This window comes from Neisseria sp. P0008.S010, from assembly GCF_051962715.1.
Lineage (GTDB): Bacteria > Pseudomonadota > Gammaproteobacteria > Burkholderiales > Neisseriaceae > Neisseria > Neisseria elongata.
The window spans coordinates 1-56688 of sequence record NZ_JBQCVA010000009.1 but is presented as its reverse complement, the minus strand read 5'-3'; the positions used below and the strand labels follow the sequence as shown (position 1 = coordinate 56688).

Annotated in this window: 55 protein-coding genes and 4 pseudogenes; 35 read left to right on the top strand and 24 right to left on the bottom strand. The window is 53.3% G+C overall.

Translation table 11 applies throughout. The features are described from left to right. Positions 1–133: 133 nt before the first annotated feature. A pseudogene (locus tag ACTHSL_RS04145) lies at positions 134–291 on the top strand (IS5/IS1182 family transposase); the annotation flags it as partial. A gap of 103 nt (positions 292–394) precedes the next feature. Here the strand turns inward: ACTHSL_RS04145 and ACTHSL_RS04140 are convergent. After that, complete coding sequence (locus tag ACTHSL_RS04140) at positions 395–1864, bottom strand: DUF3360 family protein (protein WP_440380445.1); 1470 nt, start codon at positions 1862–1864, stop codon at positions 395–397. Positions 1865–2112: 248 nt separating this feature from the next. Then, the gene (gene wrbA / locus ACTHSL_RS04135) at positions 2113–2721 is read right to left on the bottom strand and encodes an NAD(P)H:quinone oxidoreductase (RefSeq protein WP_440380444.1); all 609 of its coding nucleotides are present in this window, start codon (positions 2719–2721) and stop codon (positions 2113–2115) included. 116 nt (positions 2722–2837) lie between these two features. Between wrbA and ACTHSL_RS04130 the strand changes: the two genes are divergently transcribed. From ACTHSL_RS04130 to ACTHSL_RS04070, 13 genes are all read left to right on the top strand, one after another. Continuing rightward, positions 2838–4064, top strand: a complete 1227-nt coding sequence (locus ACTHSL_RS04130) for a YihY family inner membrane protein (protein ID WP_440380443.1) — start codon at positions 2838–2840, stop codon at positions 4062–4064. Positions 4065–4217: 153 nt separating this feature from the next. Beyond that, a complete protein-coding gene (locus ACTHSL_RS04125; RefSeq protein ID WP_049251341.1) occupies positions 4218–4712 on the top strand; it encodes a MarR family transcriptional regulator in 495 nt (164 codons plus the stop codon). Positions 4713–4833: 121 nt separating this feature from the next. Next, positions 4834–5706 (top strand): UTP--glucose-1-phosphate uridylyltransferase GalU, encoded by an 873-nt coding sequence (gene galU, locus ACTHSL_RS04120; RefSeq protein ID WP_440380442.1) that lies wholly within the window; start codon positions 4834–4836, stop codon positions 5704–5706. A gap of 154 nt (positions 5707–5860) precedes the next feature. Beyond that, complete coding sequence (gene msbA / locus ACTHSL_RS04115; protein ID WP_440380441.1) at positions 5861–7708, top strand: lipid A export permease/ATP-binding protein MsbA; 1848 nt, start codon at positions 5861–5863, stop codon at positions 7706–7708. A 104-nt stretch (positions 7709–7812) separates the two neighbouring features. Continuing rightward, positions 7813–9876, top strand: coding sequence for a glycine--tRNA ligase subunit beta (gene glyS, locus ACTHSL_RS04110; RefSeq protein ID WP_440380440.1), 2064 nt, complete (start codon positions 7813–7815; stop codon positions 9874–9876). Between the two features lie 70 nt (positions 9877–9946). After that, on the top strand, positions 9947–10960 hold the full coding sequence (locus ACTHSL_RS04105; protein WP_440380439.1) for a glycosyltransferase family 2 protein: 1014 nt from the start codon (positions 9947–9949) through the stop codon (positions 10958–10960). An 8-nt stretch (positions 10961–10968) separates the two neighbouring features. Next, positions 10969–11811: a glycosyltransferase family 25 protein gene (locus ACTHSL_RS04100; RefSeq protein ID WP_440380451.1), complete on the top strand. Its 843-nt coding sequence runs from the start codon at positions 10969–10971 to the stop codon at positions 11809–11811. Between the two features lie 15 nt (positions 11812–11826). Continuing rightward, positions 11827–12750 carry a glycosyltransferase family 8 protein gene (locus tag ACTHSL_RS04095; protein ID WP_440380438.1) on the top strand — a complete coding sequence of 308 codons (924 nt, stop codon included), beginning with the start codon at positions 11827–11829 and terminating at the stop codon, positions 12748–12750. Between the two features lie 2 nt (positions 12751–12752). Beyond that, positions 12753–13580, top strand: coding sequence for a glycosyltransferase family 25 protein (locus ACTHSL_RS04090; protein WP_440380450.1), 828 nt, complete (start codon positions 12753–12755; stop codon positions 13578–13580). Positions 13581–13689: 109 nt separating this feature from the next. Beyond that, on the top strand, positions 13690–14754 hold the full coding sequence (gene rfbB / locus ACTHSL_RS04085; RefSeq protein ID WP_440380437.1) for a dTDP-glucose 4,6-dehydratase: 1065 nt from the start codon (positions 13690–13692) through the stop codon (positions 14752–14754). Between the two features lie 69 nt (positions 14755–14823). Further along, the gene (gene rfbA / locus ACTHSL_RS04080; RefSeq protein ID WP_440380436.1) at positions 14824–15690 is read left to right on the top strand and encodes a glucose-1-phosphate thymidylyltransferase RfbA; all 867 of its coding nucleotides are present in this window, start codon (positions 14824–14826) and stop codon (positions 15688–15690) included. 54 nt (positions 15691–15744) lie between these two features. Continuing rightward, positions 15745–16287 (top strand): dTDP-4-dehydrorhamnose 3,5-epimerase, encoded by a 543-nt coding sequence (rfbC, locus tag ACTHSL_RS04075; RefSeq protein WP_440380435.1) that lies wholly within the window; start codon positions 15745–15747, stop codon positions 16285–16287. A gap of 195 nt (positions 16288–16482) precedes the next feature. Next, a complete protein-coding gene (locus ACTHSL_RS04070; protein ID WP_440380434.1) occupies positions 16483–17532 on the top strand; it encodes a glycosyltransferase family 4 protein in 1050 nt (349 codons plus the stop codon). A 56-nt stretch (positions 17533–17588) separates the two neighbouring features. On the opposite strand, the gene ACTHSL_RS04065 is transcribed toward ACTHSL_RS04070, so the two are convergent. The 5 genes from ACTHSL_RS04065 to ACTHSL_RS04045 all read right to left on the bottom strand — a co-directional run bounded on the left by ACTHSL_RS04065 (position 17589) and on the right by ACTHSL_RS04045 (position 24294). Continuing rightward, positions 17589–18944 carry a putative phage abortive infection protein gene (locus tag ACTHSL_RS04065; protein ID WP_440380433.1) on the bottom strand — a complete coding sequence of 452 codons (1356 nt, stop codon included), beginning with the start codon at positions 18942–18944 and terminating at the stop codon, positions 17589–17591. Between the two features lie 161 nt (positions 18945–19105). Continuing rightward, positions 19106–21580, bottom strand: coding sequence for an NAD-dependent DNA ligase LigA (ligA, locus tag ACTHSL_RS04060; protein WP_440380432.1), 2475 nt, complete (start codon positions 21578–21580; stop codon positions 19106–19108). Positions 21581–21671: 91 nt separating this feature from the next. Further along, complete coding sequence (locus tag ACTHSL_RS04055) at positions 21672–23141, bottom strand: cell division protein ZipA C-terminal FtsZ-binding domain-containing protein (RefSeq protein WP_440380431.1); 1470 nt, start codon at positions 23139–23141, stop codon at positions 21672–21674. Between the two features lie 82 nt (positions 23142–23223). Next, complete coding sequence (gene ampD / locus ACTHSL_RS04050; protein WP_440380430.1) at positions 23224–23772, bottom strand: 1,6-anhydro-N-acetylmuramyl-L-alanine amidase AmpD; 549 nt, start codon at positions 23770–23772, stop codon at positions 23224–23226. A 90-nt stretch (positions 23773–23862) separates the two neighbouring features. Then, entirely contained in the window at positions 23863–24294 is a 432-nt protein-coding gene (locus ACTHSL_RS04045) for a DUF4870 family protein (protein WP_440380429.1), read from the bottom strand. Positions 24295–24434: 140 nt separating this feature from the next. Here ACTHSL_RS04045 and mltG point away from each other — a divergent pair, with 140 nt between their 5' ends. From mltG to dsbD, 6 genes are all read left to right on the top strand, one after another. After that, complete coding sequence (gene mltG / locus ACTHSL_RS04040) at positions 24435–25430, top strand: endolytic transglycosylase MltG (protein WP_440380428.1); 996 nt, start codon at positions 24435–24437, stop codon at positions 25428–25430. Between the two features lie 86 nt (positions 25431–25516). Further along, entirely contained in the window at positions 25517–26410 is an 894-nt protein-coding gene (argB, locus tag ACTHSL_RS04035) for an acetylglutamate kinase (RefSeq protein WP_049251305.1), read from the top strand. 264 nt (positions 26411–26674) lie between these two features. Further along, positions 26675–27208: an alpha/beta hydrolase gene (locus ACTHSL_RS04030; protein ID WP_440380427.1), complete on the top strand. Its 534-nt coding sequence runs from the start codon at positions 26675–26677 to the stop codon at positions 27206–27208. Between the two features lie 201 nt (positions 27209–27409). Beyond that, the gene (locus ACTHSL_RS04025; RefSeq protein WP_440380426.1) at positions 27410–27784 is read left to right on the top strand and encodes a hypothetical protein; all 375 of its coding nucleotides are present in this window, start codon (positions 27410–27412) and stop codon (positions 27782–27784) included. 172 nt (positions 27785–27956) lie between these two features. After that, a complete protein-coding gene (gene bioB / locus ACTHSL_RS04020) occupies positions 27957–29009 on the top strand; it encodes a biotin synthase BioB (RefSeq protein ID WP_440380425.1) in 1053 nt (350 codons plus the stop codon). Positions 29010–29290: 281 nt separating this feature from the next. Then, positions 29291–31084: a protein-disulfide reductase DsbD gene (gene dsbD / locus ACTHSL_RS04015; protein WP_440380424.1), complete on the top strand. Its 1794-nt coding sequence runs from the start codon at positions 29291–29293 to the stop codon at positions 31082–31084. Between the two features lie 209 nt (positions 31085–31293). Here dsbD and ACTHSL_RS04010 read toward each other — a convergent pair. Together ACTHSL_RS04010 and ACTHSL_RS04005 are read right to left on the bottom strand one after the other, a co-directional pair. Continuing rightward, positions 31294–31401, bottom strand: a pseudogene (locus ACTHSL_RS04010) (IS5/IS1182 family transposase); the annotation flags it as partial. A gap of 107 nt (positions 31402–31508) precedes the next feature. Then, positions 31509–32234: an OmpA family protein gene (locus tag ACTHSL_RS04005; RefSeq protein ID WP_440380423.1), complete on the bottom strand. Its 726-nt coding sequence runs from the start codon at positions 32232–32234 to the stop codon at positions 31509–31511. A gap of 134 nt (positions 32235–32368) precedes the next feature. Here ACTHSL_RS04005 and glyQ point away from each other — a divergent pair, with 134 nt between their 5' ends. Beyond that, entirely contained in the window at positions 32369–33271 is a 903-nt protein-coding gene (glyQ, locus tag ACTHSL_RS04000; protein WP_440380422.1) for a glycine--tRNA ligase subunit alpha, read from the top strand. An 11-nt stretch (positions 33272–33282) separates the two neighbouring features. Continuing rightward, on the top strand, positions 33283–34086 hold the full coding sequence (locus ACTHSL_RS03995) for an RsiV family protein (protein ID WP_440380421.1): 804 nt from the start codon (positions 33283–33285) through the stop codon (positions 34084–34086). Between the two features lie 4 nt (positions 34087–34090). Here the strand turns inward: ACTHSL_RS03995 and ACTHSL_RS03990 are convergent. The 6 genes and pseudogenes from ACTHSL_RS03990 to ACTHSL_RS03965 all read right to left on the bottom strand — a co-directional run. Then, positions 34091–34204 (bottom strand): annotated as a pseudogene (locus tag ACTHSL_RS03990) (IS5/IS1182 family transposase); the annotation flags it as partial. 76 nt (positions 34205–34280) lie between these two features. Beyond that, entirely contained in the window at positions 34281–35015 is a 735-nt protein-coding gene (locus tag ACTHSL_RS03985) for a peptidylprolyl isomerase (protein WP_440380420.1), read from the bottom strand. Between the two features lie 9 nt (positions 35016–35024). Next, entirely contained in the window at positions 35025–35900 is an 876-nt protein-coding gene (locus ACTHSL_RS03980) for a peptidylprolyl isomerase (protein ID WP_440380419.1), read from the bottom strand. A gap of 12 nt (positions 35901–35912) precedes the next feature. Continuing rightward, a complete protein-coding gene (locus ACTHSL_RS03975; RefSeq protein WP_440380418.1) occupies positions 35913–36194 on the bottom strand; it encodes a BolA family protein in 282 nt (93 codons plus the stop codon). Next, positions 36191–36487 carry a YciI family protein gene (locus tag ACTHSL_RS03970; RefSeq protein ID WP_440380417.1) on the bottom strand — a complete coding sequence of 99 codons (297 nt, stop codon included), beginning with the start codon at positions 36485–36487 and terminating at the stop codon, positions 36191–36193. The genes ACTHSL_RS03975 and ACTHSL_RS03970 overlap by 4 nt, the downstream gene beginning before the upstream one ends. Further along, the gene (locus tag ACTHSL_RS03965; protein ID WP_114922652.1) at positions 36480–37031 is read right to left on the bottom strand and encodes a septation protein A; all 552 of its coding nucleotides are present in this window, start codon (positions 37029–37031) and stop codon (positions 36480–36482) included. Before ACTHSL_RS03965 ends, ACTHSL_RS03970 begins: the two co-directional genes overlap by 8 nt. A gap of 295 nt (positions 37032–37326) precedes the next feature. Between ACTHSL_RS03965 and ACTHSL_RS03960 the strand changes: the two genes are divergently transcribed. The 10 genes and pseudogenes from ACTHSL_RS03960 to ACTHSL_RS03915 all read left to right on the top strand — a co-directional run bounded on the left by ACTHSL_RS03960 (position 37327) and on the right by ACTHSL_RS03915 (position 47654). Then, the gene (locus ACTHSL_RS03960; RefSeq protein WP_440380449.1) at positions 37327–40095 is read left to right on the top strand and encodes a FimV/HubP family polar landmark protein; all 2769 of its coding nucleotides are present in this window, start codon (positions 37327–37329) and stop codon (positions 40093–40095) included. Between the two features lie 140 nt (positions 40096–40235). Further along, on the top strand, positions 40236–41087 hold the full coding sequence (gene truA, locus ACTHSL_RS03955) for a tRNA pseudouridine(38-40) synthase TruA (protein ID WP_440380416.1): 852 nt from the start codon (positions 40236–40238) through the stop codon (positions 41085–41087). 114 nt (positions 41088–41201) lie between these two features. Further along, a complete protein-coding gene (locus tag ACTHSL_RS03950) occupies positions 41202–41444 on the top strand; it encodes a hypothetical protein (protein WP_440380415.1) in 243 nt (80 codons plus the stop codon). Positions 41445–41576: 132 nt separating this feature from the next. Continuing rightward, complete coding sequence (locus ACTHSL_RS03945; protein ID WP_440380414.1) at positions 41577–42197, top strand: phosphoribosylanthranilate isomerase; 621 nt, start codon at positions 41577–41579, stop codon at positions 42195–42197. A 22-nt stretch (positions 42198–42219) separates the two neighbouring features. Further along, positions 42220–43152 carry a hypothetical protein gene (locus ACTHSL_RS03940; protein ID WP_440380413.1) on the top strand — a complete coding sequence of 311 codons (933 nt, stop codon included), beginning with the start codon at positions 42220–42222 and terminating at the stop codon, positions 43150–43152. 30 nt (positions 43153–43182) lie between these two features. Then, positions 43183–44073 (top strand): hypothetical protein, encoded by an 891-nt coding sequence (locus ACTHSL_RS03935; RefSeq protein WP_440380412.1) that lies wholly within the window; start codon positions 43183–43185, stop codon positions 44071–44073. A 150-nt stretch (positions 44074–44223) separates the two neighbouring features. Next, positions 44224–44814 carry a uracil-DNA glycosylase family protein gene (locus tag ACTHSL_RS03930; protein ID WP_440380411.1) on the top strand — a complete coding sequence of 197 codons (591 nt, stop codon included), beginning with the start codon at positions 44224–44226 and terminating at the stop codon, positions 44812–44814. Positions 44815–44913: 99 nt separating this feature from the next. Then, positions 44914–46098 carry an acetylornithine/succinyldiaminopimelate transaminase gene (locus ACTHSL_RS03925; protein WP_440380410.1) on the top strand — a complete coding sequence of 395 codons (1185 nt, stop codon included), beginning with the start codon at positions 44914–44916 and terminating at the stop codon, positions 46096–46098. Positions 46099–46179: 81 nt separating this feature from the next. Beyond that, the gene (locus ACTHSL_RS03920) at positions 46180–46458 is read left to right on the top strand and encodes a hypothetical protein (RefSeq protein ID WP_440380409.1); all 279 of its coding nucleotides are present in this window, start codon (positions 46180–46182) and stop codon (positions 46456–46458) included. Positions 46459–46665: 207 nt separating this feature from the next. Next, positions 46666–47654: pseudogene (locus tag ACTHSL_RS03915) on the top strand (IS110 family transposase). A gap of 168 nt (positions 47655–47822) precedes the next feature. Here ACTHSL_RS03915 and ACTHSL_RS03910 read toward each other — a convergent pair. Continuing rightward, a complete protein-coding gene (locus tag ACTHSL_RS03910) occupies positions 47823–48827 on the bottom strand; it encodes a pentapeptide repeat-containing protein (protein ID WP_440380408.1) in 1005 nt (334 codons plus the stop codon). Positions 48828–49183: 356 nt separating this feature from the next. Further along, entirely contained in the window at positions 49184–49897 is a 714-nt protein-coding gene (locus ACTHSL_RS03905) for a hypothetical protein (RefSeq protein ID WP_440380407.1), read from the bottom strand. Here ACTHSL_RS03905 and ACTHSL_RS03900 point away from each other — a divergent pair, their 5' ends adjacent. The 3 genes from ACTHSL_RS03900 (at position 49898) to ACTHSL_RS03890 (ending at position 52169) form a co-directional block, all read left to right on the top strand. Further along, positions 49898–50482 carry a L,D-transpeptidase family protein gene (locus ACTHSL_RS03900; RefSeq protein WP_440380448.1) on the top strand — a complete coding sequence of 195 codons (585 nt, stop codon included), beginning with the start codon at positions 49898–49900 and terminating at the stop codon, positions 50480–50482. Between the two features lie 166 nt (positions 50483–50648). Then, positions 50649–51449, top strand: a complete 801-nt coding sequence (locus ACTHSL_RS03895; protein ID WP_440380406.1) for a Cof-type HAD-IIB family hydrolase — start codon at positions 50649–50651, stop codon at positions 51447–51449. Positions 51450–51551: 102 nt separating this feature from the next. Further along, positions 51552–52169 carry an SMI1/KNR4 family protein gene (locus tag ACTHSL_RS03890; protein WP_204813429.1) on the top strand — a complete coding sequence of 206 codons (618 nt, stop codon included), beginning with the start codon at positions 51552–51554 and terminating at the stop codon, positions 52167–52169. Positions 52170–52215: 46 nt separating this feature from the next. Here ACTHSL_RS03890 and ACTHSL_RS03885 read toward each other — a convergent pair whose 3' ends face one another. The 7 genes from ACTHSL_RS03885 to ACTHSL_RS03855 form a co-directional block, all read right to left on the bottom strand. Beyond that, entirely contained in the window at positions 52216–52587 is a 372-nt protein-coding gene (locus ACTHSL_RS03885; protein WP_204813427.1) for a VanZ family protein, read from the bottom strand. Beyond that, positions 52584–52790, bottom strand: a complete 207-nt coding sequence (locus ACTHSL_RS03880; protein WP_049251384.1) for a hypothetical protein — start codon at positions 52788–52790, stop codon at positions 52584–52586. Before ACTHSL_RS03880 ends, ACTHSL_RS03885 begins: the two co-directional genes overlap by 4 nt. Before the next feature lie 29 nt (positions 52791–52819). Next, complete coding sequence (locus ACTHSL_RS03875) at positions 52820–54316, bottom strand: amidase (RefSeq protein ID WP_440380405.1); 1497 nt, start codon at positions 54314–54316, stop codon at positions 52820–52822. Between the two features lie 55 nt (positions 54317–54371). Continuing rightward, a complete protein-coding gene (locus ACTHSL_RS03870; protein WP_440380404.1) occupies positions 54372–54953 on the bottom strand; it encodes a hypothetical protein in 582 nt (193 codons plus the stop codon). Further along, a complete protein-coding gene (locus tag ACTHSL_RS03865) occupies positions 54932–55330 on the bottom strand; it encodes a hypothetical protein (RefSeq protein ID WP_440380403.1) in 399 nt (132 codons plus the stop codon). The genes ACTHSL_RS03870 and ACTHSL_RS03865 overlap by 22 nt, the downstream gene beginning before the upstream one ends. Continuing rightward, positions 55320–56096: an exodeoxyribonuclease III gene (locus ACTHSL_RS03860; RefSeq protein ID WP_440380447.1), complete on the bottom strand. Its 777-nt coding sequence runs from the start codon at positions 56094–56096 to the stop codon at positions 55320–55322. The genes ACTHSL_RS03865 and ACTHSL_RS03860 overlap by 11 nt, the downstream gene beginning before the upstream one ends. 122 nt (positions 56097–56218) lie before the next feature. After that, on the bottom strand, positions 56219–56688 hold a 470-nt coding region (locus ACTHSL_RS03855), incomplete at its 5' end, for a helix-turn-helix domain-containing protein (protein ID WP_440380402.1).

The following is a 56688-nucleotide window of genomic DNA, read 5'->3' as shown; positions in this document are numbered from 1 at the left end:
TGTACCGAAAAAAACAGAAAATATTGATGCTGCGCAAATTTTGCTATGAAGCCATTTGCTTTTCAGGGTTGTTCGTTCTGCTGCCGAAACTGCGGATTTTGAGACTGTTCCTGGAGTGATTTAAAACGCACACTATAGTGGATTAAATTTAAATCAGGACAAGGCGGCGAGCCGCAGACAGTACAAATAGTACGTCAAGGCAAGCCAACGCTGTACTGGTTTAAATTTAATTCACTATATCTGTCAAATTCAAAAATTTGCCTTAAAAGTCGGCTTTTTTATTTTTACCGACAGCTACATGATTATCCCCAAACATTATCAAACCTACTTAAAAGGCCGTCTGAAAAGCCGATTACATGGTTTTCAGACGGCCTTTTTTATTTTTAGCCTGCTGCTACATTTTTTGGAAATGAGGCAGGAAGGCGGGAATGCCCGGGAACATACCGACCGCGCCCATGGCCAGGCAGAGGATGACGAAGCCGACGGTTGGGACGACGACGCGGCCGACAAAACCCAACTCCGCGCTGCGCGCTTTACAGCCGATGAGGCCGAGGTTGTCGAGCAGCATGGTCAGCGACCAGCCGAAAACGGGATTGACCAGTGCGGATGAGAAAACGACGATGGCGGCAGATTGGGTGGTTTTGCCTTTGCGCGTCATTTCCATACCTGCTTCAAGCAGCGGGACGTATACGCCGACAATCAGTGCCACGCTCAATACGGGTTTCCATATCGCCAAGTCCATCGGATAACCCCAGATGCTGGCGATGATGCAGAAGACGGCGGTGAGGATCGCGCCTGCGGGAATCGGGCGTTTGGCCACGGAGGCGGGGATGATGTAGGTGCCCCATGATGAGGTGAAGTTCGCGCCGCCCAAGAGTGAACCTGCGGCCTGGCGTGCGGCACAGCTGACCATGGTGTCGTCGATGTTCATGTGCGCGCGTTCGGCTTTTTCGGGGTAGCTCAGTTTTTGGAAAACCTGATGGCCGAGGAAGTCGGGCGACCACATGGCTACGGCCAGTACGGCGAAGGGGAAGACGACCAGGAAGCTGTCGAGGGTCGGCCAGCCGAGCATCCAGCCGGTGTTTTCGCCCCACCAGTAGTTCGGAGAGAGCGGCGGCAGGCCGGGGGCGGTTTTGAAGGCGAAGGGTGCGCCGAGGATGTAGGCGGTTACGCCTGCCAGCAGGCAGCCCAAAGGTACGGCCAGCCAACGTTTTTGCCAGTGTTCCAGCAGGGCGTAGAGGATGATGGTGCCGAGGATGATGATGAAGGCGATATGCGACATGTTGAAACTGCCCGCCCATTCGAAGAGTTGTTTCACCTGTCCGGTGGTGCCGATGAAGCCGAGGTAGAGCAGCAGGCCGCCGCAGACGCCGTTGCCCGTCAGTTTGGCCATCAGGCTGCCGCCTTTGGATATACCGAGTATGAAGCCGAATACGGCAATCAGGATGCCGAAGGCCAGCGGGTGGCCGCCGGCGGCGACCACGATGGGGATGAGCGGGATGAGCGGGCCGTGCGTGCCGGGCAGGTTGGCTGTGGGCAGGAAGAAGCCCGATAGCAGTAGGATGAAGAACGAGGCAATCAGCAGTTCGTAGCGCACGTTTTCAAGGACGAAGCCGTCGGGCAGGCCCAAGGGGATGGCAAAGGCCGCCGCTACCGCGCCCACCATCACGACTTTGCCTATGGTACCGGCCATCGCGGGGATGAGGTCTTCCCATTCGAAGCGGTAGTCGCGCAGGGGGAGGTTGATTTTCCAGCGTTTGGGATTCAGGATTTCCAGTTCGTGTTCGAGGTAGGCGTCGCGGTTGTCGAACGACGAGGCAGGGCGGTGCAGTTCCGCATAGCTTTTTTCGTTTGTGTTGCTCATGGAGTTTCTCCGTCGTAGTCATATATATTTTGTTTGAACGGCTTTCAGACGGCCGTTGGCAGGAAGTATAGTAAGTTTGTGTAAACGGGTGTAATCCGAAATTTTGATGGAGGCCATCAGAAAAACGGAAGGAAGCGCACCGGTTGTTTTTCAGCCGTGCTTTCAGACGGCCTCTGCGACAGGATGCGAAAGGCCGTCTGAAAACCTTGCGGACGGTTTTTCAGACGGCCTGTTTGTTGAGGGCGGGGTTACGGGTGGTTGAGTTGCAGTGCCAGCCGGGCCAGCCGTTGGCCTTGCGCGAAGGCCAGCGTTTCTTCTTCGGCGGTCAGGGCGGGGTTGCCGCCGTGTCCGGCGACATGGCTTGCGCCGTAGGGCGTGCCGCCGCTGCGGGTTTCGTTGAGGGCGGCTTCGGAGAACGGGATGCCTGAGATAATCATGCCGTGGTGCAGCAGCGGCAGCATCATGCTCAGTAGGGTGGATTCCTGCCCGCTGTGAAGGCCGGCGCCGCTGGCGAAGACGGTGGCGGGTTTGCCGATTAAGTGGCCGGAAAGCCAGTGCGGGATGGTGCCGTCGAGGAAGTATTTGACGGCCGCCGCCATGTTGCCGAAGCGGACGGGGCTGCCCAAGGCCAGTCCGGCGCAGTTTTTCAGTTCTTCGGGCGTGCAGTAGGGTGCACCGTCGTCGGGGATGTCGTTTTCCACCGCTTCGCAGACGGCGGAGACTTTCGGTACGGTGCGGACGACGGCTTCGCAACCGGCAACGCTGTCGATGCCGCGTGCGATGTGGCGGGCGAGGTTTTGCGTGCCGCCGTTTTGCGAATAGTACAAAACCAGCAGGGGGAGGGGAGTTGGGTTCATGGTGGCTTTCCGTTAGAATGATTGAAGAAATGTTTGGATAATGTCGGAAAATTCGTTTTTAGACGGCCTCTGCGTGCTTCGGAGGCCGTCTGAAAACAGGCGGACGAAGGCAGAATATGCTGAAACAACCATCATGGCAAGCCGTGCGCGAGTCGCGCCTGTTCGGGTTTGCCCGCTTTCTTTACCAACGGTTTAACGAGGTGGACGTGCCGCAGGTGTCGGCCAGTCTGACATTCACTACGCTATTGGCCCTGGTTCCGGTGCTTACTATTGCCATCGTTATTTTGTCGGCCTTTCCGGTGTTCGACGATATGTCGTCGTCGGTCATTGAGCTGATAGACGGTTATCTGGTGCCGAAGGGTGCGGATGCGGTGCACGGTTATTTGGCGACTTTTCAAAACAACGCCGGCAATCTGACCGCCATCGGTATCGTGTTCCTCGGCGTTACCGCCGTGATGCTGATCCGTACGATAGACCAAACCTTCAACCGCATTTGGCGTGCGCAGGACCGCCGTCCGCTGTGGACGCAGTTTTTGGTGTACTGGATGCTGCTGACTTTTGCTCCGTTGGCCATTGGTGCGGGCTTGTCGGTGTGGGAACTGCTGCTGCGGCATCAGGTATGGGAGAATCAAGATACGCTGCTTTCAGAGGTCATCAAAACGGTCGGTGGGCTGGTGATGAACGCCGCCGCGCTGTGGCTGCTGTACCGCGTGGTGCCCAACCGCTATGTGCCCGCCCGTCACGCGCTGATCGGTGCCGCACTGACCGCCGTGCTGCTCGATTTGGCTCAGCGCGGGTTTGGCTGGTATGTCGGCACGTTCAACAGCTATACATTGATTTACGGCGCGTTTGCCGCCATCCCCGTATTCCTCATCTGGCTGAACCTGCTGTGGATGCTGCTGCTCACCGGCGCGGTGCTGACCGCTTCGCTTTCCTATTGGCAGGACGACGCATTCCGCCGCTCGTTCGGCGCGCACGGCCGTTTCGACGACGTATTGAAAATCCTGCTGATGCTCTATCGGGCGCAAAACGACGGCCTGACCCTGCGCGTTAAGGATTTCCGCAGCCGCATCAATATGGGCTACGACGAATTGGGCGACCTTTTGGAAAAATTGGCGCGGCACGGCTATGTTTACCAAGGGCAGCACGGCTGGGTGCTGAAAACCAATGCCGAGCATATCGGGTTGGACGAACTGTTCAAACTCTTCGTCTACCGTCCCGCCCGTACCGCGCAGGATGCCGTGGGCGAGGCCGTTTCGCGCATCCTGACACCGGGTTTGGAAAGCATGAATATGTCTTTGGCAGAGTTTGAACGCCAAACGCGGAAAGAGGGGGCGGAATAGGCTGGCCGTCTGAAAAATACAACCGTTTGACCGATTGATATAACCGATTATCCGACAATCAGCCATGCTGCAAGTTACTCAGTTTACTATACGGATTCCTACTAATTGCAGGCTGCGTCTGCAATGAAATCAACCGGAAAGAATGGAAGCAGCATGAACTTTTCACGTACCGAAGTAACCGAACAATTAACCTCGTTGGCGGAAAAACTGCCGGAATATCCCTTGCAGGAAGCGCTGACGGCACGCCTTGTACGGCTGACCGCCGAATCGATGAGCGAAAACCTCAACCAATGCCTGAAAGGCACGGGCATCAACGAAAATATGTGGTTGTCGCTGTTGGCGGTATACCTCAGCCCCGATCAGGAAATCATGCCTTCCCGCCTCAGCGACATTCTGAACCTGACCCGCACCAGTGCCACCCGCCTGTCGGACGAAATGGTGGCCAACAAATGGGTAACCCGCCGCATCAACGAATACGACCGCCGTCAAATCGTGCTGAGCCTGACCAAGGAAGGCGAAAAGCTCATCAAGCAGATACAGCCGATGTTGAACGAAAAACGCAGCGGCCTGTGGGCGGGTTTCAGCGAAAAAGACCACCGCGAGCTGCAACGGCTTCTGGGCAAGCTGTTGGATAAACTGAATAAATAGCCGATCAATCATAGAGGCCGTCTGAAAGCAGGTTTTCAGACGGCCTTTGTCGGTTGAAAGCCTGCCCTGTCGGAAGGTAGAATCGGCGGCTTCAAGAAATCCGTCTGAAAAAGGAAATGTGATGAAACCGATTAAAAAAGCCGTTTTCCCCGTTGCAGGCATGGGTACGCGCTTCCTGCCCGCCACCAAAGCCAGTCCTAAAGAAATGCTGCCTATCGTTGATAAACCGTTAATTCAATATGCGGTGGAAGAAGCGGTAAAAGCGGGCTGCACCGAAATGGTGTTCATTACCGGTCGTAACAAACGCAGCATCGAAGACCATTTCGACAAAGCCTACGAGTTGGAAACCGAACTGGAAATGCGCCATAAAGACAAGTTGCTGGAACACGTCCGCGACATCCTGCCTTCCAATATTACCTGCCTTTATATCCGCCAGGCCGAAGCATTGGGCTTGGGACACGCCGTATTGTGCGCCCGTGCGGCTGTGGGCGACGAACCGTTCGCCGTCATCCTTGCCGACGATTTGATTGATGCGCCCAAAGGTGCGCTGAAACAGATGGTCGAAGTTTACAATCAAAGCGGCAACAGCGTACTGGGGGTGGAAACCGTCGATCCGTCGCAAACCGGCTCTTACGGCATTGTCGAAGTGGAAAAACTGAAAAACTTCCAGCGGATTACCAATATCGTTGAAAAACCGAAGCCCGAAGAAGCACCCTCCAACCTGGCCGTTGTCGGCCGCTACATCCTGACTCCGCGCATCTTCGACCTTCTGACCAATTTGCCGCGCGGCGCAGGCAACGAAATCCAACTGACCGACGGCATTGCCCGCCTGCTTGACCACGAGTTCGTCCTCGCCCATGCTTTTGAAGGCAAACGCTACGACTGCGGCAGCAAACTGGGCTATCTTGAAGCCACCGTCGCCTACGGTTTGAAACACCCCGAAACCGGCGAGCAATTCCGCGAACTGCTGCGGCAGTATGCCGCCGGGGTTTGACCGGCAGGCGCGAAGCGTGCCGCACCAAGGCGGAAGAGGGCGGCTTGTGGCATAATCCGCCTTGCCGCCGAATCCGGGCGCGCCGATTTTCAGACGGCCTTCGGAGGCCGTCTGAAAAAATAAAACCGAGGCAACACATCCCAATCGGAAACCCATGACAGAACAAACAAACTTCAGCCTGTTCAATAAAAAAGACACCCGCAATTTTATGCGGCTGCTGAAATACCTCGCACCCTACAAAATCCGCATTGTCTGGGCTTTGCTGGCCATTATGGTGGTGGCGGCTACGGAAAGCTACCTTGCCGCCTTTATCGCCCCTTTGGTCAATCAGGGTTTTGCCGCGCCGCAGGCCGCACCGGCGTCCGGCGAGGCGGCGCATTGGTACGGCGCACTGATTGCCTTCAAAGACAAAATGAACTACCTGATTTGGGGGACGGAGCAGAAAATCTGGGCTGTGCCCTTGTTCCTGCTGGTGTTGGTAGCCTTGCGCGGCATCGGCCGCTTTTCCAGCAGCTATCTGCTTTCCTGGGTCGGCATAGAGGCGATTAAACACTTGCGGCAGGACATGTTCGACAAAATGCTGCACTTGTCGTCCGAAAAACAGCAGGCCGAATCTTCGGGCAACATTTCCAGCCGTTTTTTGGTTCAGGCCAATATCGCCATTTCCAATGCTTCCGATGTTTTCATCACCGTTACCCGGGACAGCCTGATTGTGGCCGGTTTGGTGTGCGTCCTGCTGTATCTCAACTGGCAGTTAAGCTTGGTAGTGGTTGTTATGTTCCCGTTGCTGCTGGGATTGTCGCGCTACTACCGAAACCGGCTGAAAGAACCGCAAATCGGCGCACAAACCAGCATGGCGGAGCTGACTACCGTCATTAACGAACTGCATCAGGGCCACCGCATCGTCAAATTGTTCGGCGGTTATCAAAACGCTCTTGACCGCTTCACGGCGGTAAACCAAAAAATTACCCGCATCAACAAAAAAATCGCGCAGGCTTCCTCCGCCCGTTCGCCCATCAGCGAGTTTATTGCTTCAGCCGCATTAGCCGTCGTCATCTTCATCGCCTTGTGGCAGAGCCGCAGCGGTGCGACCACCATCGGCGAGTTCATGGCCTTTATCATTGCCATGCTGCAAATGGTCAGCCCGATTAAAAACTTGTCTAACATCGGGATTCCCATGCAGGCCATGTTTATCGCTGCTGACAACGTATATGCCTTCCTCGATACGGAAAACGAGGCCGACAACGGTACGCAAACCATCGAGACCGCAAAAGGCAGCATCCGTTTCGAGCACATTGATGTGCGTTATCCCGGGCAGGAAAACAAAGCCTTGGACGATTTCACGCTCCATATCCGGCCGGGGGAAAAAGTCGCCATGGTCGGCCGTTCCGGCAGCGGAAAAACCACGGCCATCAACCTATTGCCGCGCTTCATTACGCCCGAATCCGGCCGCATCTCGCTTGACGGCATCGACATCGGCGATTTGACCTTAGAAAGCCTGCGCAAACAGTTTGCCTTGGTATCCCAAGATGTATTTCTATTTGACGATACCCTGTATAATAACGTGCTTTACGGTTGTCCCGATGCCGATGCCGATTCGGTGGAGCGCGCGCTGAAAGCCGCCAACTTGTGGGATTTTGTCCGGCAAAACCCGCAAGGGTGGGACATGGAAATCGGCGCGAACGGCCACAAACTTTCAGGCGGCCAACGGCAGCGTGTTTCCATTGCACGCGCCATCCTGAAAGATGCACCCATCCTGCTGCTCGACGAAGCCACCAGCGCGCTGGATAATGAATCCGAACGGCTGGTTCAGCAAGCATTGGAACGCCTGATGCACGGCCGGACCAGCATCATCGTCGCCCACCGCCTGACCACCATCGAGCAGGCTGACCGCATTATCGTGATGAGCGACGGCCGCATCATTGAAGAAGGAACGCATAAAGAATTATTGGAAAAACAAGGTTACTATGCCGAGTTGAGCAAGCATCCGGAAACGGCGTAACGAATGCCGCATAATCATTCCCGCTCCGCTTTCAGACGGCCTGCCCCTAAATCTTGAATGAGACAAACCGATTGGTACAAAACAAAAAATCGAAAGAAACCCGCATGACAACCCAAACCCTTTTAATCGAACTTCTCACCGAAGAACTTCCCCCAAAAGCCCTGAATAATTTAGGCAACCACTTCGCCGCTTCTGTTGCCGAAGGCTTGGAAAAAGCGCAACTGATTGACGGCGCAGCCGAATACACCGCCTACGCCTCGCCGCGCCGTTTGGCCGTTCAAGTTAAAAACGTCAAAGCCGTTCAAGCCGACCAGAAAATCGTGAAAAAAGGCCCTGCCGTAGCGAATACCATGAAAGACGGTGCGCCGACCAAGGCTTTGGAAGGTTTTGCGCGCGGTGCGGGGGCAAAAATCGAAGACTTGACCATCGTCCACGATGGCAAACAGGACGTGTACGCCTACGAATACATCCAAACCGGCAAACCGTTGGGCGAACTTTTGGAAGACATCATCAATCAAGCCGTTAAGAAACTGCCGATTCCGAAAGTGATGCGTTGGGGCAGCAGCACGTTTACCTTCGTGCGCCCCGTTCACGGGCTAGTTGTACTGCACGGCGGCGACATCGTGGACGTCAGCGTCTTGGGCCTGCAAAGCGGCAATCAAACCTTGGGACACCGCTTCCTGTCCAGCGGTGAAATCACCATTGAAAACGCCGACAGCTACGCCGCACAAATGCGCGAGCAAGGCAAAGTCGTCGCTTCGTTTGCCGAGCGCAAAGCCACGATTCAGACGGCCTTGAACGAGCAGGCAGGCTACCTGAAAGCCACCGTAGCCGCCGATGAGGCCCTGTTGGACGAAGTGACCGCACTGGTCGAATACCCCGTTGTTTTGGAAGCCGGTTTTGAAGAACATTTCCTCGCCGTGCCGCAAGAATGCCTGATTCTGACCATGCAGCAAAACCAAAAATACTTCCCGCTGCTCGACCAAAACGGCAAGCTGATGAACCGCTTCCTGCTGGTCTCCAACCTGAAAACCGAAGACCCGTCGCACATCATCCAAGGCAACGAACGCGTTTTGCGCGCGCGCCTGTCTGATGCCGAGTTCTTCTACAAGCAAGACCAGAAAGCGACTTTGGAAAGCCGCCTGCCCAAGCTGGCAAACGTGGTGTACCACAACAAAATCGGCTCGCAAGCCGAACGCATCGAACGCCTGCAAAGCATCGCCGCCCACATCGCCAAGACTTTGGGTGCGGATGCTGCCGCAGCCGAACGCGCCGCGCGTCTAGCAAAAGCCGACTTGGTGACCGAAATGGTCGGCGAGTTCCCCGAACTGCAAGGCACGATGGGCAAATACTATGCCCGCTTGGACGGCGAAACCGAAGAAATCGCCGAAGCCGTCGAGCAGCACTACCAGCCGCGTTTTGCCGGCGACAACCTGCCGAACGGCAAAGTCGCCACTGCCGTTGCGCTGGCCGACAAACTGGAAACCTTGGTCGGCATTTGGGGCATCGGTCTGATTCCGACCGGCGACAAAGACCCCTACGCCCTGCGCCGCGCCACCTTGGGTATTTTGCGGATGCTGATGCAGTATGGTTTGGACGTGAACGAGCTGATTCAGACGACTTTCGACAGCTTCCCCAAAGGTTTGCTCAACGAGAAAACGCCGTCTGAAACCGCCGACTTCATGCAGGCGCGCCTTGCTGTGTTACTGCAAAACGACTATTCGCAAGACATTGTTGCCGCCGTACTTGCCAAACAGCCGCGCCGTTTGGACGATTTGACCGCCAAACTGCAAGCCGTCGCCGCATTCAAACAACTGCCCGAAGCCGCCGCGCTCGCCGCCGCCAACAAACGCGTGCAAAACCTGCTGAAAAAAGCCGATGCCGCACTGGGCGAAGTCAATGAAAGCCTGCTGCAACAAGACGAAGAAAAAGCCCTGTACGCCGCCGCGCAAGGCTTGCAGCCAAAAATTGCCGCCGCCGTTGCAGAAGGCAATTTCCAGACCGCCTTGTCCGAACTGGCTTCCGTCAAACCGCAAGTCGATGCCTTCTTCGACGGCGTGATGGTGATGGCGGAAGACCCCGCCGTAAAACAAAACCGCCTGAACCTGCTGAACCGCTTGGCAGAGCAGATGAACGCGGTAGCGGATATTGCGCTCTTGGGCGAATAACTTATTTAAAAAACGATGCCGTCTGAACAGGTTTCAGACGGCATGGACTTTTATATTAAGGGAAAAGCTGATGAAGCCTTTGGTTTCTGTTTTGATTTGTGCGTACAACGTAGAACCTTATCTTCAGGAAACACTGAACGCATTGCTTGGGCAGACTTATCAAAATCTGGAAATTGTTTTGGTCAATGACGGTTCTACAGATGGAACCCTTGGCATAGCTGAATCTTTCGCTCGGAAGGACAGTCGGTTTAAGGTTCTTTCACATTCAAAAAATATAGGGATTGTCGGTTCGTTAAACATTGGCTTGAACGAAGTTAAGGGAAAATATATTGCGCGGACTGATTCAGATGATATTGCTTCTCCGGATTGGATTGAAAAAATTGTAGATAGGCTGGAGGCGGATTCTGATTTGATGGCAATGGGTTCTTATTTGCAGATATTATCGAAAGCAGGAAACAACAGCACGCTTTCCGATTATTGGCAGCATGGCGATATTTGGAAGAATCCCCTCACTCATGAAGAAATTATGTCTTTTTTTCCGTTTGGAAACTGCATCCACAACAATACGATGATTATGCGCCGTACGGTCATCGACAGCGGTTTGAGGTTTGATCCCGACTATATTCATGCCGAGGATTACAAGTTTTGGTATGAAGTCAGTAAGTTGGGCAAACTGGCGAATTATCCCGAACCATTGGTCAAATATCGCTTCCATCAAAATCAAGTTTCTTCCAAACACAACCTGCAACAGCGTAAAACAGCACAGAAGATCAAAAAAGAAATTAGGGACTGGTATTTGAAAGTGGCAGGCATCAGAACTGGACTTGAGCATCTTGATTACAGTCATATGAAATCAGCGGCACATGAGTTGTATGAAAAAGTTTTGCCCGAACAAGATATTGAGCATCTCCGTCTGTTTCTTTACGAATATTTTTTATCATTGGAAAAGTATTCGTTGGCCAATTGCTTGGATTTTGTTGCAGACCGTGTGATGAGGAAGCTGTTCACGGTACAGCAATATAGAAAAATTCTGAAGAAAATGTTACGCCCTTGGAAATACCATGGCGATTTTGAGCTCAAATAGAGAAGATGATGGAAAACCGGGTAATCAGCCTTTCTTCTGCCCAAGCGCGCAGAAAACACATTGCCGACACCTTCGGCGCACGGGGTATTCCGTTCCGTTTTTTTGATGCACTGATGCCGTCTGAAGAGCTGAATCGGGCGATGGAGGAGTTGGTGCCGGGATTGGCTAAACAGCACTTATTGAGCGAAGTGGAAAAAGCTTGTTTCATGAGCCATGTCGTATTGTGGAAACAGGCGTTGGATGAAGGCTTGCCATATGTTGCCGTATTCGAGGACGATGTCCTGCTCGGTGAGAATGCGGAAAAGTTCCTCGCCGAAGATGCTTGGCTGGAAGAGCGTTTCGCCGTCGGCACACCTTTTATTGTCCGTTTGGAGACGATGTTTATGCCGATCAAGACTGAAACAGGTGGGATAAAGGTATGTCAGGAACGCGTATTCGATCTGTTGTGCAGCGAACATTGGGGTACGGCGGGCTATATCGTTTCGTGCGAGGCGATGCAGTTTTTCTTGGAAAGGTTTGCTTGCCTGCCGACTGAAAAGATTAGGCCTATTGATTGGATGATGTTCAGCAGTTCCTTCGATAAAGAAGGAATGCCTGTTTATCAGCTCAATCCTGCTTTATGCGCACAAGAGTTGCATTATGCCAAGTTTTATGAACAAAACAGCGTATTGGGCAGTTTATTGGAAACAGATCGTATAAGATTTCAGTCGCAACGCGAAGAGTGGGATAAGGTAACGCAAACCAAGGTACAGCGGACTTTGAAAGAACATTTGATTCGTGTTTTAAGTAAAATCGGGTGCATAGGGTCGAGACGAAAGTATAGACAGATTGGCATCATTCCTCTGCGGTAGTTTTACAGGACAGTTATGAACATCGTATTTGCAGCAGACAACAATTATGCCGCCTATCTGTGTGTGGCGGCGAAAAGTGTAGAAACAGTCCATCCCGATACGGCAATCCGGTTTTATGTCCTCGATACGGGCATCAGCGAGGCGAACAGGGCGGCAGTTGCCGCCAATCTGCGGGAAAACAGTAGTATCCGTTTCATTACCGTCAATTCCGACGATTTTTCTACTTTTCCTTTGAATATAAAACATATTTCGATTACGACTTATGCGCGTTTGAAGCTGGGGGAGTGTATCTCCGATTGCGATAAAGTTCTGTATTTGGATATAGATGTACTGGTCAAAGACAGCTTGAAGCCATTATGGGAAACCGATTTGGGCGACAACTGGGTCGGAGCGTGCATAGATTTGTTTCTTGATGACCCCCATAAAGGCTACAAGCAGAAAATCGGTATGGAGGCGCAGGAATATTATTTCAATGCGGGCGTGCTGCTGATCAATCTGAAAAAATGGCGGCAGAACGATATTTTTAAAATGTCCTGCGCGTGGGTGGAACGATACAAGGACATTATGGAATATCAGGATCAGGATATTCTGAACGGATTGTTTAAAGGGCAGGTCTGCTATGTGAACAGCCGTTTCAACTTTATGCCGGCTATTTATTATTTTATGGCGGAAGGCGCAGCCTCTGAAAATCATGATCCGTTTTATCGGGATAGGATAAATGCGGTCATGCCTGTCTCAATTTGCCATTATTGCGGACCGGAAAAACAATGGCTCGGGCATTGCCGCTTTTTAGGTGCAGAGCAGTTCGGTAAATTGGCAGCCAGTTTGAAAACCGTTCCTGAAGAATGGGAATTCAAGTTTTCCGCGCCGACTATAAAGCAGAAATTCAAAAGGTGGCGCAGAAGACTGTCTGCCAAATTTTTACATGGGATTTATTGACGATGGAAAACCGGGTAATCAGCCTTTCTTCTGCCCAAACGCGCAGAAAACACATTGCCGACATCTTCGGCGCACGAGGTATTCCGTTCCGTTTTTTTGATGCACTGATGCCGTCTGAAGAGCTGAATCGGGCGATGGAGGAGTTGGTGCCGGGATTGGCTAAACAGCACTTATTAAGCGAAGTGGAAAAAGCTTGTTTCATGAGCCATGTCGTATTGTGGAAACAGGCGTTGGATGAAGGTTTGCCATATGTTGCCGTATTCGAGGACGATGTCCTGCTCGGTGAGAATGCGGAAAAGTTCCTCGCTGAAGATGCTTGGCTGGAAGAGCGTTTCGCCGTCGGCACACCTTTTATTGTCCGTTTGGAGACGATATTCTCCCGGGTTATCATTAGCCCGAGCCGGATTCCTGATTACCAAAACCGTACTTTTGCCATGATGGAAAGCGAACATATGGGCATGGCGGGCTATATCATTTCGTGCGAAGCAATGCGGTTTTTCTTGACACAGTTTGCTATTTTGAAAACTGGAAGACTTGAAGCTGTCGATCATATGTTGTTCAAATATAACCTGTTTGGTGAAAGGAATGTACCGGCCTACCAAATCGTTCCTGCGTTGTGCGCTCAAGAATTGCATTACACGACCTTCCGTAGTCAAGACAGTAGGCTTGGAAGCAGCTTGGAATCTGACAGGAAAGTGGCAAGGAGGCAGGAGCGGGCTTTAATCGAACGGTTCAAGCGGATTTTTACCAAGCTTGATAGGATGAAAAGGCGGAAGGAGGAACGGAAACGGAATAAATGCTATGGCAGACAGATTGTTCCGTTTGAATGATTTTTTGCAACAAATGCCGTCTGAATAGGTTTCAGACGGCATTTGTTATTGGAATACAGCCCCTCATTTTTATTTTAATTAACCATGTAATCATTCTAAAGGGCTTTTGATGAAAATCCTCGTTACCGGCGGTGCGGGCTTTATCGGCTCGGCAGTGGTCCGTCACATCATCCAAAATACCCAAAATTCTGCTGTCAATCTCGACAAATTAACTTACGCGGGCAATCTCGAATCGCTGACCGACGTAGCCGACAACCCGCGTTACGCCTTTGAGCAAGTGGACATTTGCGATCGTGCCGAACTTGACCGCGTGTTTGCCCAACACCGGCCAGATGCCGTCATGCACTTGGCGGCGGAAAGTCATGTTGACCGCTCTATCGATTCAGCAGGCGAATTCATCCAAACCAACATCGTCGGCACGTTCAACCTGCTTGAAGCCGCACGTGCCTACTGGCAACGGATGCCGTCTGAAAAACGCGAAGCTTTCCGTTTCCACCATATTTCCACCGATGAAGTTTATGGCGATTTGCACGGCACGGACGATTTGTTTACCGAAACCACGCCCTACGCGCCGTCCAGCCCCTACTCTGCCTCTAAAGCGTCCAGCGACCACCTCGTCCGCGCATGGTTGCGTACTTACGGTTTGCCGACCATTGTAACCAACTGCTCCAACAACTACGGCCCTTACCATTTCCCGGAAAAACTCATTCCATTGATGATTCTGAACGCGCTCGACGGCAAACCGCTACCCGTGTACGGCGACGGGATGCAAATCCGCGACTGGCTGTTTGTCGAAGACCACGCCCGCGCGCTGTATCAGGTTGTTACCGAAGGCGTTGTCGGCGAAACCTACAATATCGGCGGGCACAATGAAAAAGCCAATATTGAAGTGGTCAAAACCATCTGTGCACTGCTGGAAGAACTCGTTCCCGAAAAACCGGCCGGTGTGGCGCGCTACGAAGATTTGATTACCTTCGTGCAAGACCGCCCCGGTCATGACGTGCGCTATGCCATCGATGCCGCCAAAATCGGCAGGGAACTGGGCTGGAAACCGCAGGAAACATTCGAATCCGGTATCCGCAAAACGGTGCAATGGTATTTGGACAACAAAACTTGGTGGCAAAATGTACTGAACGGCAGCTACCGCCTGGAACGATTGGGCACTGGTAAATAAGTTTTCAGACGACCTTTTCAATCAGAAAGGTCGTCTGAAAATCAAAATACATCATTTCAGGAGAAACCCATGAAAGGCATCATCCTTGCCGGCGGCAGCGGCACACGCCTCTACCCCATCACGCGCGGCGTATCCAAACAGCTCCTGCCCGTGTACGACAAACCCATGATTTACTACCCCTTGTCCGTATTGATGCTGGCAGGAATACGCGAAATCTTGGTGATTACCACGCCCGAAGACAATCCCTCTTTCAGACGACTGCTCGGTGACGGCAGCGATTTCGGCATCTCCATCAGCTATGCCGAACAACCCAGCCCCGACGGCTTGGCGCAAGCATTCATCATCGGCGAAGAGTTTATCGGCAACGACAATGTCTGCTTGGTCTTAGGCGACAATATTTTCTACGGCCAGTCGTTTACCCAAACTCTGAAACAAGCCGCCTCTAAAAAACACGGCGCCACCGTGTTCGGCTACCAAGTCAAAGACCCCGAACGTTTCGGCGTCGTCGAATTTGATGAAAACTTCAATGCCTTATCCATCGAAGAAAAACCGAAACAACCCAAATCCGACTGGGCGGTAACGGGCTTATATTTCTACGACAACCGCGTGATAGAGTTCGCCAAACAAGTTAGGCCGTCTGAACGTGGTGAATTGGAAATCACCAGTCTGAATCAAATGTATCTTGACGACGGTTCATTGTCTGTTCAGTTGTTGGGACGCGGCTTTGCATGGTTGGACACCGGCACGCACGAAAGCCTGCACGAAGCCGCCTCATTCGTCCAAACCGTGCAGAACATCCAAGACCTGCAAGTCGCCTGTCTCGAAGAAATTGCCTGGCGCAACGGCTGGTTTTCAGACGGCCGCTTGGAAGAACTGGCCCGCCCGATGGCAAAAAACCAATACGGCCAATATTTGCTGCGCTTGTTGAAAAAATAATGTTTGAGGCCGTCTGAAACTTTTCAGACGGCCTATTAGATGAAAGATAAAACAATGAACATCATTGATACCGCTATTCCCGAAGTCAAACTTTTAGAACCGCAAGTCTTCGGCGACGCGCGCGGCTTCTTTATGGAAACCTTCCGCGACGAATGGTTTAAGGCCAACGTCTGCGACCGCACCTTCGTACAGGAAAACCATTCCAAATCAGGCAAAGGCGTATTGCGCGGCCTGCATTACCAAACCGAAAACACGCAAGGCAAACTCGTCCGCGTTGTTGTCGGCGAAGTATTTGACGTTGCCGTCGATATGCGCAAAGGTTCTCCGACTTTCGGCAAATGGGCGGGCGAAATCCTGTCGGCTGAAAACAAACGCCAGCTTTGGGTACCTGAAGGCTTCGCACACGGCTTTTATGTTTTGAGCGATGAAGCCGAATTTGTTTACAAATGCACGGATTATTACAACCCGAAAGCCGAACATTCGCTGATTTGGAACGATTCGTCAGTCGGCATAAACTGGCCGCTGCAAGGAGAACCGAATTTGTCGCCCAAAGACTTGGCAGGCAGGTCGCTAAATCAGGTGGTGTTGTTCGATTGAGTGATTGAGGCCGTCTGAAACGTTTTCAGACGGCCTCTTCAAATGTTTTCGGGTAAAATCCGAATAATTTTGATAAGGGGCTCTGAAGATTTAACACGCCGGAGTGTGCATAAGGCGCATGTCCATGCGTTGCCCTGAATAAACCCCCAAACCTGCCGCCCCGAAGGGCGGGGTTCAACCATTAAGGAAATCTTGATGAAAAACACCGCAATCAGCATCAACGTTTTCCGCAGCGGCGGCGGCATGGAAAGCTATACTTTCGACTTGGTCAAGCAAATGACGGCACAAGGGCGTGCAGTGAAAGTATATGCGGCGAAATTTGACGACACACTGCCGATTTACCGGCACATCGAACCCGTTTTAATCGACCAAAAAAAAATCCCGAAAAAATTGCGGCCGTTTTTTTTCGCCCGCCAGCTCGACAGCATCCGCCGCAAAGACGAATACCTGATTGCCTGCAATCCCGCCGACCATGCCGACGTATACATTTGCGGCGGCAACCATCTGGGCTACCTGCGCGCGATGGGGCAGAAGCCCAACCTCATCGACCGCCTGACCATCCGCCGCAACCGCAGCAACTACGCCACGGCCAAATCCATCATGGCGCATTCGGAAATGATGCGGCGCGAATTGGTGGAACTGTATCAAGTGCCGTCTGAAAAAATCCGCACCGTCTATCCGCCGGCCGACACAGACCGCTTTTCCCCTCATCCGGACGGCATCGCCGCCACACGCCGGCAATACGGCTGGCGCGACGATGAAACCGTTTTCCTGTTTCCGTCTACCGGCCACAAACGCAAAGGCCTGGATTTGCTGGCAGAATTTTTCGAACGTACCGAGCTGCCCGTCAGGCTGGCCGTGGCCGGTTCGCCCCTGCCGCGCCCGATGAAGAATGTGCAGGAACTCGGCTTTTGCAACAATATGCCCGATTTATACCGCGCCGCCGATTACACCATCATGGCCTCGCTGTACGAACCCTTCGGCCTGGTGGGCGTCGAATCGGTGTTGTGCGGCACGCGCGTCGTACTGGCCGACAACATGGCCTGTTGCGAAGTGATGAAACCCGAAGCGGGCTTTTTCTTCAATCGCGCAAACCCGCAGACTTTGGCCGATGCCGTCGCCCGCGCAGTTGCCCTGAAAGCAGGCGGTGCGCACCGCATTGCCTCCCCCTTGCAGGCTTTGAACTATGACCCGACGTTGGCGCACCATCTTGCGCAGTTGGATAAAATGCTACAGGCCGTCTGAAACGGTGTTTTCAGACGGCCTTTTCGAAGTGAAAATCATGAGACGAAATAAATCGTTTAGTTATCTTCAATTTGCGGAAATTCTAACCATGCTTTTTTGTTTTCTTCTATTCGTTTTAACTCAGCATTAATTTCGTTAATTTTTTCTTCATAATATTTTTTTTCATTTTTCAGTTTCTCAAGATACTCTTGTTTCCATGCGTTGAAATTATCGTCTGGTTGGCGGAAGTAATTTTGCCCTTCAGGTAAAATAAGCAGTTCTTTTCTTTCAGAAATATCTAACCTTTCATATTCTTCGCACAGCATGGGTTCTAATCTAATAATTTTTCTTTTGATATTTTTTAATTCAGATTGTTTGTCGTGTAAGAATTTTGTATTTTCTGTTAGCCAATCATCGAAATAATATTGAAATATAGATTTTGACTTATCAAATATTTTATTGTTCCCGAAAGCAGGAGCTATATCTGCATGGCTGGTTAAAAGAAGAAAGTGTATAGCGTCGTCGCCATTAAAACGATAGAACCTGTTTATTTTGTTGATGTCTGTAAAGAATAATTGTAATTGCTCCAGTAGAGCGTATCGGTTTAATAAACCTTGAAAATTGTAAAGAGTTTTTAATTCATCATATTGTGAAAATTTATCAATCGTCAGGCAATTTAAAGCCAGTAATTTTAGAATGTGATTTGGAATGAAAGAACGGAGTATGTCGCTATACATCCTTTCTTGAGGAGTAATATATTCTTGGTTTAGTTTTTTCTTGGATATTTTGTTATCTGAGACAAAATCTTTGATAGTAATTTTCGAATCTTCGCTATTGTTTGATTTGCTATTTTTTGACAAGCTGATTGATATAAACTTTAAAATTTGGAATAAAAGATTGAAATAGCTTTTGAGCTCGTAATGTTGGTTAATGGATTTTATTGCATGGCTATTGCTTAGTTCTTCTGGTGGTTTGCGTGTGGTAATTTGATCAATTTTCTTATTGTAAATATCATGTAATTTTTCAAGTATTGATTCTGCTTCAATCTTTTCAACAGCCTTATTGTGCTGTTCCAGCAAAGAAAAAAATGTCGATTCAAACTGTTGCAGATTAAAAATCTCTGATTGGCGGCTTTGTTGTTCTACCTGTTGGCGTTGCTGTTCTGCTGTCTGTTTCAACTCTTCGCGCGTTGCTTGCATTTCCTGCGCTTGCTGATGAATGGTATAGAGCAGGCCGATAAGGGCTAGGAAGCTGATGATGGGGTTCAGCGTGCCGCCCAGATAGTCGCCGAATGTCCCCCATGTGGCGGAATCGTTGGTTACGGATAAGTTCTTGAAATAAGAGATATACAATCCCAAGACGATAAGAAATGCAGCGACGGCGGCTATGCCTAATATCCATAATAAGCGATTGGGTTTATTCCCTTTGTCCATGTTTTTCCTTTTATTTATACCCATAAAGGTCGTCTGAAAAATTTTCAGACGACATTATTTTATAAATTCGAGTCAGCAATTCTATGCCGTTGTTTCCGCATATGGGGAGAATTGTGATGCGTGGATTTCCTAGTTTAATCTGCGGTATGTTTGGCGGGTATTCAGCCCAGCATCGCCAAAAGTTCTTCCTCACTCAATACCGCGACACCCAAGGCATTGGCTTTTTCCAGCTTGCTGCCGGCGGCTTCTCCGGCGACGACGTAGTCGGTTTTTTTGGACACGCTGCCGGAAACTTTGCCGCCTGCGGCTTCGATCAAGGCTTGAGCTTGGTCGCGTTTGAGGGTGGGCAGGGTGCCGGTTAACACAAAGGTTTTGCCTGCTACGGCTTCGTTGAGGTCGTCTGAAACCGTTGCTTCTTGGTTTTCAGACGACGTTTGGGCGAAGAAGGTTTTCAGGTTTTCGAGCAGGGCGGCGTTTTGTGGTTCGCTGCGCCATGCTTGCCAGTCGGCAGGGAGGGCTTTGTCGGTTTGCAGGCCTTCTATGCTTTTGCCGGCGAGTTCCCATAAGGCTTGGGCTTTGTTTTCGCTGATTTTGAAACCGGGCAGGCGGGCAATCCAACGTTGCGGCTCGGCGTGGCGGGTAGGCGGGATGGTAACGGCTTGGGTTTGCGGGGCAACGCCTGCGGCGAGCAGCTCGTTTATCATCGCCTGCTGCGCGTCTTGGGCGAAGAAGTGGGCGATGGAGCGGGCGACGACGGTGCCGATGTCGGGCAGGCAGGCGAGGATGGGTTCGGGTGCGCGGCGGACGTGTTCCAGCGAGCCGAATGCCTGCGCCAGCGTTTTGGCGGTGCGTTCGCCGACGTGGCGGATGCCGAGCGCGAATAGAAAGCGGGCGAGTTCGGGCGTTTTGCTGGCTTCTATGCCTGCAAGGATGTTTTCCGCCCACTTGGTCGGTTGTTTTTTGCCGTTTTGGGTGTTGGATTCAGACAGGTCGCCTGAAACCGTTTCTGTGTCGCCGTTTTCGTTTTCAGACGACGCTTTATCCGCCGTTTCCTTCATTTTTTGCAAGGTCGGGATGTCGAGGCGGTAGAGGTCGGCGAAGTGGCGGACGAGGTCTTGGGCGACAAGTTGCTCGATTTGTTTTTGACCGAGTCCGTCGATGTCCATCGCTTTGCGTGAGGCGAAGTGGATTAAGCCTTGCGCGCGTTGCGCCTGACAAAGCATACCGCCGCTGCATCGGGCGACAGCTTCGCCTTCTTCGCGTTCGATTTCGCTGTGGCAGATGGGGCAGTGGGTTGGCAGGCGGTAGGGCTTGTGGAGCGGAACGGATTGGGTTTGGTTTGCGGACGGTGTTTCGGCAAACAGGTCGTCTTGCTGATGCTTGAGGTCGTCTGAAACGTTGGAAACGGCGGTTTCCTGCATCGGGCGGCGTTCGAAAATCACGCGCACAACTTCGGGAATCACGTCTCCGGCGCGGCGCACGACGACGGTATCGCCGACGCGCACGTCTTTGCGCGATACTTCGTCCTGATTGTGCAGGGTGGCGTTGGTTACGGTGACGCCGCCGACGAATACGGGTTGCAGGCGGGCGACGGGGGTAACGGCGCCGGTGCGCCCGATTTGCACGTCTATGGCTTCGACGACGGTCAGGGCTTCTTCGGCAGGGAACTTGTGGGCAATCGCCCAGCGTGGCGCGCGGGAGATGAAGCCGAGCTCGCGCTGTTGCGCCACGCTGTTGACTTTGACCACCATGCCGTCGATTTCGTAGGGTAGGGAGGGGCGTTTTTGCTGCATTTGTTCGTAAAACGCCAATACTTCGCCGATATTTTTGAAACAGCCGAAATTGCCGTTAGGCAGGCTGAAGCCGAGTTCTTGGAAATAGGCGAGTTCTTGGATGTGTTCTTCCGCGACGAAACCGCCTTGCTGGCGGGCAATCGAGTAGGGGAAAAAGTGCAGTTTGCGTTGCGCGGTGATGCGCGAATCAAGTTGGCGCAGGCTGCCGGCGGCGGCATTGCGCGGATTGGCAAAGGGTTTTTGCCCGTTTTCGGTTTGTCTTTTATTGAGGGCGGTAAAGTCGGCTTTGAGCATCAGCACTTCGCCGCGGACTTCGATGAATTCGGGCGGATTATCGCCGTGCAGCCGCAGGGGGATGTTGGCGACGGTTTTGACGTTTTGGGTAACGTCTTCGCCTATCGTGCCGTCGCCGCGTGTCGCAGCCTGCACCAATACGCCGTCGCGGTAGAGCAGGCTGATGGCGAGGCCGTCGAATTTGGGTTCGATAACGTATTCGGGATTGCCGCCGTCCAAACCGTCGCGCACGCGTTGGTCGAAAGCGTACATTTCGGCATGGTCGAACACGCCGTTTTCATCTTGCGGGGAAAAGGCGTTGGTCAGCGACAGCATCGGCACTTCGTGGCGCACTTCGGCAAATCCCGCCAAAGGCTCGCCGCCGACGCGCTGGGTCGGGCTGTCGGGCAGTTTGAGCTCGGGATGGTTTCGTTCCAACGCTTCGAGTTCGCGGAACAATTTGTCGTATTCGGCATCGGGTACGCTGGGCGCGTCGAGGGTGTAGTATTCGTAGGCGTAGCGGTTGAGGAGGTCGGTGAGGTGGCGGATGCGTTTTGCCGGGGTGGTCATATTGAAAAGGCCGTCTGAAAATCAAAACGGGCGCATTTTAACATGTACCCGTTTTGATTTTCAGACGGCCTTGAGGCAGATGCCGCCCGGATTAGGAGAACAACCGTTGCGCCAGTTCGCCGCCGGGTTCGATGCCGACTTTGCGCATTTCTTCTTGTCGCGCATTGACGTAGCGGCCGACATTTTTCAGCCATTCCATAGACAGTTCTTCCAGTTTGTCGTTAACCAAGTCCAAACCCAGTTCGCTGGAGAAGCGGACGGTCAAATCCATAAAGCGGTCGAAGTTTTTGCTGCCTGCGGGAACATGCGGGATGTCGAACAGGATGCTGAAACCTTTATAAGGCTGGGAAGAGAGCAGGGCGGCGGTGAAGGCGCTGCCGTCCATGGTAACGATGCTGAACAACGGGCGGCCGTTGCCGTTGTCGAGGTGGAAGGCTCCGTCGTGGCTCAATTCGAAGCCCGCGCGCTCGACGGCGGCCCGCAGTTCGGTACCGCTGACGGAGGTGCGTGAAATCAGGTGCATGGCGATGCTTTGGTCGACGCGTTCGCACAATTCGTCCAAAGGACGGGCGGTTTCGAGGAAGGTGGGGATGTCCATCAGTTTCATGCCGGCATCGAGTTTGGCGGCAAATTCGTTGACTTGGCTGCCGAAGGCTTCCAATTCCTGCACGGTGGCCAGTCCTTTGCGGGAGATGGCTTGAAGCGCGACGATGAAACCTTGGTAATAGATGTTGGGCACGGGTTCTACGGTCTGCCATACGCCGTCCATGGTGCAGCCGGCGATTTGGAAGCGGTGGCGGCCGGAAAAGCGGGGCAGGGAGCGGAATTCCTGCGGCTCGCTCAGGGAGATGTAGGCCATGTAGTCGAAGCGCGGTTCGAACCAGGGCAGCTCCTGTTTCACCATGTCGTCCAAGTCCATCAGCAATTTGCCTTTGGCGGTGTTTTTTTCCTGCGTGTATTTGGGTGCGGCAACGGAAGCGAAGGTGTAGTTGCCGCCCGCACTGCCGGCTTTCTGCAGGACGGATTCTTTGGCTTCTGCTTCAGTGTCCGTATTTTTCTTGTTGTTTTCGTGTTCGGCGAGGAATTGCTCCATCACGAGGACGGCTTTTTCACGCGCGGGTTTTTTCTCCTGTTCGCGGATTTCGGCAAACGACAGCGGTTTGGCTGCTTCGTTTTGCGCTGTCTCGGCCTGGTCGGGCTCGGAGAAGAGGTCGGCCGGTGCGGTTTGCGCGGGCTTCTCTTTGGCCGGTGCGGGTCGGCTGTTTTCGGAGGTCACTTGCGCTTTGGCTGTAGACGCAGGCGGGGCATCTTCGCGGGAGACGTCTGCCTGGCGGACGACGACCAGCGGTTTACCTCGTTTGCCCTGCGGGGCAGCGACGCCGTGGGTTTTGCCGTCGCGCACGGATTCGGTTTGGCTTTCAAGCAGCGCGTCTTTGTCGGCATGGCCGAATTGTTCGCGCACTTGGCGGCGGTATTGGTTTTCCTGATACATGTTGTAGGCGATTACGCCCAAGATAATCAGCAGGCCGATGGCTGCCGCAATCCAGATTTTTGCGTCCATAAGTTTCCGTTTGTCGCTTATTCGGTTGGCAATGGCGTGGATTATAGCGAAATTCGCCGCCGTCATCAGCCGTATTGCTTTTTCAGACGGCCTGTGCGCTGTCGCAGCCGCCTATTTGCGCCCAGTCGAAGAATTGTCCGGGATCGGTTTTGCGGCCGGGGGCGATGTTTTGGTGGCCGGTAACGGCCGTTATCGGGTATTGGCGGCGCAGGGCGGCGAGCAGGCGGTTTAGCGCGTCGTATTGTTCGTCGGCGAAGGGTTCGAAGTCGCAGCCTTCCAGTTCGATGCCGACTGAAAAAGAGTTGCATTTTTCCCGGCCGCGAAACGAGGACGCGCCTGCATGATAGGCCATGTCGTTGCAGGAGACGAACTGCACCGTTTCGCCCGTGCGGGTGATGAAGAAGTGGCTGGAAACGCGCAGGTCTTTGATGACGTTGTAAAACGGATGTTCCGTTTCGTCGATGTTGTTGGTAAAGAGTTTCTCTACCGCGCCGGTGCCGTATTCGAACGGCGGCAGGGAAATGTTGTGGATGACCGCGAGTTCGACGGTTTCGCCTGCCGGACGCGGTTCGCAGTTGGGCGAAAAGGCCTGCCGCGCACCCGACCAGCGGCCGTTGTGCCAAGTGTCCATGATGCTTGTCCGTATTGTCTGTCAAACGGTTTGGGAAGTTTTCAGACGGCCTCACAAAGATTGGAGGCCGTCTGAAAAACAGAAAAAGCCTTACATCAGCCAGCCGTTGGGCGTTACAGTGCGGTTGTCCAGCAGGCGGATGATGCCGACCACTACACGGAAGACATACCATATTCCCACCAGCGGCATCAGCCAAAAACCGATTAAAATCAGCATCAGTATGGAGCAGATGACAAATCCTGCTAGCGAAACCCAGAAGGTTTTAATCAAAAAGCTGATGTGGTCGGCATAAATCGTACCGGCCATGTCTTCGCGTTTGGCATAGGCGATGACGGCACCGATCAGGACGGCCAGCCCGCCGGTAAAAATGCCGGCGGCAAACAGGCCGTAAATCACATACATATAATTGCGCCGCTGCTCTTCGGTCATATCGGGCACGTCTGCCGCCTGCCGTTGGCTTTCCACCCTGACCGGTTTGACGTCGATAATATCTTCAGGCCGACTGCCTTGTCCGTTCTTCATCTGCCGACTCCTTTTTCAACAGGTGTTGGTAACAACGATACTTTACCCGCAGGCGGCCGCCGAGGCAAACAGACCGTCTGAAATTGCCCGACGGATTCTTTGCCTTTATACTGCCGCCCTTTGCATTCCCGCTTTTCCCTATGAAAAAAGCCTTTGTTTTCCTTTCGGCACTGATGCTGCTGTCGGCGGCCGTTTTCGCCGCCCTGCTGTTCTTACCGAAAACCAACCCGCAAACCTACCGCATCAAAATCGAAAACGGCCAGGGCATTGCCGCCGTCGGCAACCGTTTGGCCAAAGACGATATCATTTACAGCCGCCACGTCCTGGTCGGCGCGGCCTACATGCTCGGCGTACACAACCGCCTGCAAAGCGGCAGCTACAAACTGCCGCAGAAAGTTTCGGCCTGGCAGATTCTGCAAAAACTGAAAAAATCAGAGTCCGACACCGTAACCGTACAAATCATCGAAGGCATGCGCTTTGCCCAAATGCGCCGCATCATCGACCAAACCACCGATTTGAAACACGACACTGCAGGCTGGAGCGACGAAAAACTGTTGAAGGAAATCGACCCCGAAGCAGGGTACACCCGCGCGGAAGGCCTATTTGCCCCCGACAGCTACGAACTTGACGCCGGCAGCAGCGATTTGCAACTCTATAAACTCGCCTACCGCACCATGCAGAAAAACCTCAATCAGGCCTGGGAAGAACGCCAAAGCGGCCTGCCGTACAAAAAACCCTACGAACTGCTGACCATGGCCAGCATCATCGAAAAAGAAACCGCCCACGAAAACGACCGCCGCCACGTTGCCGCCGTCTTCGTCAACAGGCTCAACATCGGCATGCGCCTGCAAACCGACCCCACCGTCATCTACGGCATGGGCGACGCCTACAACGGCCGCATCCGCAAAGCCGACCTCCGGCGCGACACCCCCTACAACACCTACACCCGCAACGGCCTCACCCCCACGCCCATCGCCCTGCCGGGCAAAGCCGCACTGGAGGCCGCAGCCCACCCCTCTTCGGAAAAATACCTGTATTTCGTTTCCCGCATGGACGACACCGGCCTGAGCCAGTTTAGCCACACCCTCGACGAACACAACGCCGCCGTCCGCCAATACATATTAAAGCGCAAATAACTTAACAGGCCGTCTGAAAACGCCCTTTCAGACGGCCTCTGCCCGGCAAAAGCCGCATTTACGACCCAACAGAAAAAGGCAAGCACATGAATGTACCGCACAACACCGTAACAGCCGAAACCAAGGCCGCCGTATTGGCCGAAGTCCTGCCCTACATCCGCCGCTTCGCCGGCAGCGTCTTCGTTGTCAAATACGGCGGCAACGCCATGACCGAGCAACATCTGAAAGAAGGCTTCGCCAAAGACATCACCCTGCTCAAACTCGTCGGCATCCACCCCGTCATCGTCCACGGCGGCGGGCCGCAGATTAACGAAATGCTGGAAAAAATCGGCAAAAAAGGCGAATTCGTCCAAGGAATGCGCGTTACCGACGACGAAACCATGAGCATTGTCGAAATGGTGCTCGGCGGCCTCGTCAACAAAGAAATCGTCTCCCTGCTCAACCAAAGCGGCGCGAAAGCCGTCGGCATCACCGGCCGCGACAACCACTTCATCAAAGCGGAAAAACTCCTCATCGACACCCCCGAACAAACACAAGCGGACATCGGCCGCGTCGGCACGGTCGAAAGCATAGACACCGCCCTGATTACCGGCATCATCGAACGCGGCTGCATCCCCGTCGTCGCCCCGATAGGCGTGGGCAAAGACGGCGGCGCCTTCAACATCAACGCCGACCTCGTCGCCGGCAAACTGGCCGAAGAACTGAAGGCCGAAAAATTGATTATGATGACCAACACCGCAGGCGTGCTGGACAAAAACGGCAGCCTGCTGACCCGTCTCACCCCGCGCCGCATCGACGAACTGACCGCCGACGGCACCCTCTACGGCGGCATGCTGCCGAAAATCGCCTCCGCCATCGAAGCGGCCTCCAACGGCGTCGGCGCAGTCCACATCATAGATGGACGCGTTCCCAACGCCCTCCTGCTGGAAGTGTTTACCGACGAGGGTGTAGGCTCCATGATTCTGGGGCACGAAGAATAAAAACATTGTTTTTTCAGACGGCCTTTACCGCATCAAAAAAGGCCGTCTGAAAACGAAGCCGCCGCAGGAGGCTGAGTTTCTGCGAAGCTAAAACGAAGCCGCCGAAGGAAGGTGGGTTTCTGTGAAGCTAAAACGAATTCGCCGAAGCAAACTGAGTTTTTACAAAACAAAAAACGTTTCAGACGGCCTCCCGATTCCCGCCGAACGGACACGGGATACACCATCAAACCCAGCCCGTCTTTTTTTACCGACAACCCGACCGCCATGCAAAGCCAAGAACTGGAAGACCTCACCCTGCTGCTCGTCCGCGATGCCGACGAAGCCGAAATGTGGATAGACCGCTGGGCGGTGAGCTATCCCACCGTCCGCACGACCGCCGCGTCCCGCAGCCAAAGCATAGATGAATGGCAGCGGCGGATTCAGGCGGCCTGGGAGCAGATACACAGTCAAAACGTCGCCGTCGTTGCCCACGGCGCAGGCGTTTCGGCCTGGCTGGCTTGGCTGTATCGGGCAGACATCCTCTCGCAGCGGCGGGTGCGCAACATCATCCTCGCCGCCCCGCTGCAAACCGCGTTCCCCGACGATGCCGAGCATACGTTCCAACGCGTCCGCTGCCCCTGCCGCGCCGCATTGGTCGTCGGCCGCGACGATTCCGACTGTCCCGAAGAATGGGCGGGACGGCAGGCGCAGGTGTGGCGCGCGACATTATTGGCCGCGCCGCAGGCAGGCCGTCTGAACGGGCCGCTGCAAGGGTGGCAGTGGGGCATGAAGCTGATGCAGGAAATGCTGCTGGCCTGAGGTAAAACGGAGAGGCCGTCTGAAAATGTTTTTCAGACGGCCTCAAACCGAAAAAGAAAGATGATACCGCCGCATCCCGCATCAGGCTGCCTGAGTTTGAATTATCGGGCTGACGGTTTGCCGCCCGAAATTAAAAAATGTTAAACTGCCGCGCGCTTTTCAGACGGCCTGATACACCCGATTCCGTTTAAACTCTGCATCATGGCATACACCATTCCTAAAGCGGCCGTTATTCCCTATCCGCCGCAAAAACTGCACGAATTCAAGCTGATTTGGTTTGAATATGTGGATAATCTGCACTTCGGCCTGAATCCTGCCGGCTTTGTCGATAATGCCGAATCCTATCTGGACATCGCGCGGCAGCGGTTTCTGGAGGCGGGTTGGGCGGGGGACGGCGAAATTTCGCTGATGTGGATACCGCCGTTTGCCATCAACGATATAGACGGTACCCGGCATATGTGGACGCATACGTACGGCGTGGTCGTGTGGCATGTCAAACAGCAGTCCGACGGTATTTCGTGGATTTTGTATCCGCCCGAAGAAATCGATTTGAATGAATACACCCCGCAAGATTAGCGCGAAGCCGTGCCAAACGGCGGGTTCGGACGGCCTGAAGCGGTAAGCGGCCGGCCCGAATCCTCCGGCAAGCGTCAAATCTTTATTCCCCTGAAAGTGCCGCCGGCATCATTGCGATGACGGTTGGGCCGGTCAGCGTCATTGCGCCGCTGCGAACACAAAGGAACACAATATGACCGTATCTCCCGTTGCCTTGCGCCGCCAAACCGAGCGCAAGCCGCATCCGACCGCGCGTTATTGGAAAAAATGCGATGTCGAAGCCCTGTTCGACCTGGCGTTTCTGGATTTGGTTTTTCAGGCGGCCGAAATCCACCGCAGCCATTTCAACCCGCGCGAAATCCAGCTTTCCACCTTAATGTCCATCAAAACCGGCGGCTGTCCCGAAGACTGCGCCTACTGTCCGCAATCGGCGCACCACAACACCAATCTGGGCAAAGAACAGATGATGGATGTGGACGAAATCGTCGAAAAAGCGAAAATCGCCAAATCGCGCGGCGCCAGCCGTTTCTGCATGGGCGCGGCATGGCGCGGGCCAAAGCCGAAAGACGTGGCCGTGGTTTCCGAAATTATCAGCGCGGTCAAAGGGCTGGGCATGGAAGTGTGCGGCACCTTCGGTATGCTTGAAGACGGCATGGCGGAAGACTTCAAAAAAGCAGGTTTGGATTATTACAACCACAACCTCGACACCGACCCCGAACGCTACAACGACATCATCCATACGCGCAAACACGAAGACCGCATGGACACTTTGGGTAGGGTTCGCAACGCCGGTTTGAAAGTCTGCTGCGGCGGCATCGTCGGCATGAACGAAACCCGCGCCGAACGCGCAGGGCTGATTGCCAGCCTTGCCAACCTCGACCCGCAGCCCGAAAGCGTGCCGATTAACCAGCTCGTCAAAGTGGAAGGCACGCCGCTGGCCGATGCCGAAGATTTGGACTGGACGGAGTTTGTCCGCACCATCGCCGTGGCGCGGATTACCATGCCCGAGAGCTATGTCCGCCTGTCGGCGGGGCGCAGCAACATGCCCGAATCCATGCAGGCAATGTGTTTCTTGGCGGGCGCTAACTCGATTTTCTACGGCGACAAGCTCTTAACCACCGAAAACCCCGGCGAAGACGGCGACCGCCTGCTGATGGAAAAGCTGAACCTTTATCCGCTGCAATTCGAGCTGGAAGGCGAATATCAGGCCGCGAAGCAGCAGCCGAAAATCAGAGTCGATTATTAACGCGTCGGGCGGCACGGCGTGCCGCCTTTTTGTTTGGCCGCTATCGTTATCCCCAATGCGGGCGGAAGAGGCCGTCTGAAAAATGCCGCAACGTTTTTTTCAGACGGCCTGTTGCAATTCTGCCTGCGAATGCGACTTTCCGACGATTCGCCGCCCGCATTCGAACGCATAATCCGCCCTTTGCTGAGTTTGCTCAATATTTGTCGGCAAACCGTTTGACAGTATGGCGGGAAATGTCTATAAACCGCCCGTTGCAGCCAATCCATAACCGAGTCAGTACGATGAAAAAATTGATTTTCTTCCTTGCCGCCTTCTTCAGCCTGAGCCGCGCCTTCGCCGTCGATGCATCGCAACTGCTGCCGCCCGAACAGGCGTTTGTGCCGCAGGTTAAGGCCGACAAGCAGGGCGTAACCGTCGAATTCAAAATCGCCGACGGCTATTATCTCTACCGCGACAAGATAACCGTCGCCGCCGAGCCGAAAACCGCGTTCGGCGACACGCAATACGCGCCCGGCAAAGAAAAGGAAGACGAATTTTTCGGCAAGCAAACCGTGTATTACCACGCCGCCCAAGCGGTTTTCCCTTATAAGGCCGCCCCTTCGGGCACATATAAGCTGACCGTGCTGTATCAGGGCTGCGCCGATGTCGGCGTGTGCTATCCGCCGAACGAAACCACATTCGAAATCGACCGCGAAGGCTTGCACACGATGCAAAGCGATAGTGCGGCCGACAAGCCCTCCAATCGGTTCACTGCACCGAAAGCCACGTTGAACGAAGCGGAAGCCGTGCCGCCCGCTCCGGCAAACAAAGCCGACAGCAGCCGTTTCAAACTGTCGTGGGACACGTTAAGCGCCAATTTATTGGCGTTTTTTACTGCCGGGCTGGGATTGAGTTTCACTGCCTGCATGTATCCGCTGATTCCCATTGTTTCCAGCATCGTGGTCGGCGATAAAAATGCCGGAAAAGGCCGCGCCTTCGCCCTGACGATGGTGTACACCCAAGGCTTGGCGCTGACTTATACCATCGTCGGCGTGATTGCCGGGCTGACCGGCGCGCTGCTGACCGTTTGGCTGCAACAACCGGCCGTCGTATTGTCTGCGGCCGCCCTGATGGTGGTGCTGGCGTTGTCCATGTTCGGCCTGTTCAACATTCAATTGCCCAACGCCGTGCAAAGCTATTTCCAACAGCAGAGCAACAAATTGTCGGGCGGCAAAATCGCCGGCGTATTCGGCATGGGCATGTTCTCCGCCCTGATTGTCGGCCCGTGCGTCGCACCGCCGCTGGCCTTGGCACTAGGCTACATCGGCCAAACCGGCGATGCCGTGCTCGGCGGCCTGGCACTGTATGTCATGGCACTGGGTACGGGCGTGCCTCTGATTATCATCGGCACTTTCGGCGGCCATATCCTGCCTAAAGCGGGCGATTGGATGAACGGCGTCAAATACACCTTCGGCTTTATCCTACTGGCTGTGGCGGTTTATCTGGCCTCGTCCTTCCTGCCTTACGCCCTTGCCGCGACGCTGTACACCCTGCTGCTGCTTGCTCCGGCCGTCCTGCTGCTGATGAAGCTTGGCGGACAGAAAGGCCGTCTGAAAACCGTTTCCTCCGTTTTGGCAGCACTCCTTTTGGCGTGCGGCGGCTGGTTCGGCCTGCAAAGCCTGCGCGGCGGACAAACCGCGATGCACCGTTTTCTGACCTTGCATCCGACCGGGGAAGCCGCCCATAAATTCACCGATGTGGCCGAGCTGAAAGCCGCAATGGCGGCGGCATGGCAGGAAGACCCCAATACGCCGGTGATTCTGGATTTCTACGCCGACTGGTGCGTGTCGTGCAAAGAAATGGAAGCTTATACCCTGAATACGCCGCAAGTGCGCCAGGCCGTGCCGATGAACCGTTTCTTCCAAGCCGATGTAACCGCGAATACCGCCGATCATCAGGCATTGTTGAAAGAATACGGCCTGTTCGGCCCGCCGGGCGTGTTTGTAGTCAAAGCCGACGACAGCCACGGCGAAGCCTTGTTGGGCTTTGTCCAACCCGATGCGTTTATCGAGTGGTACCGGCAGAACGCACAATAAGGCAAGTGTTTGCCCCGTATCGGTAAAAGGCCGTCTGAAAAACATCAGCCGCAAAGCGGAAACGTTTTTCAGGCGGCCTTATTGGTACGGAGGCGGATGGCTTGGCGCAAACCTGTTATGGCTTGAACTTCAAGCAGGGCAGGGTGGGGAAATCCAAGATTGTTCAAACCGTGAAGGAGTTAATGGAGGGGGAAATTTATAGCGGATTCGTATAGTGGATTAAATTTAAACCAGTACGGCGTTGCCTCGCCTTGCCGTACTATTTGTACTGTCTGCGGCTTCGTCGCCTTGTCCTGATTTAAATTTAATCCACTATATATTCCGCCTGCTGCCGACAGAGAAGTCCGTCGGACAGAAAGGCCGTCTGAAAACACAGATGCTTTCAGACGGCCTTTGAAATTCAATGTGCTGTGTATCGGAGTGATTACTCGACAAACACTTCCACACGGCGGGCTTCCGCGCCGCTGCCTGCTTCGGTGTCGCTCGGTTTGCGCAGTTCGATTTGTTTGTCCGGTACGCCGAAGCCCAGCAATACCGTGCGGACTGCAAATGCACGCTGTTTAGACAGTTCTTCGTTGACTTGCGCATTGCCGGTGCTGTCGTGATAGCCGGAAACCACGATTTTTTTGCCGCCCAATGCCGCAACCAGCACATCTTTCAATGCTTCTTGCGCGCCCGGGGCAACATCGGCTTTACCTGTGGCGAAGTAGAATTTCACTGCGCCGTTTGCAGTAACGATGCGGGCTTCGTCTTGCGCTTCGTTTGCCGAACCTTGGTTTTGCACGACGCTTTCGTCAACAGGGATGGAGAGGCCTTTGTCGACGACAGATTCGGACGGCGCGAGTTCGACTTCAAGCGGAGGTGCTTCTTGGATGATGAATAACGATCCGCCTGCCGTGCCGGTTTCGCCCGTTTCTAAGTCGGTAATGGCGGCAGGTTCGTTGTTTTCGGATGCGGCGGCTTGCGATACGGCTGATGCGGCCACTTCGGATGCGGCGGCTTGGCCGTAAGTGGGAGAGCCTTCGATTTTGCCTGTTTCCCAGCCCCAAACCGATAAAAACAGGATGGTCAGCACAGATAAACCGGCTGCGCCGCCAACCAGCCACAGGCCGATTTTTTGTTCTTTGTGTTCATTTTTACCGTTATTCATAACATTCCTTTAACATAAGCCAAACAAAATTTTCCGCATTATAAATGCAATGAGGAAAGCAAGCTATCCCAAGCTATTCAAAGTACCGTCAAAACAGTAAAATGCCTTTCTTTTGCAAAATACACAACTTTACCATGCTCACTTTCCAAGAAATTATCTTCAAACTGCAAACATTCTGGGCAGACAAAGGCTGCACCGTCATCCAACCTTTCGACATGGAAGTCGGCGCAGGTACTTCCCACCCCGCCACCTGCCTGCGCGCGCTCGGCCCCGAGCCTTGGTTTGCCGCCTACGTCCAACCCAGCCGCCGCCCCAAAGACGGCCGCTACGGCGACAACCCCAACCGCCTGCAACACTATTACCAATTCCAAGTCGCCCTCAAACCCGCCCCCGCCAATATCCAAGACCTCTATCTCGATTCCCTGCGCGAATTGGGCGTCGACCCCAAAGTCCACGACATCCGCTTCGTCGAAGACGACTGGGAAAACCCCACCCTCGGCGCATGGGGCTTGGGCTGGGAAGTCTGGCTCAACGGCATGGAAGTGACTCAGTTCACCTACTTCCAACAAGTCGGCGGCATCGACTGCACCCCCGTACTCGGCGAAATCACCTACGGCATCGAACGCTTAGCGATGTATCTGCAAGGCGTGGAAAACGTCTACGACCTCGTCTGGGCAAAAACGCTCGACGGCAACACCGTCACCTATGGCGACGTGTACCACCAAAACGAAGTCGAACAATCCACCTACAACTTCGAATACAGCGATGCCGACTGGCTGCTGCGCCAGTTCAACGACTACGAAGCACAAGCCAAACGCCTGCTTGCCGAAGAAAACGCCAGCCTCGCCCTGCCCGCCTACGAGCTGGTCCTCAAAGCCGGACACACCTTCAACCTCTTAGACGCACGCGGCGCCATTTCCGTGACCGAACGCGCCACCTACATCGGCCGCATCCGCGCGCTGAGCCGCACCGTAGCGCAGAAATACGTCGAAAGCCGCGAGAAACTGGGCTTCCCATTAATTAAATCCAAATCCTAATAGGTGTTGATATGTTCCGCAAAACGCTTGCTGCCGCAGCACTGTCCCTCGTTTTCTTTTCAAATGTTCAGGCTGCCCCTTTATCGTTTCAATCCAAAACCTTGGAAGCCAAATCCTGTGCCGGTAAAAATAGTGAAGGCAAACCCCTTTGCCATCAACTTACCGTCGGCTATCCGATTACCGGTGATAAGCATTTGGATAACTGGGTCAGAAAACAAATGGGGGGCAAACTGCCTACGCAGAAATCGGTTCAGACGACCTTAATACGCGACAAAGACGTAAAGGAGACCAATCGGGAAAATAGGAAACTCGGCAAAGATGGTGGCTATCCTTGTGCGTTGGACTATATAGATACGTTGGAACTGGAAGGCTATACGCCCAACTATGCCGTTTTCGGACAAGAAGATTGGGAATTCACCTGTGGCCCACACGGATACGGCGTGCACACGCTGACGGTATTGAAGCGCGGTATTGCCAATCCGAAACCGCTTAAGTTGGATGACATTCTGTTACCCGGACAAAAAGCAAAACTGACGCATCTAATTAAAGAAGCCTATGTCAAGTATTTGGTGGAAGGTGGAGAGGATGACGAAAAAAGCGCGCGGAAATATATTGTCGAGTATAACGGCAATGATTTTTCCGCCACGGAAAACTGGCGGTTTGATAAAAACGGCTTGACTTTCTTGTATCAAAGTTACGAAATCGGTGCATATGTTTTAGGCAGACCTGAATTGACCATTTCCACTAAGGATTTGCAGGGAATCGTGAAACCTGAAATTTTGAAGGAGTCAGAGCATTATAAGGGTGCAGAATAACTTTTAAGTATAGTGGATTAAATTTAAACCAGTACGGCGTTGCCTCGCCTTGCCGTACTATCTGTACTGTCTGCGGCTTCGTCGCCTTGTCCTGATTTAAATTTAATCCACTATATAACCCTGTCGGGCTGTATTTGAAGTTGAGGCCGTCTGAAAAGTCATTGTCAGACGGCCTCATGCTTCTGCCGGCGGTATTACAGGGAAATACCGTTTGCTTTCAACAATTGGTCAATTTGTTCCTGTGCCTTCTGCCGTTTCACTTGCTGGATAACGGCTTCTTTTACTTGTTCAAACGGTGGTGCATCCTGTGCTTGCTCGGAGGCGGTAATTTTGAACAGGTAGAATTCGTTTTGATAGGCTACCGGCTCGCGGCTGACATCGCCTTTTTGCATATTGCCGACGATATTTGCAATTTCTACCGGAAGGCGGCCAATCGGCAAAGGTTCTTGCATGGCGGGCTGATCGGGATTGGGGTAGCGTTCCATCAGTTTCTCGAAGCTTAAGCCTTTCAGCAACAGTTGTTGTGCGGCGCGTGCTTCGTCTGCCGTGGCAAAACGTACTTGTGCCAGCTTGACGATTCGGGTCAGGTTGCCGTAAGCGGCAAGTGCCTCGCTGTCGCTGACGGAAACGGTTTTAACCAAGTGTTCTTCGTATTGGGAGGCATAGAATTGCGCTTCCAAATTCTTCCAGCGCGCTTGGACGGCAGGCTGTTTGTCCAAGCCCAGTTTTAAGGCTTCTGCTTTCAGTATGTCGGTTACAGCCAAAGTCTTTTCAATTTGCTGGCGGGCATCAGGCGGAAGTTGGGTTTGTTCCGTATTGCCAAACTGTTCCAGCATGGCATCCACGCGTGCCGAGTCAATTTGGGGCGCCGCAATGGAAATGCCGGTTAATGCCAGTGCAATAAAAGTGAGTAGTCGTTTATGTTTCATGGTTTTTTCCTATTTGCTTGCCGGGGTAATGGTGGCTTTTTGATACAGTGCACCGACAGCCCGGCTGATTTTTTGTTGTTGCAGGTTGTGACGGATGTTGTTTTGAACCTGTTCGAATGGCGGCAGTTGCAGCGGACGTTTGTCGTGGATGTAGAAAATGCCGAATACGCCGTTACCGACAACCGGTGTGGATGTAAACTGTCCTTTTTTCAAGTCTTTTACAGCGGCGTAAATCGGTGGCACGCTTTGTTCAAGGTCTTTTAATGCATCAAATTCGGGATTGATGCCACCGGTTTGTTTGACTGTCGGATCGGCGGAATATTTGCGGGCAGTATCGGTAAACGGTTTTTTTGCTTTCAGGTCTTTGATGGCCTGTTCGGCATCTGCTTTTTTGGGAGTCAGTATTTCACCAAGCCGGACTTCACTGCTGCCTTCATAATACTTTTTGCTTTCATCATAGGCTTGGCGAACTTCTTGGTCGCTGACGGGATTAGTTTTGTTAATATGCGAAACAAAGGCTTCGGCCAGTAGTGCGGCTTGATAGTCTTCCCACTGTTGTTTGAAGTCGGCATGTTTGTCGGCGCCTTGTTCTTTGGCTGATTTGCGTGCATTTTCGCTGGCGGTTTTAAACTCCTGTCCTTGTTCCAGTTTCAGACGGCGTGCTTCCTGATTGACCAACATGCGGGTAACAGTGTTACTGAGAAGTTGATTGCGGAGTTGGGGGGAATCCTGCAATTGGGGATTGTCTTGGCGGATCAATTTGATTTGCCGGTCGATTTCTTCGCTGTCGATTTTATTGCCATTTACGGTTAGCAGGGTTTCGGCCATTAGGCCGCCTGAAAATAGTGCCATGATCAATGCAGGGAGGAAGTAGTGCTTTTTCATTTTGTTTCTCACTTAAAGTTGATGGAAGTATTCGTCGGGTGTGAGCGCGCGGATGCTGAGGGCATGGATGCGGCCGTCTGAAAACCATTCGTGTAAAGCCTCTTTAACCATCCGTTGACGCTGGAGGCGCAGGACGTCGTTAAAGGCCGTACTTACCACGAGGATGCGGTAATGTCCGCCGCCTTTATTGCCGGCATGTCCGGCATGGAGGTGGCTTTCGTCGGAGAATTCGAATATCTCGGGACTTAAATTCCCTAAGGCCGTCTGAATTTGCTGTTCCGTGCAGAGCGTCATTTAAAAACCGCTTTATAGGGTTTGATCAATATTTCTTCGTATACGCCCACTGTCACATAAGGGTCTTGCTCCGCCCATTCTTGGGCTGCATCCAGTGAGGGGAAAGAAGCGATAATCAGGCTGCCGGAAACGCGGTCGGCGCTGTCGGGTAATGGATTGGGACCGGCAGTAAGCAGGCGGCCTTCAGAATGCAGGTGTTCCAAGCGGGCCAGATGGTCGGGCCGGGCTGCCATACGTGCCTCATGCACATCTTCGCCGTCTGTTGCCAGCAGCATATAGTATTGTTCAGTCATTTTTGTTCTCCTTGGGGAGGTAACGGTTCAGATAGATAACTTGTGCCAAAGAAAAAAGGAAAGTCAGCGGAATGGCACCGAAAAATTTGTAATTGTTCCAGACGGCCTCACGCTCTGCGGAAAAGGGATAAGCGACAGCCAAATTGACAAAGCCCATAATAATAAGGAACAACATCCAGCTTATTGCCAATTTTTTCCACACGGCATCCGGTAACGAAATCTCTTTACCCAGCAGGGCTTGAAGACCGTTTTTCTTAATGATGTTGCTGATGAGGATGGCAATGGCGCCGGTCCAAAAGAGCAGGGTTGGTTTCCACATGATGAAGGTACGGTTGCCGGTTAAAATGGTGGCTCCGCCGAAAACGACGATTAACAACAGGCTGACCCATTGCATTGTTTCCAGTTTTCTGAATTTCCACCACAAAAATGCCGCCTGGGCAATACCGGCAACAACGGCAACAGACGTTGCCCAAATAATATTCTTAGTTAGGATGTAGGTTAGAAAAAAGAGTATGACGGCAATAAAATCGCTGGCAGCTTTCATATCAATAAAATATGAGAATATTAAATGAAAACCGCCATCATACAGATAGCTGCTGATTTTTGCATCCTTTTCATGGTTGCCTGAATGAGGTAAGGAAGAGATAGAAGTTGTTAACTCAGGGAATGCGTAAAGGATTTAGGCAAGCGTAATGGCAAGATAGCGACAGGACGTATGAGTAATAGATATTTTCTTATGATTAAATTTGGCAAGAAAGGTAAATAAAAGATATGATAGGAAGCTAAAGTTGTGGGCGTTAAAATCATGCCGCCGAATAATCAGGGGATAAATTTTGAAAGTGGATAGTAAAATCAAATTGATAGCATTGTCTGTGTCGCTGTTGGCCTCCACCGGTTCCGTAGCAGCCTTGGGTGGGTTGAGAGTAAATTCCGGTTTGGGCGAACCATTTTCCGCAACAGTTACCGTGACAGGAAAAGAGGCAAAAGAATTATTAAGGGGCACTAAACTCAACTTGTCCGATAATCGGTTGAAGGCAAATGTACGCAAATCAGGCAATGATGCGATTGTCAGCCTGCGTTCGTCTAGTGCCATTAATGAGCCTGTTATCGTGTTTCAGATGGATGTGAAAGGGCTGTCACGCCAATATACGGCTGTACTTGATCCTTCCAGTTCCAAAGCGAAAGCTGCCGTGGCCGAGGCTAAAAAAGCCGAGCGCGAAGCCGCCGAGAAAAAGAATCCGGTTCCCGATTCGGGTAAGAAGATGGATGCCGCCCCGGTAGCGACATCCGGGCAGCATACGGTACAGACTGGCGAAACGCTGACAATTATTGCAGAACAGCTGAAACCCGCCGATATGCCGGTAGATCAGGCAGTTCGGGCGTTAATCAATGCCAACCAGAAAAAGTTGGGCCGCAATCCCAATCAGCTTTTTGCAGGTGTTGTTTTAGATTTACCTTCTTCGTTCAAACAATCGGCTTCAGTTCAGGTAGAGAAAAAGCCCGCGAAGGAGGCTCCCCCTGTTAAGCCGGCAGCAGAAACAAAAGAAAAAGAACAGGTAAAACCTGTTGAAGAAAAAACAGAACCTAAAAAACAAGAACCAGTTGCTACAGAGCCTCAAGAGAAGATAGTTAAACAGGAAGTGGTTGAGGATTCGAAACCGTCCGAACAGGTGCCTCCTGTTCAGCCTATTTCGGAAGTGCAGCAAGCATCTAAAGAGGAGGTTTCTGCTGCGCCGTCTCAGCCTGTAGTTTCCGAAGAGGAAAGTGCCAAGATCAAGCCGCAGCCTGCGGAAGCCGAAAATGCCGGCTCGGAAGATGAAGGCGGTTCTTTGTGGAAACTGGTTTTGGCCGGTGGTATAGGTTTGACGATTATTTTGCTATTGGCCAAGCTGTTTTTAGATCGCAAAGCCGCAGCCAAATCACGCCAAGATGATCAACCCGGAGAAGAAACTCCGTTTGATGAGCAGAATGATGGCATCCGTTTGCATCAGCCCATAGCCAAGCCGGAACACCCGAAAGCACCTATCACTAAAGAAACGGCAATGGCTGAAACCGCAATGGCGGCAGATGATGTAGAAGACGATGACGTATTCTTCGAGGTGGTCGGTGAGGATAAGCCTGCATCGCAGGATGACGGCTTCGATTTAAATCTGAATGCGCTGGCCATTGATCAGCAGCAAGCCGGCATTGTGAGTAGTGCCGTTACGGATGATGAAGAAACCCTGAGCCGAGCCAATGCCGATTGGGACAGTATTGAATCAACCGACAGCGTATTTGAACCTGATGATTTTGGTTTGGTCAAAAATGCTTCTGCTGCCTCGCCGGCCGTTGAGCCGTCTCCCGCTCCTGTTGAAACCGTAACAACCGAATCTGCACCTGTACTTGATTGGTCTGAGGCGGTAGAAACAGAGCAAAACGAAGCGGCAGAGGAAACCATTACTTCTTGGGCCAGTCCTGAGGCGATTTTCAAATACGAAGAGCGTAAAACGGCTATATCGGCTCCTGAAGTTGTCAACACGGTTGAAAAAGAGATTGTCGAGCCTGCAACAGTTTCATGGGCAGAAAATGATATCGGGCAGGTTGCCGAAATTGAAGAACCGCTGGAATTTGCAGTGGTTTCATCTGAAGAAATCCAGCCTGTTGCCGAAACTCCGCAAGCCGGACAGGAGGTGTTTGCAGAGGACATCCAAGTTGCAACTGAAACAACGGTTGAAGATGCGTTGGAATTTGTCGCTCCCGAGCCTGTTGAGGCGATTGCGGCAACGCCTATAGAGGAAAAAACAGCAGAGCCTGCGGAAGAGGCATTGGCTTTTGTTGTGGATGATCAGCCATTTGATACATCGTCTGAGCCCGAGGCGGTCAAGACTGATGTTGAAACACCGGCACCGACATTGCTGTTTGCATCAGAGCCTATTCCGGTTGAACCGGCTGAAATTAGCTGGCCATCGGTTGAGGTGGAGGCTGTTGAATCTGCCGAAACGGTTGAGTTCGAGCCTGTTGCTGTGCCTGAAACAGTTTTGGTCGAAGAGCATCAACCTGCAGATATCGAGCCATTGTCGTTTGAAACTGGAGAACCTTTTGCTCCTGAAATTGCAGCTCCCGAAATTCAAGAAGTTGACATTTCTGAGGTTGAACCGGTATCTGCTCCTGCCGTTGAAACAGCCCGGGTTGTCGAAGAGAAGGCTGTTGAAACGGTGGCAGCCAAGGAGTTGCCTGATTTCAATGTGCAAATCCCGGAAGTGCAGGAAGTGCCGGTGGTTCAAGCCGAGCCTGAGGGGGCTGCATCCGGTAGCGAGGACTGGTCGGATAACGATGTCGATTTCAGCAGCACCAATATTACTTTTGACGATGGTTCGGCAGGTTCGTCCGATGAGTTAGCCATTGATTGGTCTGATTTGGATATGGCAGAGGGCGACAGTAAACCGGCATTCGTTTCCGAATCGGTCGGTATGACTGCCCCGCTTGAAGCGAAGTACGAATTGGCGGAAATGTATATTGAGATTGGTGATCCTGAGGCCGCCCGCGAGACTTTGAATGAATTGATTGAAGAGTCCAGCGGTGAGATACAGGCCAAATCGAGGGCATTGCTGAACAGTATCGGAGGCTGACAGTAATCGGAATGAAACCCCGGGTTTATACTCGGGGTTTATTTTTATCATGGGGAGTGCAATGACGGCTGGTTCGAATTTAAGCTGCTGGATATAATGCCGCCCGATATTTTTAATGATGTTTTTTGGAATGCAGGGTCATGATATTAGAGAGGCCGTCTGAAAATTCAGAAGGGCCGTCTGAAAGCACCAGCCGCTGGGCATTGACGTTGTCTTACGACGGCAGCCGGTTTTTCGGTTGGCAAAAACAGGCCGACGGGGTAGTTTCGGTTCAGGCGGCTTTGGAATCGGCATTGAGTCAAATTGCCGGTGAAACGGTGAATGTCGTTGCTGCAGGCCGAACAGATACGGGTGTGCATGCCACGGCTCAGGTGGTGCATTTCGATACTGCTGCCGAGCGCGGCGAGCAATCATGGATACGCGGCGTGAACAGCCTGTTGCCGCAAGGTGTGGCGGTTTGGCAGGCCAAGCGGGTTGCGCCGCATTTCCATGCACGTTTTGATGCTTTCGGCCGCCGCTACCGTTATGTGCTGCAATCTTCGCCCGTCCATTCGCCGTTGTTGGCCGCCCGTGTCGGTTGGACACATACATCGTTGGATTTTACCGCCATGCAGGCTGCTGCCGCGCTGTTGGTCGGTGAACATGATTTTTCCAGCTTTCGCGCGTCGCAGTGTCAGGCAAAATCTCCAGTCAAAACTTTATATAGCGCGGTTTTGCACGGCACACCGCAGTTGATGGCTTTGGATTTGCACGGTAATGCCTTTCTGCACCATATGGTGCGCAATATCGTCGGCGCACTGGTGTATGTGGGCAACGGGCGTTTGAGTGTGCAGGGTTTTGCCGAACTGTTGGCTGAAAAAAGCCGTCTGAAAGCTCCGCCGACCTTTATGCCGGACGGACTGTATCTGACGGGTGTGGATTATCCGCCCGAGTTCGGCCTGCCCGTACCGCCGCCGCCCGATTGGTTGTGGCCGTTTGATGACGGTTTATGAAAATGCGTAATGCCGAAGAGGCGATTGCAGAGGCGGCTGAAGCAGGCGGTTGAACGGAATGGACGGTTTGAATAATTGGCAGCGTAGTTTTTTCCGATTGCCGAAGACGAATTGTTGTGCGATATTGGGGCTGATTTTGCCGACGATTATGCTGCGGAATTTCTAGCCGACGGATTTGCCGCCGCATTCCGCAATATCGGTGCGGCGAAAATTGTCGATTTGGCTGCCGATATGGGTAATTTTGAGAATGAGCAGGCATTGGCTGCTGCCGTTTCCAACCGTTTGGGGTATGACTATCGCACGGTGGCGGATTACGTTTCCCGCTGTATGGATAGGCCGTCTGAAAGAAATAAGTGATGCTTTAACGCACAGGATGCGACATAAGCGACGCCCTGTGTATTTTATCGCCGGCAGGAGTTATATTTCTGCCGAAAGCCCTCTGCTTTGAGTATTAAAAAGTGCGGAGTCTGAACCATAAAGGAAGTTTTGATGAAACCCATCCGTATCAAAATCTGCGGCATTACCCGCCCCGAAGATGCACTGGCTGCCGCCGAGGCGGGCGCGGATGCCGTCGGGCTGGTGTTTTACGCTAAAAGCAAACGCGCGGTAACGGCGGTGCAGGCAAGGGAAATCACGGCGGTGTTGCCGCCGTTTGTGTCGGCAGTTGCGCTGTTTGTGAACGAACAACCGGACGTTATCCGCGAAATTCTGCGTCAAGTACCGATAGACGTGATTCAGTTTCACGGCGACGAAGACGATGATTTCTGCCGTCAGTTCGACCGGCCGTATCTTAAAGCCGTGCGCGTGCAATCGGCTGCCGATATTCAGACGGCCTGTGTCAAGTTCCCCAATGCCCGCGCGCTGTTGTTCGACGCCTACCATCCGACCGAATACGGCGGCACGGGGCAGAGTTTCGACTGGACGCTGTTGCGCGGCAACATCGGCAAACCGTGGATTTTGGCGGGCGGTTTGACGGCGGGGAACGTTGCCGAAGCGGTGAAAACCAGCGGCGCGGCGGCGGTGGATGTGTCCGGCGGTGTGGAAAGCGCGGCAGGGGTTAAAGATGCTTTGAAAATCAAGGCATTTGCGGCGGCATTGAAGGCCGTCTGAAAACCAGGGAAGGAAACAGGATATGGGTTTGGACGGATTGGAAGTTTTAGTTTACGGCTTTGGTTTTTTGATACTTGTTGCTTTCGGAGTATGGATGGCGAGTATCGTGGCTATTTTTACAGCTAAAAATCCCGCAATCAAGACTTTGGCAATAATGCTTAATTTGCTGATTTTGTCGGTTGTTATCCTCGCCGTCATTAAGAATGCGGGGGAGCAGGCATATGAGGAATCCCGTTATCAAGAGAATGACAAAGAATTATTGATTGACGGCATCCGCATACCAGCCGGTTCGAGGTTGGTCGTAGAGCCTCAAATGGGGATAAAGAAAGTCCCCGATTTTTCCACCTTCTCCCGCGTCGAATATCTTCATCCGATTGATTGGAAAGGTGTTACCGTTGGTGAGATGGAGCGTGTTGTCAGTCAGTACGATGGACACTATGAGGCGACTTTGACCACCCGCTCCGGCAACGGCATGGGAGGTGTGGCGGAAGTGGAGGGTTGGCGTTGCCGCAGCGACAACGATATCCTTTGGGGCGTGAAGAACGAGAACGGACGGAAACCGTCAAATCCCGCCGACTACAGGCTGTTGGAATGCCTATTGGACAAGTCGGCGGAAGTATCGGTTCCGCAATGGCCGGAAGCGATGAAGCTGCCCTTGGAAAAGGTGAGGTACGAGCAGTTGGGGGCATATTGGGAGGCGGATATCCTTTCGGAGAACCTGCCCTATTGGGGTAAGGTTTATTTTGACGCAAATAAACGGATAAGCAGTATCAATTTGTCGTTTAGCCAAAAAAATCTGCAGGGCTGTGCGATTGCCGATGAGGGGGCCTCATTGGAATGGGACGGCAAACAGCCGGATGTCGTTACGATAAGAAGCTATGTCGATTTACCCGAATATTGCTGGGGTAAAAAGGTTGTTCGACCTGTGTCGAAAGATGGGGAACAGGGGGAATAGGCCGTCTGAATGCGTTAAAAAGGAAAGATAATGGGGGACGGAAGCGCGCCGGCGCCACTGTTTGTTTGGCTGCTTGTTATTGCGGCGGCAGCTGCGGTTTTGTGGCTGGTTGCCCTAGCGGCTCTGTTTGGCTCGCACAATCGGCAGATACGCTCGATAAGCGGGGCATATGTCTTGCTGGGCGTGCTGGCGGGTATCGTTTGGTTGGCATCTTATTTCCGCGAAAGGGTTTATTTTGCTTCTGCGAATCAGGAGTTGCAGCAGGATATGGTTATAGACGGCATTCCGTTGCCCAAAGGGGCAAAGCTGACCGTGCAGCTGGTCAAGTATGGTAAGCAACCTGATTTTGCGGCTTTTTCCACAGCCGAGTTTGCCGTTCCGCTTGATTGGCACGGTGTGAAAGTGGCTGAAATGGAGCATGTGGCGCACGATGACAGTATATACGGCGTATATCTTAAAACCAGACAGCAGCCCGGACACATGCCGATTGAAGGTTGGGATTGCGATACGGGGGAACCGATAGGGTGGCGGTTTGCGGGCAAGTCGGGGCGCAAACCCGTGTCGCCCGCCGATTACCGCTTGGATTCCTGCTGGCTGGCGGCGTTGGTGGAGCAGGATGTGCCGTGGTTGAGGGCGACGCTTACATGGTCTGAAGTGGAGCGGAGCCGTGATGAGGAAAACGAATGGGTCGCCCGCCTGATGATACTGCCGCCGTTTGGTACGGTTTGGCTGGAGCAAAACAGAATCACCAAACTCGATATTTTATTGGACGAACGGAGCGCAGCCGCCTGTCCGCCTTTATCGGGCGGGGAACGGCTGCAGTGGGATGCACGGCAAGCCGATATTGTCCGCATCGAAACCCAAGCTAATCTGCCCCCAAGCTGCTGGGGCAAACAACTTCTCCGTGCCGCAACGGAATAAACCGGCCAATAAAACAACGCGGCAAAGCGGCAAGTTGCGGACGGTACAATAGGGCAAGGCAAGCTAACGCAGTAGCATTTTTAGTTAATCCACTATGCTTTCAGACGGCCTGAAAAGCTTCAAACCGACAAACGGAAAGCCAAACCGAGCATGACCGATCAAATCATCGAAACCCATCCTTTTCCCGCCCTGCTGCCGCCGGCGGCAACCGTCATGATGATGGGCACGTTCCCGCCTACGGAAGACAAACGCGCGATGCAGTTTCATTATCCGAATTTCCAAAATGATATGTGGCGCGTCTACGGGCTGGTGTTTTTTAATGATGCGGCGCATTTCCAAAGGTCGTCTGAAAAAGCGTTTGATGCCGAGAAAATCAAGGCGTTTTTGCGCGAACGGGGGATTGCGTCGTGTCCGACCGTGTTGAAGGCGGTACGGGAACACGGCAATGCGTCGGACAAGTTTTTGCAAGTGGTCGAAACCGTCGATTTGGCGGCGGTGTTGGCGCAGATGCCCGACTGCCGCCATATCTGCACCACCGGCGGTAAGGCGACGGAAATCCTGCTCGATATTCAGGGCGGCGGCATCAAAATGCCGAAAACGGGCGAAACCGTGCCGTTTCCGTTTGCCGGACGGGATTTGACCCTGACCCGCCTGCCGTCCACTTCGCGCGCCTATCCTTTGAGTTTGGCGAAAAAGGCGGCGGCGTATCGGGCGTTTTTCGAAATGGCGGGGTTGGCGTAGGTTAGTCTGAAAAACCGTTCAGACGGCCTGAACATTGAAGCCTGAAGCCAAACAGCGCATAATCCCCCGTCCATACCGACAAAAAACACGGACGGCATCATGCAAAACTACCTGACCCCCAACTTCACCTTCGCCCCCATCATCCCCGAACGCGGACAAGGCAGCCGCGTATGGGATACCGAAGGGCGCGAGTACATCGACCTGGCCGGCGGCATTGCCGTAAACGCACTCGGCCACTGCCATCCCGCCCTGCTGTCCGCCCTGACTGAACAGGCGCAAAAACTCTGGCACATCTCCAACATCTACACCACAACCCCTGCGCAGGCACTGGCCAAACGCCTGACCGAACACACCTTTGCCGACAAAGTCTTCTTTTGCAATTCAGGTGCCGAAGCTAACGAAGCCGCCCTGAAACTGGCGCGCAAATACGCCCGCGACCGCCACGGCGAAGGCAAACACCAAATCATCGCCTGCACCAACGCCTTCCACGGCCGCACCCTGTTTACCGTTTCCGTCGGCGGACAGCCCAAATACAGCCGCGACTTCGCCCCGCTGCCCGAAGGCATCACCCACGTCCCCTTCAACGACCCCGACGCACTGCGCCAAGCCGTATCCGCGCAAACCTGCGCCGTCATCATCGAACCTGTGCAGGGCGAAAGCGGCGTATTGCCCGCCACTGCCGAGTTCCTGCAAACCGCGCGCGAACTGTGCGACCGTTTCGACGCCGCCCTGATATTCGACGAAGTCCAAACCGGCATGGGGCGCACCGGCAAACTCTTCGCCTACCAACACGGCGGCATCGCACCCGATATCCTGACCAGCGCGAAAGCACTGGGCAGCGGCTTCCCCATCGGCGCGATGCTCACCACCGACCGCATCGCCCCGTCGTTCGGCCCCGGCACGCATGGCTCGACTTTCGGCGGCAACCCCCTGGCCTGCGCCGTCGGCTGCGCCGCCTTCGACATCATCAACAGCGAAGCCACCCGCGCCAACACCGTCCGCCAAAGCGCGAAACTCACCGCCGCCCTGCAGAAAATCGGTGAAGAAACCGGCGTATTCCAAACTGTGCGCGGACAAGGCCTGCTCATCGGCTGCGTATTGGCCGAAGCATATGCGGGCAGGGCGGCCGAAATCACCGCCGCCGCGCTCAAACATGGCGTGATGGTTTTAGTGGCCGGAGCCAACGTCGTCCGCCTCGCCCCCAGCCTGTTGATAGAAGACCGCGACATAGACGAAGCCGTGCCGAAATTAAAAACCGCGTTGGAAGAATGGCTGGCACGGTAGTTTCACCGAATACCGATTCCAAGAAGAGGGATGTAGATGAGAAAGCTCCTGTACAGTTTCACGGCAATCACATGCCACACATTGCTTATTTGGAAATATACAGGCGAGTACAGCCTGAAAAACCTCATACTCTCCCTAGTCATTACCGCCGTTTTGGGCGGCATCGCCCTGTTTTGGATATTGGGCGGAAAACTATGGAAACAGTACGCCCCATCGATGCCCGCACTACCCGATGCAAACGGCCGCATCCCCACGAAAACGGGGTTGCTGATCATCTTCGGCATCATACTTTCGGCCGGCGTAACCGTTTGGCTGCTCAACAACATCTTTATACTGGTAGGCGGAGCCTTAGGACAATAAACAAAAAAGGATTTTTCGATGATGCAAAACACCATCCGCGCCGTATACGGAGAACACACCCTTGTATATCGGAACTCCCGTATCATAGCGCAACCAACCGCCCGGCCGCCATCCGTACACACCCGAGGCAAACAACCGTCGCGTAGCTCAGGGAGCGGCCGGGCAACCCATCGACACAACCGGACAGTTGCCAGACAACACAACCGAATGCAAGGCAGGTTTATGATGAGTACCCAATACCATTACGCAGGCATCGACATCGCCAAACGAAACTTCGTCATCTCCGTTTCGTCTTTGTCTAAAACCAAAACCGAAACCAACAACCCCAAAGGAATCGCCCATACCGTCGAATACCTTAAAAAACACAAGGTCGCCCTCGTCGTCATGGAAAGCACCGGCGGTCTCGAAATCCCCGCTGCCAAAGCCATCCACCGCGCGCAGGCATAGCCGTGATCATCGCCAACCCGCGTCAGACGCATCAGTTTGCCCAATCGCAGTCGCTGACCAAAACCGATGTTAAAGATGCCCAAATGCTTGCCTTCTTCGCACAGATGATGACGCAGAAAGAGGGTTGGCAAACCATGCTCTATCACCCGCCCACCGAAGCGGAAGAAGTGTTGGAGGCATTGGTAAACCGCCGCAACCAGCTGGTGGATATGCGGGCTGCCGAGAAAAACCGTCTGCATCAGGTTCACGAAACACAAGTCGAAAGCGTCAAACAACTGATTGCCCATTTTGACCGTCTGATTGACGAATTGGACAAACAAATCGACGACCACACCCACACGCATTTTGACGGCAAAGCCAAAGTGGCGGAACAAATCAAAGGCATCGGTTCGATAACGACGGCTACGCTGATGTCGATGCTGTCCGAATTGGGACGGCTGTCGCACAAACGGATAGCGAGTTTGGTCGGTATTGCCCCGCACCCGAGGGAGAGCGGGGAAACCAAATTCAAAAGCCACTGCTTTGGCGGAAGGTCTGCGGTGCGTAAGGCGCTGTATATGGCTACCGTGGTAGCGACACGTTTTGAACCGCTTATTCGGGATTTCTACCAGCTCCTGCTGTCCAAGGGTAAGCCGTATAAGGTTGCCGTTACGGCATGTATGCGCAAACTGCTGACGATATTGAATGCCCGGATGCGTGATTATTTTGCCGAAAACGGTACCACCGAAAACGGTATCCAAACGGCTTGATTTGAGTTTTGGTATTTTTGCCCGACGGGGTGAAAAATACAGTTGCTACGTACCGTCCGAATAACAGCAAGCAAAAGTAGTTTGGGTTAGCCGCAGGCATAACCCAATAAATTAAAGCGGAATGCTGGATTTCCCAAGCTACCTACTACTCATGCGGGCTATGCTTTATTAATAGATCCGACACCCCGTAGCTTCAGCGGCTCGGCAGACAAAATCGTAAATTGCTTGGCTCAGTTCTGCTTCTTCCGGATGTTTGAATGAGAGATTATCGGGATGTACCACTTCGTAAGGGGTTGTATTATGTGGAGCGTAGAATGATTTTGCCTTTCCTATCAACCCTTCTTTTAAGGGGCTGTCGCTGCCTTCAATAGCAGTGAGCAAGCAATTGTAAAATTCATCGGTTACCTTAAATACGCAATTGTTTTTTGAGGGTTTCACTTTATCCAAATAACAAAATGACCAAAAGTTGCACATAATGATATCCGCTTTAGAAAAATCCACGCCGTCCATTCTGTTATCCACTTTTTCAGGCGGAATAATCTTGCCTTCACGCAGGTCTCCTATCTTTTCTACCCCGTGAAAAGAGCAGTCGTATAACAGCCCTTCAAAGGTACAGTTTTTCAGATTGGAAGACCAAAAAAGCGCCTTGTGGATTTCTCCGCTAAAAAAGCAATTTTCCAATAGTTTGCAGCTAAAATACAAACGGACATTCTTTTTGATTTGGGTAAAGCGGCAGTTCTTTAATGTAGCCCTCATAAACTTCCCGCATTTGTATTTGCAGCCTGCAAAACTACACGACAAGAATGTGGCGCCACGTCCGCAAATAGCAGGCGTACTTAAATCAAACACGCTTTCGTCAAAAATAACGTGGTCGATCACAGCGGTGAAACCCTCTGTTTCTTCAATCGCAAAATCCTGCCACAGCGAGCCTGAGAAATCGGCATAAGACAGGGAGGCATGAATGTTTTCTGTTTTGGTTATCCACCTTGTTTCACCATGTGCAGGAATAGAAACTTCTTCTATTTTCCCTATCAGCTTAATCCCGCGAAAGTCTTGCAAGCCTTCTTCTGTCAAACCGAAAGGCGAGATACTTAGGTTTTGGGTAACCGACAATATTTCTTCCAAGTCTGTATAAACATCCCAGCGCCTTTTCAGTTTAATCGAAATAGCCATTTTTTAACCCTTTAGAATAAAAGTTATATAAGTGTAGCATGGGAAAAACAGCTGTAGCATAAACATTTATGCCCATACGGTTTTTCAGGTGGCCTTTTATATTTCCACGCAACCCGCAGCCAATCTATCGATAAAACTGCTGCCCCATCCCGTTATCGCAATATTGCGGCAGCACGGCCAGCAGGATGGCGGAGAGGGTGTGCTTCATTGGTTTGCTCTCATTAGGCGGTTGTTACAACAGGCGCATTATGCCGAAATCTGCGCGGGCGAGCTTTTGCGGCGTGTAAATCATTTACTACCCGGGTTGGTTTTCAGGTAGCCTTCCAAAGGCTACCTGAAAGTTGTTTTTACATGAACTAGGTCTCAGGGCGGGTTTGCTTTATCCGTTTGCGGCGGCGATATAAAACGATACCAAGGATGATTCCCCACAGAGTTAATATGAACAGCCAAAATGGCCAAAGGAACATCGGCCATACCAGGTTGTAAATTGAGCCAGGGTAGTAGCTCTCAAATTGCAAGGGAGGAGCGCCGATTAGGGTAACACGCTCCCCTGCTAATACCGGGCTGACTTTTTCCACGGTAATGCTGCCTTTATTCCAGCCGGAGCGTTCGTGCAATTGGCATGTGGGGACAAAGTAGAATGCTTTACCGCTTTCATCGGCCGGAGTACTCAATTGTCGGCATTGCACGTGGTAGCCCATCGTGCTGGTTGGCAAAGCCTGATAGCGGCAGGTTTGGCCGTTTAAGCTGATGGCAACATGCACCGGCTCGCCGGGGTCGTTGAAACGTACGATTTGGCGGCTTTTCCACTCCTCTGTATCATCGTTATTGGTGCTGTATTTTCCCAGCTCCGGCCGATTGGATTCAGCATAAAAACATTGCCGATACCAAACCATTTCTGTACCAAACGGGCGGAACACTTCAAAATTAGTTGTTTCTCCTTGGCGCAATACCACTTCGGTGCTGCTGGATGATGCTGACACAGCAAACAACCCCATCATCACGACAAACACCACCACTGCCGCCAGCCAAATCTTCACCGACAACGGAAGCTTTTTCTTGCTGCTCATATCTCACCTTCCTATGGTTTCCACAGATGGCCGTATCATAAACCTTCCCTGCTCAGCCCACTAGCCCCGGCCAACGCGCCAGCACGCGCTCTACGGCATCGGGCTGGCGCAGCAGTTCGCCCTGCCATTGCCCGGCAGCCTGCCCTGCCGGCCGACAGCGAAATCGCCAAACTCGTCGTCCGCAAAGCTGACCACGAAATGGATGCCTACGACGCACAAGGCAGACTGCTGAAAACCTATCCCGTCGCCTTGGGTTTCAATTCCGTCGGACACAAACAATTCGAGGGCGACGGTAAAACCTCGGAAGGCCGCTACACCATCAACGACCGCAATCCCAACAGCGGCTATCATAAAAACCTCGGCGTTTCTTATCCCAACGATGCCGACCGCGCCTATGCCGCCGCGCAGGGCAAAAGTGCGGGCGGCGACATCAAAATCCACGGCATGAGGAACGGTATGGGCGCAATCGGCGCACAACACCTGCACCGCGACTGGACGCACGGCTGCATTGCCGTAACCGACGGCGAAATCGACGAACTTTATGCATTGGTCAAACCGCAGGCCGAAATCGAAATCCTGCCGTAGCCGTCCGAAGGCCGTCTGAAAACGAAGGGCGGCCTTGCCGCAACATCCTGCTGCCTGCAAAATACGGCTTCGGTTACAATCACGCATCTATATTGAAAAGGCCGTCTGAAAGCCGTTCCCAACCTTTTTCAGACGGCCTTCCCGCCACCGAGTAAAACCAAAACACATGAAACCTGCATCCCAGCCCAAAATCATCTTCTTCGACATCGACGACACCCTGAGGCCGAAAGAAAGCGGCACCGTGCCCGACAGCACGCGCGAAGCACTGCGCAAACTGAAACGGCAGGGCATCGTTACCGCCATCGCCACCGGCCGTTCGCCCGTCATCCTGCCTTCAGACATCCGCCGCCTGATGGACGAAACCGGCATCGAAATGCTGGTGGCCATCAACGGCCAATACGTCGAATACCGCCGCCGCCCGTTGGCGGCCTTCCCCATCCCGCAGGCCGACATCGACGCGGCAGTTGCGCACCTTAGCCGCTGCAACACTGCCTATGCGCTGGTGTCGGATAACGGCATCGGCATACCCGGCACAAGCGGCCATCTGCACGAAGCCCTGTCCTCGCTGTCCATTCCCTATCGAACAGGAAGCCTGCCGCCGGACACGCCCGTTTACCAAATGCTGGCCTTTTACGGCGAAGACGAAGCGGCGGAAGTCGAAAACGGCCTGCCGCCTTCGCTGCGGACAACGCGTTGGCACCGATACGGCATGGACATTTTGGCGCGAAACGGCTCCAAAGCGCGGGGCATAGGCGCGGCTCTGGACAAACTCGATTTGACTATGAAAGATGCCATGGCTTTCGGCGACGGTTTGAACGATATGGAAATGCTGCACGCGGTCGGCTTCGGTGTGGCGATGGGCAACGCGCATCCCGCATTGAAAGCCGTTGCCGACCATATCTGCCCGCCGGCCGGCGAAGACGGTATTTGGCACGCGCTGCACGATTTGGGTGTGTTGGCGGATTGAGCGGCAGGCAAAGCGGGAAGGCCGTCTGAAAATATATTTTGCATCGCGGATAAGCAGGTTATCCGTTTGTTGTTATTTAACCGAAACAGGAAAGGAAACAGGATGAAACAGTTAATCGACAGAATCAGTGCGCAGCTGGAAAGGCTGAAACGGCAGTATCCCGAAGCGTTAGTCAGACACGAAGCGGATTTTTCGTTGAACAAAGGTGCGGGTGAAGCAGACTTCGCCGAATTGGAAAAAGAGCTGGGTTATGCGTTGCCGGAAGACTTTAAAGAACTGTACCGCATTGCCGACGGCGGGGCGGCCTACGAGGTCGTGCTGGCGGGCGAAGAATGGTTGTCGGTCAGGCGGATTATCGAAGAGTACCGGATTTGGAAACAGTTGTATGAAGAAGGTTTGTTTGCAGAGGATGACGGCACGCCGTTCGGTTGCGAGCCGGAGGATGCGGGCATCAAACCGGATTTATGGTGGAATCCGAAATGGATTCCGCTGACGGCCGACGGCGGCGGCAACTGGAAAATGATTGATTTGGATCCGACCGAACACGGTACGGCCGGACAGATTATCCAAATGTGGCACGACGACCCGATCCGCAGCAAGGAAGCCGATTCCTTATACGGTTTTTTTGCGCGGTACGCACAGGATTTGGAAGACGGGAAATATGTGTTGAGCGCGGATTACGGACTGATTTTGCAGTCGGAATTGGACGAATTGGCGTAGGATTAAACGGTTGAGGCCGCCGTTTTGCCTTTTCAGACGGCCTGTTTTACATGCCGCGCCGGTTACGGTAAACCTGCCGCGCCAGCAACAGGGCGAGGGCGCTGCCGGCAAGGTCGGCCAATGCGTCGAGCAGGTCGCCGCTGCGGTGGGCGGTAAACCACGCCTGCGCCGTTTCCGTGGCGGCAGCCAAAATCAGCGCGGCGGCGGCCAACGGCAGATAGGGCGGACGGCGGCCGTCTTCCAGCCAGGCACGCGCGGCGAGCCAGAATTGGGCGAAGAAGGCCGCGCAGTGGGCGGCTTTGTCGAAATGCGGAAAAGGCGGCGGCGTGTGTCCGCCGCTTTCGCGCAACAGGGCGGCCCATAAAAGGACAAACCAGGTGGCGGCAAACAGGGTGTATTTGTTGCGCGGCAGCTTCATGCGCCTTCTCCGTCCAGCCAGGTTTGGCAGAGGTCGGCCAGGCGCAGGAATTTGCCGCCGCGTGCCCGCAGGATGTCGCGCCAGCGGGCAACGTCTTCCGCCGCAGGGGCTTCGTCCAGGCTGCATTCGTAGAGCATGAAGTCGAGTGTTTCGCCGACAATGGCGGGTGTTTCGGTTTGGATGAGTTCGTTGATTTCCTGCATGGTGTGGAGGCCGTCTGAAAAAATGGGGATTATACGGGAGGAAGGCGGTCCGCCCACGGCTGTATCTGTTCCAACTGCGCGGCGAGGCGGAGCAGCGTGTCTTCGCGTCCGTGTGCGGCGGCGAACTGGGTACCGACAGGCAGCCCGTGATGCCGGTAAAGCGGCACACTCATGGCGGGGTTGCCGCTCATGTTCAGCGGCGACGTATAACCGACGTATTGCAGCGTCGTGGCGGCTTCTTTTTCCAAAAACGGGTTGTTTTTCAACAGAAAACCCAAGCGCAGCGTGCCGAACAGCAGGCGCATGGCTTTTTGCGCGGCGGGCGGCGGCATCATCTCGCCGATTTTCGGCGTGGTGCGCGGGCAGACGGGCGTCATCAACACGTCGTAGCGCGTGAAAAATGCTTTGGCGGCACGTTCCTGCGCCAGCATCACGTCGCGCGCCCATGCCATTTCGCCCGCGCTGATTTGCCGACCCTGCACAATCATTGCCCACGTTGTCGGCTCAAGCAGGCAGTGCGGCAGTTTTTGTCCGGTTTCGTATTGATATTGGTAGAACAGTTTTGCCGTTTCGCCCATGACGATGATGCGGGCGGCGCGGTTGAGCTGTTCGGGTGGCGCAAAATCGGGCGTGGCTTCTTCCAATTCGTGTCCCGCATCTTGCATCAGTTTCAAACTATGGGCGAACGCGGCTTCCGTGCCTTCGTCGTTGCCGCCGCCAAACCATGTCTGCTTCCAAAAAGCGATTTTCAGACGACCTGTTTCTTGTTTCAGGCTGTCTGCAAAACCGTTTTCGGGCGGCGGCGTGCAGGCATACAGGGCGCGGGCTTGGGTTTGGGCGGCGATGTCCAGCAAAACCGCGCTGTCGCGTACGCTGCGGGTCAAGACATGGTCGCATACCAAACCTTGCCATGCCTCCGATGCGTTCGGCGCGTAACTGCTGCGGCCGCGCGTGGGTTTCAGCCCGAACACGCCGCAGTTGTGCGCGGGTAGGCGGATGGAACCGCCGCCGTCGCTGCCGTGCGCTGTGGGTACGACGCCCGAAGCCACTGCCGCCGCCGCGCCGCCGCTGCTGCCGCCTGCGGTGTAATCTAAATTCCACGGATTGCGCGTGATGCCGTAAATTTCGGTTTCGGTAACGGGATACGCGCCCCATTCGGGTGTGGTGGTTTTACCGAACACGCGCAGCCCCGCATCGAGATAGGCCTGGGTCAAATCGCTGTTTTGCTTGGCAATGTAATGCTGCATCATGCGCGAACCCGACCATGTCGGCGCGCCTTCCCAATCTGCCAGCAGGTCTTTGAGCAAAAACGGCACGCCCGCCAACGGCGTATCGGCATTTTCAGACGGCCACTGCCACGCCGCCGCGCGTTCGCGCAAATCGTGCGCCAACAGATTGAGCTTGGAGTTGACTTCGTCCAAGCGGTTTAAAGCAGCCTGCAACACTTCATCGGCGGAGACTTCTTTTTTGCGGATCAGCTCTGCCAAACCGACCGCATCGTAGCGGTGGTATTCGTTAAACTTCATATCAGGTTCCTTGGCGAACAACAGATGTTTTTTTCAGACGGCTTCTAAAAGGATTTCAATCGGGATAAAACACATATTCGCGCTGGTCGAAATCGTAGAAATAACGGTCGAACGGCGTGAACGGGGAAGGGTAGCCCAACTGTGGCTCCGGCCGGCGGCCGGAAGGGAAATAGTACAGGCGGTACAAGCCTTTTTCTTCCGTTATCCCTGCTGCGGCCAGATTCGGCGGGTAGGCGTTGTGTACCGCACGGTAGCGTTCGACGGCATCGGCAGCGCGGAGGGCGTTTTCGGTTACGGCGGTTTCGCGGTAGAGCGTGATGCCGTACGAAATCAGGGTTATGACCAGCCAGACGGCCGCTTTGCAGGCGCGCAGTTTGCGTTCAGGCCGTCTGAAAAGCATGGCGGACAGGTGCTGCACAATTTTTAATAAGGCAACCGGCAGGAAAAGCAGCCAGAAAAACATACCCCATAGCATATAAAGGGCGAAAGCGGCCAAACCTCCCGCCCACAGCAGGCTGGAAGCCGTTCCCCGATAACATTTCTTCCGTGCCGGTTTGCCTGTTTCGGTTTCGCGGACATTCGCATGCCCGACGGTATCTCCGTTTTCAGACGGCCTCACAGTTTCACTCCCAGCCATTCGGCGATTTGGAAGTGAATCAGCAGCGCGGCGGGTACGGACAGCACGGCATAGCCGAACAGGGCGGAGGCAATCCAGCCCCATTTGTTCGCGCCCTGCCAGCGGAAGTATTTGGCGGCGGTCAGCAGGCAGGGCAGGGCGAGCAGTAGCCAGGCGATTACCCAGCCCGGGTTCGGGCGCATCACGGGGATACGGCCGCTCAGCGTGGCCAGGGTAAACAGCGTCCATAACAGCATGGGCAGGAAAAAGGCGGCCGACATCCACAACAAGCCGTATTTAAAGGCAGGTGTGAACGCAATCAGCGGCCGTTTTTCAGACGGCTCGGAGGCTTGGTTGGTGCCTTGTTTGCGGCGGCGTTTTTTGGTTTCAGATGACATAATCGTACTCCACGACCAAAGGGGCATGGTCGGAAAATTTTTCGTCTTTATAAACATGCGCAGACACCGCTTTGGCGGCGAGTTCGGGCGTAACCATCTGATAGTCGATGCGCCACCCGACATCTTTCGCATACGCCTGTCCGCGGTTGCTCCACCAAGTGTAGCCCGGATTGTCGGGATAGAGCGTGCGCCACATATCCGTCCAGCCAAGCTTATGGATGACTTTGCCTATCCATTCGCGCTCTTCGGGCAGGAAGCCTGAGTTTTTCTGGTTGCCTTTCCAGTTTTTCAGGTCGATGTTTTGGTGGGCAATGTTCCAGTCGCCGCAAACAACGATGTCGCGCCCCTCCGCCTTCATGGCTTCAAGCATGGGATAGAACGCGTCTAAAAAACGGTATTTCAATTCCTGCCGCTCCGGCGCGCTGGTGCCGCTGGGCAGATAAAGCGAAATCACCGACAGCCTGCCGAAATCGCAGCGCACAAACCGCCCTTCGCGGTCGAATTCTTCAATGCCCATACCGATTTGCACATTGTCAGGCGCGCGTTTGCTGTACACCGCCACGCCGCTGTAACCGCGTTTTTCAGCACAATGCCAATAACCGTGCATCCCGTGCGGATTCTTCATATCGGCGGACAAATCGGCTTCCTGCGCTTTGAGTTCCTGCACGCAGACAATGTCCGCACCCGATACGGCGATGTATTCGTAGAATCCTTTTTTGTAGGCGGAGCGGATGCCGTTGACATTGGCAGAGATGATTTTCAGCATATTTTGTAAGGTTTGGTAAATTAAGAAAGGCGGCATTGTAACCGATGCCGCAGCTGCAAATAAGGGAGGCCGTCTGAAAAACCGAAACGACGGTTTCAGACGGCCTTCGGCACAATCCCGCTTTATTTCTGCAGCTGTGCGACCAATTGCCTTAAAGCGGAAATTTCCTGATCCTTCTGCACCAGCAGTAAATCCTTGTGGGCCAGCAGTTCGCGGCTGTGTTCCAGGCTTAATTTCAACTTCTCCACCTCGGCGGCAATCCCTTCGTTCGCCCCGTAATAATTTGAATTCTGCCCACTGTTTTCACCGATCAGGCAAATTAAGCCCTTTCCGTCCGAGGCCACCAATTCCCCGATATCGATTTTAAACACTGCTGCCAATTTTTCCAGTTTTGCCAAATCAAGCCTGCTTTCATCCCGTTCTAAACGCGAATAACTGCTTTTTGACATATTCAGCCGCTCAGCCATGTCTTCCTGAGACCAGTTGTTTAACTCACGCAAAGCACGGATTTTGTTATTAGACCTCTTGCGAAAGTATCCTGAAGATTTACAATTTCCAAATGAAATACGAAAACCTAATCCAAAGAAGCAAC

Bases quoted from the DNA above. Each gene is read 5' to 3' on its own strand.
- ACTHSL_RS04140 (WP_440380445.1), bottom strand. From the start codon at position 1,864: ATGAGCAACACAAACGAAAAAAGCTATGCGGAACTGCACCGCCCTGCC.
- wrbA (WP_440380444.1), bottom strand. From the start codon at position 2,721: ATGAACCCAACTCCCCTCCCCCTGCTGGTTTTGTACTATTCGCAAAAC.
- ACTHSL_RS04130 (WP_440380443.1), top strand. From the start codon at position 2,838: ATGCTGAAACAACCATCATGGCAAGCCGTGCGCGAGTCGCGCCTGTTC.
- ACTHSL_RS04125 (WP_049251341.1), top strand. From the start codon at position 4,218: ATGAACTTTTCACGTACCGAAGTAACCGAACAATTAACCTCGTTGGCG.
- galU (WP_440380442.1), top strand. From the start codon at position 4,834: ATGAAACCGATTAAAAAAGCCGTTTTCCCCGTTGCAGGCATGGGTACG.
- msbA (WP_440380441.1), top strand. From the start codon at position 5,861: ATGACAGAACAAACAAACTTCAGCCTGTTCAATAAAAAAGACACCCGC.
- glyS (WP_440380440.1), top strand. From the start codon at position 7,813: ATGACAACCCAAACCCTTTTAATCGAACTTCTCACCGAAGAACTTCCC.
- ACTHSL_RS04105 (WP_440380439.1), top strand. From the start codon at position 9,947: ATGAAGCCTTTGGTTTCTGTTTTGATTTGTGCGTACAACGTAGAACCT.
- ACTHSL_RS04100 (WP_440380451.1), top strand. From the start codon at position 10,969: ATGGAAAACCGGGTAATCAGCCTTTCTTCTGCCCAAGCGCGCAGAAAA.
- ACTHSL_RS04095 (WP_440380438.1), top strand. From the start codon at position 11,827: ATGAACATCGTATTTGCAGCAGACAACAATTATGCCGCCTATCTGTGT.
- ACTHSL_RS04090 (WP_440380450.1), top strand. From the start codon at position 12,753: ATGGAAAACCGGGTAATCAGCCTTTCTTCTGCCCAAACGCGCAGAAAA.
- rfbB (WP_440380437.1), top strand. From the start codon at position 13,690: ATGAAAATCCTCGTTACCGGCGGTGCGGGCTTTATCGGCTCGGCAGTG.
- rfbA (WP_440380436.1), top strand. From the start codon at position 14,824: ATGAAAGGCATCATCCTTGCCGGCGGCAGCGGCACACGCCTCTACCCC.
- rfbC (WP_440380435.1), top strand. From the start codon at position 15,745: ATGAACATCATTGATACCGCTATTCCCGAAGTCAAACTTTTAGAACCG.
- ACTHSL_RS04070 (WP_440380434.1), top strand. From the start codon at position 16,483: ATGAAAAACACCGCAATCAGCATCAACGTTTTCCGCAGCGGCGGCGGC.
- ACTHSL_RS04065 (WP_440380433.1), bottom strand. From the start codon at position 18,944: ATGGACAAAGGGAATAAACCCAATCGCTTATTATGGATATTAGGCATA.
- ligA (WP_440380432.1), bottom strand. From the start codon at position 21,580: ATGACCACCCCGGCAAAACGCATCCGCCACCTCACCGACCTCCTCAAC.
- ACTHSL_RS04055 (WP_440380431.1), bottom strand. From the start codon at position 23,141: ATGGACGCAAAAATCTGGATTGCGGCAGCCATCGGCCTGCTGATTATC.
- ampD (WP_440380430.1), bottom strand. From the start codon at position 23,772: ATGGACACTTGGCACAACGGCCGCTGGTCGGGTGCGCGGCAGGCCTTT.
- ACTHSL_RS04045 (WP_440380429.1), bottom strand. From the start codon at position 24,294: ATGAAGAACGGACAAGGCAGTCGGCCTGAAGATATTATCGACGTCAAA.
- mltG (WP_440380428.1), top strand. From the start codon at position 24,435: ATGAAAAAAGCCTTTGTTTTCCTTTCGGCACTGATGCTGCTGTCGGCG.
- argB (WP_049251305.1), top strand. From the start codon at position 25,517: ATGAATGTACCGCACAACACCGTAACAGCCGAAACCAAGGCCGCCGTA.
- ACTHSL_RS04030 (WP_440380427.1), top strand. From the start codon at position 26,675: ATGCAAAGCCAAGAACTGGAAGACCTCACCCTGCTGCTCGTCCGCGAT.
- ACTHSL_RS04025 (WP_440380426.1), top strand. From the start codon at position 27,410: ATGGCATACACCATTCCTAAAGCGGCCGTTATTCCCTATCCGCCGCAA.
- bioB (WP_440380425.1), top strand. From the start codon at position 27,957: ATGACCGTATCTCCCGTTGCCTTGCGCCGCCAAACCGAGCGCAAGCCG.
- dsbD (WP_440380424.1), top strand. From the start codon at position 29,291: ATGAAAAAATTGATTTTCTTCCTTGCCGCCTTCTTCAGCCTGAGCCGC.
- ACTHSL_RS04005 (WP_440380423.1), bottom strand. From the start codon at position 32,234: ATGAATAACGGTAAAAATGAACACAAAGAACAAAAAATCGGCCTGTGG.
- glyQ (WP_440380422.1), top strand. From the start codon at position 32,369: ATGCTCACTTTCCAAGAAATTATCTTCAAACTGCAAACATTCTGGGCA.
- ACTHSL_RS03995 (WP_440380421.1), top strand. From the start codon at position 33,283: ATGTTCCGCAAAACGCTTGCTGCCGCAGCACTGTCCCTCGTTTTCTTT.
- ACTHSL_RS03985 (WP_440380420.1), bottom strand. From the start codon at position 35,015: ATGAAACATAAACGACTACTCACTTTTATTGCACTGGCATTAACCGGC.
- ACTHSL_RS03980 (WP_440380419.1), bottom strand. From the start codon at position 35,900: ATGAAAAAGCACTACTTCCTCCCTGCATTGATCATGGCACTATTTTCA.
- ACTHSL_RS03975 (WP_440380418.1), bottom strand. From the start codon at position 36,194: ATGACGCTCTGCACGGAACAGCAAATTCAGACGGCCTTAGGGAATTTA.
- ACTHSL_RS03970 (WP_440380417.1), bottom strand. From the start codon at position 36,487: ATGACTGAACAATACTATATGCTGCTGGCAACAGACGGCGAAGATGTG.
- ACTHSL_RS03965 (WP_114922652.1), bottom strand. From the start codon at position 37,031: ATGAAAGCTGCCAGCGATTTTATTGCCGTCATACTCTTTTTTCTAACC.
- truA (WP_440380416.1), top strand. From the start codon at position 40,236: ATGATATTAGAGAGGCCGTCTGAAAATTCAGAAGGGCCGTCTGAAAGC.
- ACTHSL_RS03945 (WP_440380414.1), top strand. From the start codon at position 41,577: ATGAAACCCATCCGTATCAAAATCTGCGGCATTACCCGCCCCGAAGAT.
- ACTHSL_RS03940 (WP_440380413.1), top strand. From the start codon at position 42,220: ATGGGTTTGGACGGATTGGAAGTTTTAGTTTACGGCTTTGGTTTTTTG.
- ACTHSL_RS03935 (WP_440380412.1), top strand. From the start codon at position 43,183: ATGGGGGACGGAAGCGCGCCGGCGCCACTGTTTGTTTGGCTGCTTGTT.
- ACTHSL_RS03930 (WP_440380411.1), top strand. From the start codon at position 44,224: ATGACCGATCAAATCATCGAAACCCATCCTTTTCCCGCCCTGCTGCCG.
- ACTHSL_RS03925 (WP_440380410.1), top strand. From the start codon at position 44,914: ATGCAAAACTACCTGACCCCCAACTTCACCTTCGCCCCCATCATCCCC.
- ACTHSL_RS03910 (WP_440380408.1), bottom strand. From the start codon at position 48,827: ATGGCTATTTCGATTAAACTGAAAAGGCGCTGGGATGTTTATACAGAC.
- ACTHSL_RS03905 (WP_440380407.1), bottom strand. From the start codon at position 49,897: ATGAGCAGCAAGAAAAAGCTTCCGTTGTCGGTGAAGATTTGGCTGGCG.
- ACTHSL_RS03895 (WP_440380406.1), top strand. From the start codon at position 50,649: ATGAAACCTGCATCCCAGCCCAAAATCATCTTCTTCGACATCGACGAC.
- ACTHSL_RS03890 (WP_204813429.1), top strand. From the start codon at position 51,552: ATGAAACAGTTAATCGACAGAATCAGTGCGCAGCTGGAAAGGCTGAAA.
- ACTHSL_RS03885 (WP_204813427.1), bottom strand. From the start codon at position 52,587: ATGAAGCTGCCGCGCAACAAATACACCCTGTTTGCCGCCACCTGGTTT.
- ACTHSL_RS03880 (WP_049251384.1), bottom strand. From the start codon at position 52,790: ATGCAGGAAATCAACGAACTCATCCAAACCGAAACACCCGCCATTGTC.
- ACTHSL_RS03875 (WP_440380405.1), bottom strand. From the start codon at position 54,316: ATGAAGTTTAACGAATACCACCGCTACGATGCGGTCGGTTTGGCAGAG.
- ACTHSL_RS03870 (WP_440380404.1), bottom strand. From the start codon at position 54,953: ATGGCTGGGAGTGAAACTGTGAGGCCGTCTGAAAACGGAGATACCGTC.
- ACTHSL_RS03865 (WP_440380403.1), bottom strand. From the start codon at position 55,330: ATGTCATCTGAAACCAAAAAACGCCGCCGCAAACAAGGCACCAACCAA.
- ACTHSL_RS03860 (WP_440380447.1), bottom strand. From the start codon at position 56,096: ATGCTGAAAATCATCTCTGCCAATGTCAACGGCATCCGCTCCGCCTAC.